At 56.0% G+C, this 55,377-nt stretch carries 60 protein-coding genes and 4 pseudogenes (1 of these 64 running past the window's edge); 28 read left to right on the top strand and 36 right to left on the bottom strand.

What is annotated here, in order from left to right; all coding sequences use genetic code 11:
- The 5 genes from T18_RS23880 to T18_RS23860 form a co-directional block, all read right to left on the bottom strand.
- A protein-coding gene (locus tag T18_RS23880; protein WP_038496256.1) for a radical SAM/SPASM domain-containing protein crosses the window boundary here: on the bottom strand, positions 1-235 show its beginning. The gene continues 800 nt to the left of window position 1, outside the view; the window shows 235 of its 1,035 coding nt (coding positions 1-235); its start codon is at positions 233-235; its stop codon lies beyond the left edge, outside the window.
- Between the two features lie 4 nt (positions 236-239).
- Complete coding sequence (locus T18_RS23875) at positions 240-635, bottom strand: hypothetical protein (RefSeq protein ID WP_051489734.1); 396 nt, start codon at positions 633-635, stop codon at positions 240-242.
- Positions 625-990 carry a hypothetical protein gene (locus T18_RS23870; RefSeq protein ID WP_038496259.1) on the bottom strand — a complete coding sequence of 122 codons (366 nt, stop codon included), beginning with the start codon at positions 988-990 and terminating at the stop codon, positions 625-627. Before T18_RS23870 ends, T18_RS23875 begins: the two co-directional genes overlap by 11 nt.
- A complete protein-coding gene (locus T18_RS23865; RefSeq protein ID WP_038496262.1) occupies positions 987-3,653 on the bottom strand; it encodes an SMEK domain-containing protein in 2,667 nt (888 codons plus the stop codon). Before T18_RS23865 ends, T18_RS23870 begins: the two co-directional genes overlap by 4 nt.
- 404 nt (positions 3,654-4,057) lie before the next feature.
- Entirely contained in the window at positions 4,058-5,161 is a 1,104-nt protein-coding gene (locus T18_RS23860; RefSeq protein ID WP_038496265.1) for a hypothetical protein, read from the bottom strand.
- Between the two features lie 807 nt (positions 5,162-5,968).
- Here T18_RS23860 and T18_RS23855 point away from each other — a divergent pair.
- From T18_RS23855 to T18_RS23845, 3 genes are all read left to right on the top strand, one after another.
- A complete protein-coding gene (locus T18_RS23855; RefSeq protein WP_038496268.1) occupies positions 5,969-7,066 on the top strand; it encodes a GTP pyrophosphokinase family protein in 1,098 nt (365 codons plus the stop codon).
- A gap of 82 nt (positions 7,067-7,148) precedes the next feature.
- Positions 7,149-8,342, top strand: coding sequence for a hypothetical protein (locus T18_RS23850; RefSeq protein WP_038496271.1), 1,194 nt, complete (start codon positions 7,149-7,151; stop codon positions 8,340-8,342).
- Complete coding sequence (locus T18_RS23845; protein WP_038496274.1) at positions 8,335-10,188, top strand: ATP-binding protein; 1,854 nt, start codon at positions 8,335-8,337, stop codon at positions 10,186-10,188. Before T18_RS23850 ends, T18_RS23845 begins: the two co-directional genes overlap by 8 nt.
- Before the next feature lie 264 nt (positions 10,189-10,452).
- Here T18_RS23845 and T18_RS23840 read toward each other — a convergent pair whose 3' ends face one another.
- Positions 10,453-12,243 carry a DUF4365 domain-containing protein gene (locus T18_RS23840; RefSeq protein WP_038496277.1) on the bottom strand — a complete coding sequence of 597 codons (1,791 nt, stop codon included), beginning with the start codon at positions 12,241-12,243 and terminating at the stop codon, positions 10,453-10,455.
- 360 nt (positions 12,244-12,603) lie between these two features.
- Here T18_RS23840 and T18_RS23835 point away from each other — a divergent pair, with 360 nt between their 5' ends.
- From T18_RS23835 to T18_RS27960, 4 genes and pseudogenes are all read left to right on the top strand, one after another.
- Positions 12,604-13,272: a SatD family protein gene (locus T18_RS23835; protein ID WP_205756809.1), complete on the top strand. Its 669-nt coding sequence runs from the start codon at positions 12,604-12,606 to the stop codon at positions 13,270-13,272.
- A 134-nt stretch (positions 13,273-13,406) separates the two neighbouring features.
- On the top strand, positions 13,407-13,679 hold the full coding sequence (locus T18_RS27295) for a hypothetical protein (protein WP_205756810.1): 273 nt from the start codon (positions 13,407-13,409) through the stop codon (positions 13,677-13,679).
- A gap of 491 nt (positions 13,680-14,170) precedes the next feature.
- Entirely contained in the window at positions 14,171-14,422 is a 252-nt protein-coding gene (locus tag T18_RS23825) for an antitoxin (RefSeq protein ID WP_038496287.1), read from the top strand.
- Positions 14,419-14,729: pseudogene (locus T18_RS27960) on the top strand (type II toxin-antitoxin system RelE/ParE family toxin). The gene T18_RS23825 and the pseudogene T18_RS27960 overlap by 4 nt, the downstream one beginning before the upstream one ends.
- 154 nt (positions 14,730-14,883) lie before the next feature.
- On the opposite strand, the gene T18_RS23815 reads toward T18_RS27960, so the two are convergent.
- Together T18_RS23815 and T18_RS23810 are read right to left on the bottom strand one after the other, a co-directional pair.
- Positions 14,884-15,792: a nucleotidyltransferase and HEPN domain-containing protein gene (locus tag T18_RS23815; protein ID WP_038496290.1), complete on the bottom strand. Its 909-nt coding sequence runs from the start codon at positions 15,790-15,792 to the stop codon at positions 14,884-14,886.
- Positions 15,793-15,808: 16 nt separating this feature from the next.
- Positions 15,809-16,033 (bottom strand): NAD(P)-binding domain-containing protein, encoded by a 225-nt coding sequence (locus T18_RS23810; RefSeq protein ID WP_038497392.1) that lies wholly within the window; start codon positions 16,031-16,033, stop codon positions 15,809-15,811.
- A 256-nt stretch (positions 16,034-16,289) separates the two neighbouring features.
- On the opposite strand from T18_RS23810, the gene T18_RS23805 reads away from it, so the two are divergent.
- On the top strand, positions 16,290-16,601 hold the full coding sequence (locus tag T18_RS23805) for a helix-turn-helix domain-containing protein (RefSeq protein ID WP_038496292.1): 312 nt from the start codon (positions 16,290-16,292) through the stop codon (positions 16,599-16,601).
- Positions 16,594-17,847: a type II toxin-antitoxin system HipA family toxin gene (locus T18_RS23800; RefSeq protein WP_038497395.1), complete on the top strand. Its 1,254-nt coding sequence runs from the start codon at positions 16,594-16,596 to the stop codon at positions 17,845-17,847. Before T18_RS23805 ends, T18_RS23800 begins: the two co-directional genes overlap by 8 nt.
- A gap of 128 nt (positions 17,848-17,975) precedes the next feature.
- On the opposite strand, the gene T18_RS23795 is transcribed toward T18_RS23800, so the two are convergent.
- On the bottom strand, positions 17,976-18,368 hold the full coding sequence (locus tag T18_RS23795) for a winged helix-turn-helix transcriptional regulator (RefSeq protein ID WP_038496294.1): 393 nt from the start codon (positions 18,366-18,368) through the stop codon (positions 17,976-17,978).
- Between the two features lie 81 nt (positions 18,369-18,449).
- Between T18_RS23795 and T18_RS23790 the strand changes: the two genes are divergently transcribed.
- Positions 18,450-19,181: an SDR family NAD(P)-dependent oxidoreductase gene (locus T18_RS23790; protein WP_038496297.1), complete on the top strand. Its 732-nt coding sequence runs from the start codon at positions 18,450-18,452 to the stop codon at positions 19,179-19,181.
- Positions 19,182-19,290: 109 nt separating this feature from the next.
- Here the strand turns inward: T18_RS23790 and T18_RS27955 are convergent, their stop codons facing one another.
- Entirely contained in the window at positions 19,291-19,665 is a 375-nt protein-coding gene (locus tag T18_RS27955) for an alpha/beta fold hydrolase (RefSeq protein ID WP_414896162.1), read from the bottom strand.
- Here T18_RS27955 and T18_RS26425 point away from each other — a divergent pair.
- The gene (locus tag T18_RS26425) at positions 19,585-19,878 is read left to right on the top strand and encodes a helix-turn-helix domain-containing protein (protein ID WP_323131583.1); all 294 of its coding nucleotides are present in this window, start codon (positions 19,585-19,587) and stop codon (positions 19,876-19,878) included. The genes T18_RS27955 and T18_RS26425 overlap by 81 nt on opposite strands.
- A gap of 51 nt (positions 19,879-19,929) precedes the next feature.
- Here the strand turns inward: T18_RS26425 and T18_RS23775 are convergent, their stop codons facing one another.
- The 10 genes from T18_RS23775 to T18_RS23730 all read right to left on the bottom strand — a co-directional run bounded on the left by T18_RS23775 (position 19,930) and on the right by T18_RS23730 (position 28,240).
- Positions 19,930-20,943 carry a nucleotidyl transferase AbiEii/AbiGii toxin family protein gene (locus tag T18_RS23775; protein ID WP_038496301.1) on the bottom strand — a complete coding sequence of 338 codons (1,014 nt, stop codon included), beginning with the start codon at positions 20,941-20,943 and terminating at the stop codon, positions 19,930-19,932.
- On the bottom strand, positions 20,936-21,529 hold the full coding sequence (locus tag T18_RS23770) for a DUF6088 family protein (protein WP_038496305.1): 594 nt from the start codon (positions 21,527-21,529) through the stop codon (positions 20,936-20,938). The genes T18_RS23775 and T18_RS23770 overlap by 8 nt, the downstream gene beginning before the upstream one ends.
- 192 nt (positions 21,530-21,721) lie before the next feature.
- Positions 21,722-22,483 (bottom strand): Pnap_2097 family protein, encoded by a 762-nt coding sequence (locus T18_RS23765; protein ID WP_038496308.1) that lies wholly within the window; start codon positions 22,481-22,483, stop codon positions 21,722-21,724.
- Positions 22,484-22,542: 59 nt separating this feature from the next.
- Positions 22,543-23,799, bottom strand: a complete 1,257-nt coding sequence (locus tag T18_RS23760; RefSeq protein ID WP_038496311.1) for an MSMEG_0569 family flavin-dependent oxidoreductase — start codon at positions 23,797-23,799, stop codon at positions 22,543-22,545.
- Positions 23,800-23,810: 11 nt separating this feature from the next.
- Positions 23,811-24,089 (bottom strand): MSMEG_0570 family nitrogen starvation response protein, encoded by a 279-nt coding sequence (locus tag T18_RS23755; RefSeq protein ID WP_038496314.1) that lies wholly within the window; start codon positions 24,087-24,089, stop codon positions 23,811-23,813.
- A complete protein-coding gene (locus T18_RS23750) occupies positions 24,082-25,053 on the bottom strand; it encodes a sll0787 family AIR synthase-like protein (protein WP_075807856.1) in 972 nt (323 codons plus the stop codon). The genes T18_RS23755 and T18_RS23750 overlap by 8 nt, the downstream gene beginning before the upstream one ends.
- A complete protein-coding gene (locus T18_RS23745; RefSeq protein ID WP_003519078.1) occupies positions 25,053-25,592 on the bottom strand; it encodes an MSMEG_0567/Sll0786 family nitrogen starvation N-acetyltransferase in 540 nt (179 codons plus the stop codon). The genes T18_RS23750 and T18_RS23745 overlap by 1 nt, the downstream gene beginning before the upstream one ends.
- Complete coding sequence (locus tag T18_RS23740) at positions 25,589-26,707, bottom strand: MSMEG_0568 family radical SAM protein (RefSeq protein ID WP_038496321.1); 1,119 nt, start codon at positions 26,705-26,707, stop codon at positions 25,589-25,591. The genes T18_RS23745 and T18_RS23740 overlap by 4 nt, the downstream gene beginning before the upstream one ends.
- The gene (locus tag T18_RS23735; protein WP_038496324.1) at positions 26,700-27,689 is read right to left on the bottom strand and encodes a Nit6803 family nitrilase; all 990 of its coding nucleotides are present in this window, start codon (positions 27,687-27,689) and stop codon (positions 26,700-26,702) included. The genes T18_RS23740 and T18_RS23735 overlap by 8 nt, the downstream gene beginning before the upstream one ends.
- 68 nt (positions 27,690-27,757) lie before the next feature.
- On the bottom strand, positions 27,758-28,240 hold the full coding sequence (locus tag T18_RS23730) for an MSMEG_0572/Sll0783 family nitrogen starvation response protein (RefSeq protein WP_038496326.1): 483 nt from the start codon (positions 28,238-28,240) through the stop codon (positions 27,758-27,760).
- A 260-nt stretch (positions 28,241-28,500) separates the two neighbouring features.
- Here T18_RS23730 and T18_RS23725 point away from each other — a divergent pair, with 260 nt between their 5' ends.
- Positions 28,501-29,871 carry a PLP-dependent aminotransferase family protein gene (locus tag T18_RS23725; protein WP_038496328.1) on the top strand — a complete coding sequence of 457 codons (1,371 nt, stop codon included), beginning with the start codon at positions 28,501-28,503 and terminating at the stop codon, positions 29,869-29,871.
- A gap of 289 nt (positions 29,872-30,160) precedes the next feature.
- Here the strand turns inward: T18_RS23725 and T18_RS23720 are convergent, their stop codons facing one another.
- Positions 30,161-30,583 (bottom strand): VOC family protein, encoded by a 423-nt coding sequence (locus T18_RS23720; RefSeq protein ID WP_075807855.1) that lies wholly within the window; start codon positions 30,581-30,583, stop codon positions 30,161-30,163.
- A 633-nt stretch (positions 30,584-31,216) separates the two neighbouring features.
- Here T18_RS23720 and T18_RS23715 point away from each other — a divergent pair.
- From T18_RS23715 to T18_RS23705, 3 genes are all read left to right on the top strand, one after another.
- Positions 31,217-31,681: a DUF1348 family protein gene (locus tag T18_RS23715; RefSeq protein WP_038496334.1), complete on the top strand. Its 465-nt coding sequence runs from the start codon at positions 31,217-31,219 to the stop codon at positions 31,679-31,681.
- Positions 31,682-31,683: 2 nt separating this feature from the next.
- Positions 31,684-32,286: a TetR/AcrR family transcriptional regulator gene (locus T18_RS23710; RefSeq protein ID WP_038496337.1), complete on the top strand. Its 603-nt coding sequence runs from the start codon at positions 31,684-31,686 to the stop codon at positions 32,284-32,286.
- 176 nt (positions 32,287-32,462) lie between these two features.
- Entirely contained in the window at positions 32,463-33,152 is a 690-nt protein-coding gene (locus tag T18_RS23705) for an aspartate/glutamate racemase family protein (protein ID WP_038496339.1), read from the top strand.
- Between the two features lie 51 nt (positions 33,153-33,203).
- On the opposite strand, the pseudogene T18_RS23700 reads toward T18_RS23705, so the two are convergent.
- The 7 genes and pseudogenes from T18_RS23700 to T18_RS23670 all read right to left on the bottom strand — a co-directional run.
- Positions 33,204-33,455, bottom strand: a pseudogene (locus T18_RS23700) (helix-turn-helix domain-containing protein); the annotation flags it as partial.
- 14 nt (positions 33,456-33,469) lie between these two features.
- Complete coding sequence (locus tag T18_RS23695) at positions 33,470-34,822, bottom strand: cytosine deaminase (RefSeq protein WP_038496345.1); 1,353 nt, start codon at positions 34,820-34,822, stop codon at positions 33,470-33,472.
- Positions 34,823-34,853: 31 nt separating this feature from the next.
- Positions 34,854-35,825, bottom strand: coding sequence for a LysR family transcriptional regulator (locus T18_RS23690; RefSeq protein ID WP_080863786.1), 972 nt, complete (start codon positions 35,823-35,825; stop codon positions 34,854-34,856).
- A 2-nt stretch (positions 35,826-35,827) separates the two neighbouring features.
- Positions 35,828-36,823, bottom strand: coding sequence for an isopenicillin N synthase family dioxygenase (locus T18_RS23685; RefSeq protein WP_038496351.1), 996 nt, complete (start codon positions 36,821-36,823; stop codon positions 35,828-35,830).
- 86 nt (positions 36,824-36,909) lie between these two features.
- The gene (locus tag T18_RS23680; protein WP_035252501.1) at positions 36,910-37,707 is read right to left on the bottom strand and encodes an ABC transporter permease; all 798 of its coding nucleotides are present in this window, start codon (positions 37,705-37,707) and stop codon (positions 36,910-36,912) included.
- A gap of 4 nt (positions 37,708-37,711) precedes the next feature.
- A complete protein-coding gene (locus T18_RS23675) occupies positions 37,712-38,485 on the bottom strand; it encodes an ABC transporter ATP-binding protein (RefSeq protein WP_003517478.1) in 774 nt (257 codons plus the stop codon).
- 5 nt (positions 38,486-38,490) lie between these two features.
- The gene (locus T18_RS23670) at positions 38,491-39,480 is read right to left on the bottom strand and encodes an ABC transporter substrate-binding protein (RefSeq protein WP_038496355.1); all 990 of its coding nucleotides are present in this window, start codon (positions 39,478-39,480) and stop codon (positions 38,491-38,493) included.
- 600 nt (positions 39,481-40,080) lie between these two features.
- On the opposite strand from T18_RS23670, the pseudogene T18_RS23660 reads away from it, so the two are divergent.
- Positions 40,081-40,491: pseudogene (locus T18_RS23660) on the top strand (MBL fold metallo-hydrolase); the annotation flags it as partial.
- Between the two features lie 197 nt (positions 40,492-40,688).
- On the opposite strand, the gene T18_RS23655 reads toward T18_RS23660, so the two are convergent.
- Positions 40,689-41,588 (bottom strand): LysR family transcriptional regulator, encoded by a 900-nt coding sequence (locus T18_RS23655; protein WP_038496360.1) that lies wholly within the window; start codon positions 41,586-41,588, stop codon positions 40,689-40,691.
- A 140-nt stretch (positions 41,589-41,728) separates the two neighbouring features.
- On the opposite strand from T18_RS23655, the gene T18_RS23650 reads away from it, so the two are divergent.
- The 11 genes and pseudogenes from T18_RS23650 (at position 41,729) to T18_RS28305 (ending at position 49,489) form a co-directional block, all read left to right on the top strand.
- A complete protein-coding gene (locus tag T18_RS23650) occupies positions 41,729-42,292 on the top strand; it encodes a hypothetical protein (RefSeq protein WP_038496363.1) in 564 nt (187 codons plus the stop codon).
- Positions 42,289-42,540 carry an Atu4866 domain-containing protein gene (locus T18_RS23645; RefSeq protein ID WP_038496366.1) on the top strand — a complete coding sequence of 84 codons (252 nt, stop codon included), beginning with the start codon at positions 42,289-42,291 and terminating at the stop codon, positions 42,538-42,540. Before T18_RS23650 ends, T18_RS23645 begins: the two co-directional genes overlap by 4 nt.
- A 322-nt stretch (positions 42,541-42,862) precedes the next feature.
- Positions 42,863-43,867 (top strand): helix-turn-helix domain-containing protein, encoded by a 1,005-nt coding sequence (locus tag T18_RS23640; RefSeq protein ID WP_410118161.1) that lies wholly within the window; start codon positions 42,863-42,865, stop codon positions 43,865-43,867.
- A gap of 184 nt (positions 43,868-44,051) precedes the next feature.
- The gene (locus tag T18_RS23635) at positions 44,052-45,272 is read left to right on the top strand and encodes an adenylate/guanylate cyclase domain-containing protein (protein WP_038497404.1); all 1,221 of its coding nucleotides are present in this window, start codon (positions 44,052-44,054) and stop codon (positions 45,270-45,272) included.
- A gap of 430 nt (positions 45,273-45,702) precedes the next feature.
- Positions 45,703-46,452, top strand: coding sequence for an SDR family oxidoreductase (locus T18_RS23630; RefSeq protein ID WP_038496372.1), 750 nt, complete (start codon positions 45,703-45,705; stop codon positions 46,450-46,452).
- 58 nt (positions 46,453-46,510) lie between these two features.
- Positions 46,511-47,059, top strand: a complete 549-nt coding sequence (locus T18_RS23625; RefSeq protein WP_038496375.1) for a flavin reductase family protein — start codon at positions 46,511-46,513, stop codon at positions 47,057-47,059.
- Between the two features lie 41 nt (positions 47,060-47,100).
- Positions 47,101-47,385, top strand: a complete 285-nt coding sequence (locus tag T18_RS23620) for a DUF1330 domain-containing protein (RefSeq protein ID WP_038496378.1) — start codon at positions 47,101-47,103, stop codon at positions 47,383-47,385.
- 100 nt (positions 47,386-47,485) lie between these two features.
- Positions 47,486-47,788 carry a putative quinol monooxygenase gene (locus T18_RS23615; protein WP_038496381.1) on the top strand — a complete coding sequence of 101 codons (303 nt, stop codon included), beginning with the start codon at positions 47,486-47,488 and terminating at the stop codon, positions 47,786-47,788.
- Positions 47,789-47,808: 20 nt separating this feature from the next.
- Positions 47,809-48,646 (top strand): annotated as a pseudogene (locus T18_RS23610) (oxidoreductase).
- A gap of 73 nt (positions 48,647-48,719) precedes the next feature.
- Entirely contained in the window at positions 48,720-49,349 is a 630-nt protein-coding gene (locus T18_RS23605) for an SDR family NAD(P)-dependent oxidoreductase (protein ID WP_272870616.1), read from the top strand.
- Entirely contained in the window at positions 49,346-49,489 is a 144-nt protein-coding gene (locus tag T18_RS28305; RefSeq protein WP_272870617.1) for an SDR family oxidoreductase, read from the top strand. Before T18_RS23605 ends, T18_RS28305 begins: the two co-directional genes overlap by 4 nt.
- 55 nt (positions 49,490-49,544) lie before the next feature.
- On the opposite strand, the gene T18_RS23600 is transcribed toward T18_RS28305, so the two are convergent.
- Both T18_RS23600 and T18_RS23595 read right to left on the bottom strand, forming a co-directional pair.
- On the bottom strand, positions 49,545-49,979 hold the full coding sequence (locus T18_RS23600; protein ID WP_038496384.1) for a DoxX family protein: 435 nt from the start codon (positions 49,977-49,979) through the stop codon (positions 49,545-49,547).
- 305 nt (positions 49,980-50,284) lie between these two features.
- Positions 50,285-50,743 (bottom strand): DUF995 domain-containing protein, encoded by a 459-nt coding sequence (locus tag T18_RS23595; RefSeq protein ID WP_038496388.1) that lies wholly within the window; start codon positions 50,741-50,743, stop codon positions 50,285-50,287.
- 129 nt (positions 50,744-50,872) lie between these two features.
- On the opposite strand from T18_RS23595, the gene T18_RS23590 reads away from it, so the two are divergent.
- The gene (locus tag T18_RS23590; RefSeq protein ID WP_038496390.1) at positions 50,873-51,988 is read left to right on the top strand and encodes a helix-turn-helix transcriptional regulator; all 1,116 of its coding nucleotides are present in this window, start codon (positions 50,873-50,875) and stop codon (positions 51,986-51,988) included.
- A gap of 160 nt (positions 51,989-52,148) precedes the next feature.
- On the opposite strand, the gene T18_RS23585 is transcribed toward T18_RS23590, so the two are convergent.
- From T18_RS23585 to T18_RS27950, 5 genes are all read right to left on the bottom strand, one after another.
- Positions 52,149-52,925: an SDR family oxidoreductase gene (locus T18_RS23585; protein WP_038496393.1), complete on the bottom strand. Its 777-nt coding sequence runs from the start codon at positions 52,923-52,925 to the stop codon at positions 52,149-52,151.
- Between the two features lie 11 nt (positions 52,926-52,936).
- Entirely contained in the window at positions 52,937-53,395 is a 459-nt protein-coding gene (locus T18_RS23580; RefSeq protein WP_038496395.1) for an ester cyclase, read from the bottom strand.
- A gap of 25 nt (positions 53,396-53,420) precedes the next feature.
- Positions 53,421-54,194, bottom strand: a complete 774-nt coding sequence (locus T18_RS23575; RefSeq protein WP_038496398.1) for an SDR family NAD(P)-dependent oxidoreductase — start codon at positions 54,192-54,194, stop codon at positions 53,421-53,423.
- Between the two features lie 73 nt (positions 54,195-54,267).
- A complete protein-coding gene (gene wrbA / locus T18_RS23570) occupies positions 54,268-54,876 on the bottom strand; it encodes an NAD(P)H:quinone oxidoreductase (protein ID WP_038496401.1) in 609 nt (202 codons plus the stop codon).
- A gap of 149 nt (positions 54,877-55,025) precedes the next feature.
- Positions 55,026-55,377: NADPH-dependent F420 reductase (locus T18_RS27950; RefSeq protein ID WP_414896161.1), on the bottom strand; the 352-nt coding region annotated here is incomplete at its 5' end.

Below are 55,377 nucleotides of genomic sequence, written 5' to 3'. Positions count from 1 at the left end.
TAACATGCTTATAGTTCGCCAGCTTCATGTGATGGCCAGCTTTGGTCGATTTCTTATAACAAAACACGCAACCTTTGTCGCACCAGTTGGTGATAGATATGTCCATCAACTCTGGACCATGAGGCGACCAGAACGGTTCCGGCATTCCTTTATCCTCGACGCGCGCGAAGAAGCCGGTCTTCGTGTTGAAGAAGGTCGAGTAACCCTCGTCGCTGTAGCGATTTACTTTCAGCATTGAACTACCAGTAGCTGGGGTACGCGTTGATGAAAATGCCGTCAGTATCGATCTCGAAGATGGTCGTGCAGAGTAGAGACTCCGCCAGAGCGCCATCGCTGCTCAATCCCCCACGAATAACCGGGGTACCGTCCGCAATCGCGTTCTTTATACGGTCGAGGACTTCGGGTGTCAGGTCGAAATCGCGAGTTGAGTTTGCGCCTTCGACGCTGGTGATCCGGTCGCCCCGAGAAATGGCATCATTGAGCTCGTCAAACATTGAAGAAAAGAGTTCGCCTATTGGGCCTTCGTCACTGGCCCCAATCGCTTCGAAAAAGCTGTCCCTCGTGAATTGTCGATCCGAGATGTAGATAAAGGACGTAGAGGAACTGTTCGAAACAAAGTCCATCTTAAGCTTCATGACTTGTCCTCCAATTTCGCAGTGCAGCCATAACCGGTTTCAGGTACGTGCCGCCTTGTTCCGAATCCAGCATTTGCGGTAATCTGCCTACGTGCAAAATGTACGTCTGATTTTCATCAGCTTCGGGCATCCGTACACCGTGGCAGAGTTTTAAATAGTCGGAAAACTGGTCGTATTCCACGCTGTAGTAACGCCGGTACTCAGCTTTCAAGTCAACCGAATAGATGAAGAGAACCTTATAGACATCCTGAACCAACTGGGCAGCAAGACCTCCCGGTTTAATTGACATCATCTCGAAGAATTCGGACCGCGAGGGAATTGTAGGGAGAGGCAAGATCAGTTTCCTTTCCTTCATTCGCTCACCTCGGTTTTCTCAATTTTCATTCCTTCAATAGCGCGCGCGAAGGCCGCCATTCGCCCACATTTGGCTTGCTCCACAAAAGCGAAACAGTGCTCGAATTCGCCGCTAGCTCGTATGGCATCCAATGTCTCACGCAGGTCATATTTCAAACCAGCATCCGCAAGAAACGATAGCTGAATAACAAAGACGAGCATGTCATCAAAATCTTCCTTTACACCGATATTTTTGTTCCAAGAGGAGAGAAAATCCTTTATCGCGTCCCGCTCAAAGCTCGGAACATGTGCCCTTGTATTGAAGAGATGATAGAAAAAGGTTGGAGCTTGATCATCCTCAAGTTTATTGATGATCTCCAGAAGCAGGCGCGTGTTCAAAATCTGATCTGGGGCGTCGCGATGGAACAGAAATGATCCAATACGTTGGACAATTTCTCGCTTCCGAAGGGTCGAGAGATACTCAATTACCCGCTCACGGTCACTGTCGTCTTGGTACTCATGCGGTAGCGTCGAGATAGCGATCGAATAGTGAATATCGAAGTCCTCGGCCGCTTCGAGGAATTCCAACACCTGCTTTTCCCCTTTTTGACGAGCCAACAGGTATGCGTATTTAAATACGCCCTCATAAACCTGGAGCTTCCGAAGCCGGTCTACAACTCCCGAGAATTCGGAAAAATCAGCCTTTCCGACCCGGTTGACCAAGTAAAACGCGATAACGAAATCTCTCAGTTCGTCGTAAGTGAAAGAGACTGTTTCGTCGAACATGGTCTCTAACGTTTTTTCCGCAGGCTCCCGGCGCAGAATAATGTCTTCTGCAATCAAGAGGTCGATCACCTCCAACTGATCCTTCGAATACCCAGCAACGCTTACGCTATGGAAGCGATCCTCACGGAGCATTTGGCCGACGATAGCATAGAGGCTCGGAAGAAATTCAGCTCTGAGCGGCTTTGGCAGCTGTTCCGCTTTCCGGTAAAGATAACTCTCATAAAGCTTAATCTTGTAAATATCCGCCACGTGTCCGAGGGCCTTGCCTTCATGCAGATCGCAGAAAATTCGCATCAACAGCAGGTCGCTCTTCAGGAAAGCGGCGGCGCTGCCTGAAAGGTCAGCGTCTACTTTGAAGTGTGCGAGATACGAGGCCAGCATGCGCTCCAAGCTCTCGTCTGACATCTCAGCCTTAAGGTCTTTGATTCGGATAATTGACCCCGAAAACGGCTCGTTCATCAGTTTAGAGAACTTGTTATCAAAAAACTCAGTTCGGCACGTGATGATGATTTTCACGAAGTCATACTGAGCGACAGCGCTCAGGAGGTCGGAGAGCTCGTCCCGGAACCCATCGAGATCTTTAACCTCATTGATCCCATCGATAGCGATCACAAAAGGCATCTGGACGCCGCTTGCTACCTGGTCAAATATCTCCAGCACTCCTTGCACGGTGTCCCTGACGGGCAGATATCGATTTTGGCTAAGGAAGGAGAGAATTCGGTTTGGATGAGCGTACTTGTTCAACTCTCTTGCCGGGATGAAAACCGACGGTATGCCAAACTTTCCAAACTGGTTCTCGACCAAATCGCAGATGAAGTTCGTTTTTCCCTGACCAGCTGCACTCGTGATCAATAAGCACTTGGCTTCGGCGGTTCCTATTAACTGCAGCGCTTCATCATATTTCCATTCAATCGAGCTGGCACAGCCCTCGATAGGGAACTTCAGCATAAAATATATCGCGGTTTTTTCTGGTGCGACCTCATACCGACCACGAGTTTCTTTCGGCTCGAAGCCCAGAGGCTTAACGCGGTTCGCCTCATGCGCAATTCGGCGTCGGCGATCCTGTAGGTGCGAGCAAACGTCCTTCAGCGTGCTGGGAAAGTCGGCGTCGGAAACGGGACAAATTTCCGATTGAAAAGTTTCGATGCCGACTTTTTCGAGATGATTGTTGAGCTTATCAAAATTAATTTCCCGAAGTTTGTCTTCAATCTTTCGACCGAAGAAAACCGGATGGGCAAATATGCGCGTGGTTTCTTTTGTCTTGGTTGGCTCTATGAAGATTGAAGGAATGTATTTTTTCGTGTTCTTCTCCACCTCGATCTTCAAGGTGCTGAACTGCAAGAACGCGTCCAGGTCACCCTTGAATTTCTCGTAATTTGAATATCTGCTGAATTCCGCTCTAAGAGCCTCGCTAAGCTCCAATAGCTTCTCAACGGGCAGAGCGGAGGCGCGCGCAATCAGGTCGGTGTAATCGATGATGTGGGCATCGGGATCGAACGCGATCGAATGCTTTGAAACTTCCTTCTTCAAAGCCTCGGACGTATACGAACGCTGCTTCTCGGTAATTACGAGGATGTAGACCTCGTCGAACTCCTTTTCGAGGGAATGCTCGCGAAACTTCTCCAGCGTGTACACGACCTTTGCGCTCGACGGGTCAGACGTGACCTGGAACGACAAACGTTTCGATTTTGATCCCAGATCAACGGAGGGAAAGTTGGGGCGGATGACGTTCTGGTTCTCGATGTCGGGACAGTTGAAGATGATTGAAAGGATGGGTATGAAGAAATTCTCAGCAACTTTGTTGATGTCGAAATGGTCGCATGCATTGTTGCATTTGATCTCGACGATCACTTGCGTGAAGTAGCGTTTGATTTGGGCCAGGTATTCCAAACTGTTCATTTTTACGCGCTCGTGGTCCAGACTAGTGATGGTGACGAGAAAGATGCCGCGTCTACGTTACTGTTTTCGGCGGTGTAAATTACCGCAATGAGCCGAAGCAGAATGTCGCGTCAATGTCCAAGCTACCTGTCAGCTTCGTTGCTATTCTCACAAATGCCGTACTCGCGGGTTTGGCTCGCTGACGGCCAAAGACAGATCGAGAGCTGCTTCCGGCTCGGCTATTGCGCGATATGCAAGTCGATTCGGCCAAAAGCTTGCCATGCTCTCCGGGACGATGGACACGCCTGCGCGAACCGCGACGAGCGACAGAACGGCATGCATACCATGCGCTTCCGGCGAGAGGAAAACAGCGCCGACGCAGGGCCAGATTTAAGACCCTTGCAGCACGCTTCTCGCCGTATCGATCAACTGCGTTGTTTTACCAGCTGACGTTCAAGTGCCCTCCGCTGTTGTCGCGACATTCCCGAGAATTTGGGATCTGCGGGGAATTCCATCTGGTGGACCATGCGGGTTTTGAGCATGGTAGCATTTAGGGATATGTCGAACTGATGCTTGGCGGTCTGCAATATCTCCAAGAACTCTGGTGTCCAGTCTTGCTGTTGCAGAGCAATCAGCTCTTCCGATGCACCGCGATCAGACTGTGCATTGACGGCAATGCCAACACAGAGCTTTAATTCTTTATCGTCGTTCAACGCAGATAGGCAGTAGGCTTGGAGGATCGAAGCCCTCATACGTCTGAATTCAGCGACACTCATGGTGTCGGTTTCGCGCATAACCAAGAAAACATAGGCCATTTTATCGTTTGTCGACGGATCGAACGATATCAGCACTCTTGCATATCGTGCTGCCTTTTGTTCCTCGCAGGTCTCGATCGCTCCGCTAAGTGCCTGTGCGAAATGACGGCGCTGTAGTCTCGTAGCCCTGGCCATGATGCGGAGCGCGCGCTCCGAGGAACCCACCGTTGGAACCTCATCGAATAGCTGGTGCTGGGTACCGTTCAGCGTTCCCGCCGTGAATAGCTTAATCAACCGGTCCCACAGGTAAGACGGCCGATTTGCTGCAAGACGCCGCTGATACTCCGGAGACCTCACCAGGTATGCATACTCTCCTTGCACAAAGGAGAGCTTTTCATTCCCTGATGCACCTTTAATGTCCGTGCTGTTGGGGAAATCATGAGACCCGTCCTTTCGAATCGTCTGAAGATAATTCGCGACGAGCTCCGCCTCGCTCGGCGATGCCAGCAGCGTCGAGGATCGGATCAGTGAGGCACGCGCTGCAAGGTAGCGAGTAAAATCGGTGATCGTATCGAGCTCTCGCATGACGACACCTAGGGCGATCGTATTGAATACGTGAATGAACGGTCCTGCAGGATCGACGTCGCCAATCGAGAATGGTCGATGTAGTTCCGACTGAAAGTTGACGTGGTCTGAACCTCTGAGGTGAGGCAGGATCAGGAATGTGCCATCCGGATCGTTGAAATATTTGGAGGCTGCCGCTTCAGCTCCCATGGCGACACAGATGCCGTGTACTCTTCGCCGATCAATTGGCGGGAGGCGGATCGGAAGTGGATTTTGGCATTTTGCGTCTAGGAAAAGTGCATCGGGCTTGCTGCGCAGCCAGGCCGCCGCTTTTCGGATTTGACCGGCGGAGTCCGCGATAGCTCTTTTGTACCAGCGTGGCCATGCCGTCTCGACAGAGGCATCGCTCCAATTGATGCATTTGTCGCTAAAAATAATGACATCATCACCGCAGACGACCAGTAAGTCGCAGAGCTCCTGTCCTGGCTTCTTGAAGACGTTTGGCCAAGACCACAGATCGAGAAAGGTCTCATCCGCCAGCTTCGACAGATGTTGCTCCGTCGGCGTAAATCCGCTTTGCTTCTCGATCTTTGCGATTGGACTGTCCTCCTTGGCAATCTATATTTGCACATTGCTGGCTTGAAACTCGAAAGTCACGCCATCCGCCAGCTGCCTCACAACATTTTTTGCCGCGGAGTTGCCAAACCGAGAGGACGCTATCGCGCTCTTTTGCTGACGACTTCCTGGCCCAGATTCGGATCTCCCACGATCATCTCGCAAGGCGGCTGCCCGCTACACAAGGCGATATTCTAAGCGATGGCTACTGGAGCGCCGTCGCACCGAGGAATTGCGCGTTCTCCAGCAATTTTGTCTCGCTGAATATTGCTGTTTAAACACTTATGACGTGGCTCAATCACAGGGAGAGATTTCCGCGTCAGAAATAAATGATAATCTTCGACTAATATTCACTTCGGGCAAATATCAACGTAGGGTTACGGCGGGAAGCTGGGGGATATTATGCCGTCGCAGGATTATGAAACTGAGAAAGTCGTATTTCGCGACTTCTACGACAGCTCGCGGGATACGATGGAAGCGGCCCGGAACGCCTTCATCACCATGATACGTTCGCTTCTTGCGACCGATGCAGCGATTGCAGGCGCGAAGGTCGAAGGGCGGATCAAGGAACGCGAGGAATGCCTAAGCAAGTTTCGGCTGAAGTATCAAACCGCGCTTGAAAGCTCGAAAACGGCTTACGCCATTCGAGACCATATTTCTGATCTGATCGGGCTGCGCATCGTCTGCTTCTATGGGGACGATGTCGAGCGGGTGAAGGGGCTCATATCGGCCGAGTTCGATGTGCTGGGTGTCACCGACAAGACGGCGCAGATGGAGCAGACGGCGGATGCCTTCGGATACAAGGGCCTGCATCTAGATCTGCGCTTGAGCGAAAGTCGAAGGGAACTGAAGGAGTATGCCGCCTATGCGAACTTTCCATTTGAACTTCAGATTCGGACAGTTGTGCAGGATTCGTGGAGTATTCTCGATCACAAAATCAAATACAAGAAGTCGATCCCGAACGGTCTAAAACGGCGCATCAATACCCTCGCCGCCCTGTTCGAACTGGCGGACCGGGAGTTTCGGGCCATTCGGGACGGGACCGCTGAAGAGATCGAGCGAACCGATGCCTACGCCGAGATCGAGGAAGAATCGGCAGTCGTTCCTGCCGAAACCGAAGCTGTTGTCGACGCAGCGCCTCGTCGATATGCCCCACTCAACGCATTCAGCCTGTTGCGGATCGCCAAGCATTTTTTCCCGGGGCGTGAGTTCGAGCCCCACAAGGTAGATGGTTTCACCCAGCAGGTGATCGACCTTAAACCCGACATCAGCCGGGGCAAATTCAACTACTATCTGCGAGAGACGATAGGCGAAGTGCGGCGGTACAAAGCCGACTTCGAGGCCCGCGCAGATACTACTCAACTGAATCCGTTCACTGTCATGAGGCACTGCCTTTATGCAGCTGATCCGGACTTATTTTCATCACTCCTGACAGACAGGTCGCGCGATAGCTTCGATGCTTGGCGGGCGGATCAAAAAGCTGACGCGACGGTCAGCTAGTTTGGATGTGCAGCTTTTACGCGTAGAAGCAAAGGGCGGCCACGATCTGCGGGACTGGCCGACACGGAGACGAAGGGCATAAATGGCTAGGACTGCAGAGTACTCTATAAAAGGCTATCTCTACCAATTCCTAAAGTATCTGTCGGAAATCCTGGCAGCAGGCGACGGCGCTAGAATCACCATCGAGGGCGCGATCGAAGACGTAGACGTCATCGCCGCGGGTCTCACCACGGCCGTCCAGTGTAAATATCACGAACAGGCCGAGAAATACACACTGGGTAAGATTTACAAGCCCATTCTGCTTATGCTCGAGCACTTTTCCAAAAATTCGGGCACGGATTTGCATGTGAGCTATCGCCTCTTTTGCCATTTTCCTGGCGAGTCAGGAACCAAGGCTCTTACCAAGGATGACCTTGAGACGGTTCTGTCCACCAAAGGTGAAGTCTTGAGGGCGATCGTGGCGCGCATCGATACCAGCGTAGACTATGAAGCGTTTTTGGATCGCTTTGCCATCGAGTTCGGGCCATCCGCAGAGGATTTACAGGTCGCTGTGCTCGCCTCCCTCAAGGACAAGGGGTTTGATCCCGACGACATCGATGCCGTGATCTTCCCGAATGCGATCCAACGTATCGTGGATCTTGCCACGCGGTCTGACGTCAACGACCGAACGGTTGAGCCTAAAACTTTTCTGGCTGGCCTACGAGAGGTTCGCCGAGTGACGTTCACCCGCTGGACGCGAGAGCTCGCGACCAAGGGAAGAATGTTCTCCAGCCTGCGCAAGAGCCTCAGATCCTGTCTGGCCCACAACTCTCGATGGCGCGTTTTTGTCATCAACCCGCTCACGATCGAGAATTTCGACGACGACATTGTCCGATTTATCAAGGCGTTCGTCCAGCGTTACAGCAGTAAATACCTTCATTCGAACCCGCCGCTATTCATGCTGACTGGCGACTACGACTTAAGCGTCCTGCAAAAACGTCTTTACGACGCCGGCCTTCGCTGCGAAACCGGAAAGGTCGGCGGGACCGATGTTATTATCAAAGAGTTGTTCCGACGGCCCATTCTCATCCGCAACCCATTCAGGATGGAATTCAGCCTGCGTCTAGCCAAGCGCGATGAAGTCATCGGGGGGCCACAACGGCGACCCGACGAGCTTTTCCTGATCAACGTCGCCGACGACGAATGGAAGCACGAAGATGTAAATGTCCATGGCTTCAAGATCGAACGCCTTTCTGATCTCGAATACATTTTACAGTTAAGGAGCGACTATGCCTGACCTTGGGACCCCAATCGGCAGTGTGACCGACAGCTCGCCTTCGCTCATTCGTATAGAGATCTCCTCGGCCGAAGATTTCGAGAAGTACAAGTCGATGCTGGGAGTAGGCCAATACCTACTCGTCGCTTCTGGGAACAATTTGTATCTTTTAGCCTCCATAACGGGGGTGCGGGCGACCCACGTCGAAAGGCGCTCCCTGGGTCCTTCTTCTGAGGTGCATTCTGAGGAAGGCTCTGACGGGATCTCCGGAAATTTTCGTTTTCAGATTGACACTCAGCCGATCGGTACGCTTTCAGAAGATGGTGAGTTTTCTCGCGGTTCCCATTCGCTACCGGTCCCCACAGAATATGCTTATGTAACCCCTCCAGCAGTGCTTGAGGGGATTTTCTCGCACCAGATCAAGTCTCCATTCGCCCTCGGGACTTTGGGCATCTCGCCGGACATAAAGCTCAAGATCGACGGTGACCGTTTCTTTAGTAAGCACGTGGCGGTAGTCGGTTCGACCGGTTCAGGCAAATCCTGTGCCGTCGCCAAGATCCTGCAAACCGCCGTAGGTATCGAATCTAAAGCCAATGCCCACAAGGCGGCGCAGAAGAACTCGCATATCGTCATCTTCGACATCCATGCCGAATATGCGGCTGCGTTTAATCTGGAGGCAGGCGAAGCCTTCACACTTAACCTGCTAGGCGTTGATAATCTGCGGTTGCCGTATTGGCTTATGAATGCGCAAGAACTCGAACAAATTTTCATCGAGAGCAACGAGCACAACTCGCACAACCAGATTTCGCAGTTCCGGCACGCGGTTGTCCGTAACAAGTGCAAGCACAATCCAACCCTTACCAATCTTTCATTCGATACGCCGGTCTACTTCTCGATCGACGAGGTCGTGACCTATCTGGAGAACATGAACAATGAGGTTATTGGCAAGCTGGCGGGGGAAGGTAAGCCGAAGCTCGCTAACGAAACCCTGGTGTCGGATCGGGATGAACTCTATTTCGACGCGGTGCAGTCATTTATCGTAGCCTCGCAGGCAGCAGCTACAAAAGCATCCAATGGCCCGTTCAACGGCGAATTCGATCGCATGATATTGCGCCTCCACACGCGTTTAGCGGACCCTAGACTGCAGTTCCTCTTTTATCCAAAGAAAGAGGACGGTGAGGACTTGGCAACCGGCGACTTCGCCGACGTCGTCCGGCAATTTGTAGGTTACATGACGAAGTCGAACGTCTCGATAATCGACTTGAGCGGGATACCTTTCGAAGTCCTGAGCATCGTTGTCAGCTTGATCTCGAGGATGATTTTTGACTTCGGTTTTCATTATTCCAAGAACCGGCATGTAGGGGGGGCCGTCAGCGATGTGCCCATTCTTGTTGTCTGCGAGGAAGCCCACAACTACCTGCCGCGCTCCGGTGGTGCCGCGTACGATGCATCTAGGAAATCGATTGAGCGCATCGCTAAGGAAGGGCGTAAGTATGGGGTGACTTTAATGGTGGTCAGCCAGCGCCCTTCAGAGGTTTCGGAGACCATATTTTCGCAGTGTTCGAACTTCATTTCCCTTCGTCTGACAAATGCAGTCGATCAGACCTACGTAAAATCTCTTCTTCCTGACCTATCAGCCGGGCTGGGTGACTTGCTGCCTAATCTCGCGCAGGGCGAGTTCTTGATAGTAGGCGACGCGCCCCTCATGCCCACGGTCGGCCATTTCGCACTTCCAGTTCCGGAACCGCATTCGCGAAGCGTGAATTACCTTCAGGAATGGAATTCCGGTTGGCGACACGTTGACTTCGACAGCGTCATTGATCGATGGCGCGGAAAAGTGCTGACCAAATCGGAGAAAGGAGTCTAGCTTGACCAAATTCGACAAAGACGGCCTCCGTCGCCATATACACTATCGATCATCTGCATTTTTGCGTTCCATCTTGGCCTTCAATGAGCGGTGGTATGGTCGGGACGTACTTACGCGCATTGTCTCGACCCTTTATCCCCGGGGCGAGACAGTCAGGAATGACCCTAGTCACTAATTCGAGCAAGTCATTGAATCGCGCGAGGGACTTTTTGTGCTCTGACCCTTATGGTAACACTGTCGTTGGTTCTTGCTTCTTCAAGATATTCACATTTTGCGCTCGAAAACTATAGTCTGATCGCCATCGAGTAATCTGGCGGTGTAGGGTCGGCTTGGCCTCGATGCGACCATGTCACGTGCATTTATGCTTATTTCATCCAAAGGCTTGAGATCTTCCTGAGTGGCAGCAAAAGGAAGCATTCGCTCTCGTGTCATCACGTAGGCCTCTGATCCGCATGCTTCCTGTGCGCATACTATTACGTCTGAGATGATCGGAATATTTGACACATAGACAGACAATTGTATTGCCCATGACCAGAGATACCTATTCCATCTCTCTGCAAAGGCTGCGGCCAGCACAGCTAGAAATTTTGTCTCGACATCATCGGTTGCATCGACATACATGCGAAGGGCGTTTGAATCTCCAAGGCTGATATCTATCGCATTCTCCAGAAACCAGTCGGCTAGCAAACTCTTGAGTCGTGCTTGTGCCGCCAAAATTGCATCATCTGAGTTTGACAATAACGCGAGTTTAGCTGACGCCTCGCTTAGATTTCCGCTGTAAAGCAGGGCATCACCTAAGCAGAAAGTAGTCTTTGGACCAGGCGATAGGTCGACCGCTTGGCGGTAGGCAATCACCGAGCAACGGAATCGGCGGCCTTCGAAAAGTGCACCGCCCAATTCTTTCAAAAAATAGTCAGAAGATAGATATTTAGGTCTTAGTTTCCGAGCTTTGTTAAATGCTTCGACGGCTTTCGCATATTCGTGATTATTTGCCCTAACGTTAGCCATCGAATACATGATTGCGCCGCGACTTTCGTCAGTCGCAGCCGAACCGATCGCAGGCAGAAAAAAATCTTGAATTGCCGTCGCAATTTCCGCCTTCTCCGCAGATTGTGATGTAATAAGCTCGGATGTGAAGTTGAGAAATATTTCGTCTTGTTGAATGTGGAGCCCAGCATGAACCGCAAGCCGCGAGGCCTTTAGCGGTTCACCCTTCAAGGCAACGCAAGCATATAGAGCTAGTCCCCTAGGTATTTCCATCTCGTCTTCGACGAGTGACAAGCAATAATTTGCTGTTGTCGCCGCGCGATCCGTGAAGCCTGCTCGTAAAAAAACGGCGGCAAGTGCGTAGGCAAGCGTTTGTGTTGTGGTCTTGGTCGATTTGAAGTCGACATTCACGGTGAGGCTTCCAAGGCCCATTGTGATAACCACTTTATCCTCGAGTAAGGAAATTTGGAGTGGAACGCGCGATCCGTCATCAAATGTTTGAATGAAGCTTAGATTCCTGAGAAGGTCGTTCACTGATTGGGACGCCATCAATTCAGCAGAATAAGGTACCTGGTACTGAGCGGCTAATACAAACTTCTCATTGGGTCGCCGTTCTTTCAGTCGTCGCCGAATTGCCAAGGCGCGAGAAACTTCTTGAGGTGTCCGATCAGACCACGCATCGGTAAAAGTAATTGTTGCTGTAGTGGTAGCATGACCAAGTTGGTTTACCGCGTCAAAGTCCCATACCCAAAAAAGCCCCCCGGAAACAGAGCAGTATCTCACGATTACTGCCGGCAGCTCTAAATCGGCCAGATATTGGATGCGATCAACCTCCATCGTAGTTTTGCGCTCGCGCCTCAGGTCGTCCGTTGCCTTGAGCTGCACATAGAAAATGAGCCCGGTGGCTCTACGATCTTCAGCGAAAATTTCCACCTCTAGATCGACACCATAATCGCGGCTTTTTTCGCGACATACCCAACGTCCTGGAATAGCCGCGCGAAACTTAATGATCGATTCATCTTCGAGTTCATGGGAACGAGATCTTGTGGGCAAAGCATTCTCCAGCATCGGTACAGGATTATCGCAGTAATGGACCTAGTTTGCCAAGGAGCGCACAGCGTTATCAAACAAGCGTAGCCGTAGATCGATTCAGGCATTCCGTCGGCAACGGAGCTTGAATTAGTTGTGAGGATTTGCCATCGCTTATTTGCTTTACGGGTGGTTGAATCGATGGTCAGTCTAGAACTGTCAGGTCTGCCCATTATTTTTTTATAGCAGCGTTTTCCTCTGATACATCTTTCTCGCTCCACCATTTTTGGGGTAATATGGATTTTAACCCAATTATGGGGTAATTCAAAAATTGACCCAGATTTGGTGTTGTGCTAAAAAGGAATGATGTTGCCTTCCACTTCCCGTTTCGCAGTACTCATGGGTGATATCGTTGATAGCGAAAGTCACACTGACACCCTAGATCTACATGTCGACTTCAATGCCGCGATTGATCGCCAGAATGAAGCTCTCACTACAGATATTGTTTCACCGCTCACAATTACGCTTGGTGATGAATTTCAGGGCTTGGTCAGTTCACTGGTAGCAGCGGCCAGTGCCGCGCGAGAAATCCGCTTCGAGTTGATGCAAAGAAATATAGACTGCCGGTTTGTGATCGGTACCGTCGATCTCAATACGCGGGTCAATCACGAACGCGCTTGGAATATGATGGGGCCTGGTTTTGCGCGAGCACGCGAGCGGCTGAATGAAAAGCGCTCTCCTAACCGCTACAGATTTTCTGTGCCGCATGATGCCCTTCTCGAGACAATGCTTGAAGCCAATGGTGCCACTCTGAGTGCCGTCGAGCGTAAGTGGTCGGACGCACAGCGTGACGATATTATCAGATTGCTGCGGGGTGCATCGGTTGCTGAAATAGCGCATGACCGCAACGTGAGCGTACACAATGTTTACAAAGTTCGGAGCGCTGGTGACTTTGATCTGTACGTGATCCAGTGGAATGCGATTCACGAAGCTTTGAAAACGCTTGACCATAATTACCAACTCCCGGGGGCCGACAAGTGGTGCACGCACTCATTTACACAGCTATAGCTTTGGTAATGCTGACCTGGTTTGGCAATATAGTCTGCCGCGGCGTTTTCAAAGTTACTGGCTTAACGGCCTCAATTATAAATTTTCCGAGACCTACCACCAGCGCTGGACGCTGGATAGGAGCTCTAGAACGGATGATAATCGCTACTGGCATTATCACACATAGCTGGGAAATACTTGCCGCAGTGATTGCATTGAAGACCGTTGCGCGCTTCAAAGAAATGGACGAACAAGGCTTCGCCGAGTATTTTCTAGTGGGCTCGCTTTTTAGCATTTTTTGGACAATGGTGGTGACGGCTGCTTGGCTCTCGTACGACCACACCTTTGGAATCGACCTACGAAACCACAGCGAACAGTGGCTCGGTATCAATGTAACTGAAGCCACACCAATCATCCCGTCAAAGTGAAGTTCGAACATGAAGTCTTGGACAATCACGGCGCCAAACATCTGGCATCTGTTGTTCCACCCTATACCCGACGATTCCCTCGATTTTGACGACGCAGATGCGGAGATGTCGTACCACGACGTCGCACAGAAGCTGCGAGTTCAACTAAATTTGCTCCCGCACGACTCTCTGTTTCGATAACCTACTGCCGCGATCCACGAGCAGTGGGTTCTGAATATAGTCAATATGTTGCTATATTATCCGGTTCTTAAATCGTGTCGCATCAACGGCTTAGGGGAGTGGTGAATTTGGCACCGCCGGTTCGAGTCCTTTCAAGAGCTTAAACGTACACGTCCATTGATCGGTAGGGATTGTGCTTGAGCGGAGGAAGGTAGGGGGATCAGAGTCTCCGAACTAGAAAAGCCCTCCAAGCGACATCGGACAAGCATAAGTGGGGGCTACAAAACTACATATGTGTTAATGTGGGTTTTCTCAGTTTAGGCGTGCGTTAGATGAGCCGATTGACGATCGACATAACGGATCAACAACATCAAAGCCTGAAGGCGCTGGCAGCATTGCAAGGCAAGACAATCAAGCAGTATGCGCTTGAGCGCCTCTTCCCCGGTGACGCAGACGCAGAGCGAGCCTGGGAGGAGTTGAAGACGTTGATGAACATGCGCGTCAATGAGGGGCTTGCCGGGAGACTGTCGACCAAAACTGTAGGGGAGATCCTTGACGAGGAGGTTTCCGAGGGTCGCGTTTGACTGCCTATATTCTTACCGCGGAAGCGGAATCAGATCTACGTTCGGTTATCCGCTACACACATACGCAATGGAGTGCTGCGCAGGTACGCCGCTAGTCTCGGGTTTGGAGCGAGGTATCGCAACCCTTGCCGAGAGCAGAGGTTCGTTCAAGGATATGAGTGCGCTTTATTCGGAGTTAAGGATGGCGCGATGCCAGCACCACTACGTCTTTTGTCTGCCTCGTGAGGATGCTCCCGCCCTCATCGTAGCGATTTTTCACGAACGAATGGATCTTATGAAGCGTTTGGTGGATCGTCTGAAAGAATGACATTCGGGCGGAGGCGAGATTATGTGAGCGCAAGACCGACGAATCGTCGTTATTGCGTGGCCGAAAAACGGGTCGTCAGTACTGATCCCTTCAAGAGCGAAACCAGCCAAAACCAGGCGGTTGCGCTATCCCGGCAGCCGTTGCATCACCGCGGTCAGGACGTCGCTACCTGCTGCAGTTTGTTTATGTGCTCGCGGCAGAGCACCTCAATCAGGGCGTGAAGTTCTGCCGTTCGGTCCTGAAGCCAGGCGAGTGCCTCTTCGGAAATTTCGAAACGCTTCGAATAGCGCGCTTTGACGTAGGCCTCGTTGAGAACGTTGTACCATGCGGTAAAACGCTGATGGTCGCGTGGCCAGATGTCGACCAGCCGCTGATCACGATCCTCTGAAAGGCCTCGGAGGAATTTGAGATTGTGTGACGCGGGCGAATAGTTTGTTACTGTCAGCAGGTAGCAGTTGTAGGCCGTCTCGACCGCCTGATGAAGTTGGAAGGCGGCGATGTTGGCATTGTTATCCTTGAGGGCATAACCTGCCAACTTGATGAAGGTTTGAGCATCAGGAAAATGCCTGCGGAAATGCTCCTCTGCCACTCTCAGCGCATCGGCAGGGCTGAGCGGTTTCGCTTCAGCCAACTGCCGGTCGTCGAATTCGTAGAGGACGATACCCTCGCGAGCGATATCGACGAAGAAGGCTTGGCCATCATGCAAAAAATTGCTGATCTCGCGGGCGCCATGCATGATGAGGCCGACGGGTGTCTCGATCTCCTTGTCCCACATCAGCCGGTCAGTGGCTTTGTCCCAGTATTTGGGATCGGCCAGTTCCTTGTTGCTGACGATGACGAGGATGTCGAAATCTGATCGGTAGCCTTTCGACGTGTGCGGCTCGTCCACCCAGGTGCCACGGGCATATGAACCGAACAGGATGATTTTATAAATCCGCCCGTCTTTCTTGGCTTCGGATTTCGAGCGCTCCACAATGCCGGCGAACTCTTCGTGGATGATCCGGACGACCCTTTCCAGTTCGCGCTGCTTCGTCTGCGGAAGATGTCCGATATCCGATTTCATGGCCTCACCATTGCCATCAAGGAACTGCGGTGCAAGCTGCGAACGGCACTGTGAGAACCATCACATCGCTGGACGAGGGCACGTCGGATACAACAGCGGCCTGACAACCAATTTCGGCCGCTGCCTCGCGCAGGGGTTCTGGTCCGCGCGAATTGTTGAGCGTCGCGGTATGTCCGTTCGCGACTGCAAGCCCGGCCAGTGCCTTACTGATGTGCTCGGCCCCGATGAAGCCAATCCTCATGCCTTGTCTTCCTGCTAGGCAGGCATGTTGCCAGGCGGATAGGAGCGGACTTTTAAAGAAGGGTGTATTGCGGGGGTGCTACCAGTTTCGGTGCCCAGATTGCCTAACGTCCTATCGGTAGAGGAAACAAAATTGATCTGTAAGAAGATCTTTTAGTCTGATATGATCCTTATTAGCGGCATTTAGTTTGACTGAGCAGATGCTGTGAGATACGTAAACATATCATATTGAGAAAGATGAATTGTTAAGGTATCATATGAAGTCGGATTCGGAGGCTCTTCAGGACATAGGGCGGCTGCTCAAGACGTCGCGCAAGACTTTGGGCCTCACCCAGGAGCAGCTTGCGGATATGGCGGGTATATCGCGACCGCGGTACCGCGAGATTGAGGCTGGAGCCAGCGCTGCCCGTACGACCACTCTGATCAACATTGGTCGTGCGCTTGGTCTGGAACTGATGCTCATCCCTCAAGCGATGGTCCCGGCGGTTGAAGCTTTACTGCAGCCAGGTGGCGCCGAAGATGACCTTCCTGCTTTCGTCGCCAGTCCTGATGGTGATGGCAATGTCTGATGCGCCTCTTGATCCAAGATCTATAACCTCACTGGACGTGCTGCTGAATGACCTGAAGGTCGGTATGATCGTGAGGACGCCGGGAGACTTCAACGCGTTCAGCTTTGAGGAGAGCTATCGACAGACGGGTGGTTTCCCAGTGCTCAGTTTGTCATTTCGCGCGGCACATGGGGGTTTGCGGAAGGACCCGAAGCCTGTCGCAAGGGCTTTGCCATCGTTCTTTGCGAACCTTCTTCCAGAGGATAAACTGCGCGAGGCGATGGAGAGGCACCATTCAGGCAGCGTGCGAGCAGGAAATGATTTCGATTTGCTTGCGGCACTCGGATCGGATCTGCCGGGGGCTGTCCGAATTGTGCCGAGCGAAGGCAGCGTTGTTCGTAATGAGGGTTTGACAACCCCCAGACCGAAGGCCCGGTTTTCGCTCGCCGGCGTGCAAATGAAACTCTCCGTCATTAAAAACACAGGCAAGGGCGGCGGTCTGACGATCCCCTTAGGCGACGAGCAGGGTTCATATATCGCCAAGTTTCCATCAACATCATTTCCCAGTGTCTCGGAAAACGAATTTGCAAATCTCGCATTGGCCGAAGCGGTTGGTATGGACGTGCCGGAACGCGAGCTCGTGGAACAATCGCAGTTCGAGGGTATCCCGGAGGAGTTTGAGACACTGTCCGACGGCAAAGTCCTTCTCGTCAAACGTTTCGATCGCGTTGCCGGTGGTGAACGCATCCATATCGAAGATTTTGCACAGGTATTCGGCGTCTATCCGTCTCGAAAATATGAGGGGGCCTCATATCATGATATCGCTGTGGCTATTGGGATCGCCGTTTCTTCAGCGGCAGCCCTCGAGTTCGTCCGACGACTGGCTTTGGCAGTCCTGACAGGCAATGGCGACATGCACCTCAAGAATTGGTCGCTGATTTATCATGGGAAGGGTGACAAGCCGGCACTCGCCCCAGTCTATGATGTGCTATCGACCGTCCCATACATTCCGTCGGATGCCATGGCACTGTCGCTGGCCGGTGAAAGGCCGTTCAAGGCAATGAACACCCAGCGATGGAAAGTCTTCGCTCATCGTGCGCGAATGCCGGAAGCCGCTGTGCTGAAGGCTGTTATGGAGACGGTGGAGCGCGTCAACCAGTCTTGGTGGTCTCTGCCTGAACGAGCTGTTCTACCCGATAGAGTGTTGGAACGGATTGATGCCCACATCAAGCTGATGTCGCCGATCCTCGGCACGTGCGCGAATTAGCAATTGGCGTTTCTGCGTAAAGCGTTAGCAGTTTCGTGGCTCACCAATGCCGATAGGGTCGCTGGTTCGAATCCCGTCAAGGCAGAGGCTACGGCAGCTTCGCGCAGGAAGCGGACTAAGGAATGCCGTCAGCGACGATCTCCAGTGGTGTCATAGCTCCGCGTGGCGGCCTCGACCTTGTCGCCGTTGGCCTCTGCCCATAAGCATAAAGCTTCGAACGGCTCCCGTAGTGAATGGCCTAATGGAGTAATTGCATATTCCACGCCAATCGGCTGCGTCGGGAGTACCGTTCTCGTGACAAGACCGTTCCGCTCAAGTCTCTTCAGGGCATCGGCCAGAGCCTTGTGCGTGATCCCATCGAGACGCCGCTTGAGTTCGTTGAAACGCGCAGGTCTCGGACAGATTACTGTCAGGATCAAGATGGTCCATTTATCAGCGATCTTGTCGAGCACCGGGCGAACCTGCGCCATGTCGCAAAGCGCACGATGAGAGAGGGCGTCCAGGTCAGTATACTCGTCCATATCTAGGCTATTCCAGGTGCGTAATTGATATCAGGTTTACGACGTATATCATGACGAGACCATTTAGTGAAAGGATTTACGATGGCTCGAATGAATAACAAAGCGGCCTTGGTTGTCGGGGGCGCAAAGGGTATCGGCCTGGCGATTGCTGAACGTCTCTCTGCCGAAGGCGCAAACGTCTTCATCACCAGTCGTAGAGGTGAAGATGCTGAACAGGCCGCCAAAGGCATCGGCAATGGCGTGGTTGGTATTACTGCTGACGCCAGCTCTCCGGAAGACATGGTGGTTGCTGTCGGAAAAGTCCGAGAAGGATACGGTCGTATCGACGCGCTTGTTTTGAATGCAGGTCTTTCCGAGCCTTCGCAGATCGCCGAGATTACGCCGGAGCACTTCGACCGCCACTTCGACGTCAACGTCCGGGGGATGGTGTTCGGCCTCCAGGCAGCGCTCCCCGCGATGACAAAAGGCGGCTCAGTCGTCCTCATCGGGTCCATAGCCGGGAACGCAGGCTATGCGGCTTATGGAACCTACTGCGCAACCAAAGCAGCTGTCCGATCCTATGCCAGAACCTGGACGGCAGAACTCGCACCCAAAGGTATTCGGATCAACGTCGTTGCACCCGGCCCAACGGATACGGATATGATGGCCGCTGTCGCGGAAGACACACGCGCGGCAATTGTCGCTCCGATTCCAATGGGTCGTATGGCACGGCCTTCGGAAGTGGCTGCAGCAGCCCTGTTCTTGTTGAGCGATGATGCGAGCTACATCGCCGGCGCGGAACTGTGCGTTGACGGCGGCTTGCGGCAAGTCTAGGGAGCCACCGAAACGCTGTACCCGATCTTAAGTAGGTCGGGTACAGCAACACGCGCTCGGTAACAGGGACTTTAAATCAAAGCCGTTCTACACCGTGGTTTGCCTGTCGTCACTGTACCGAACTGACAGCCTCAAGAATGACATCCGCGGTTTCCTGCGGGTGGGACATGTAGACCATATGACTTGACTTCACTTCCGTCACCCTCGTGTCCGTGCGCTGATACATCCACCGCAGAAAGTCGGGTGAGAGGACCTTGTCTTCGGTGGTCACGATGCCGAACGAAGGCTTGTCATGCCAGGCAGCATTCTGGAACCGCATCTGGAATGTATCCACCCGCATCGGTTTGGCCGACGCAGCCATGAAATCGGTGACGTCGCGCGGAAGGTACGCGCCGATCATCTCATGATAGCTCGCTGGATTGGGAACGAACCTCTTATCATCAAGTATCTTCGAATCGATGCCCATGGGAAAGCGGCTGCTGATCTCCGCCAGACTTTCGCCCTTATCGGGTTGAAGGGCAGCGACGTATACTATCTGACGGATTGGCGTCTTGCGCTGGGCAGGTCGCAACTGCGTTCAGGCCGGAGCGTGAAAACAGTTGCCGCTGCTGTCGGGTTTGGTAGCGCCGAGGCCTTTTCCAGATCGTTTACGCATAAATACGGCTATCCACCGAGCCAAGAGAGGATAGCGCCTTAGCGCGCCAGCGCCAAAACACTGCGCGCTTTGCCAGCACCAGCGACGCCTCAATCAGCCGCCAGCATTGGCCTTATCTTGAATTTTCTCGCATCGAGCGAGGAGTTCATCGAAAGTCTCGGCCTCATCGAGAAGAAGGCCGTCTTCAAGCATCCGGGCGTAGTCCTGTTCGAGAGCTGCCTTTCCTTCGCCGGAAGGAGAAAGCCGCAGCTCACCGTCCACGGCCGCTTCATAGTCGATCGGCGTTCTATCGGCCGCTTTCTCGGCGAAAAACATGGATTTGTGTTGCGCCACCGATTTGGTTAGGTCGCGAGCAGCGATTGCGCTGTTGGTGATGCCGATATCGTCAAGACGAACGATATCGTGCCAGTGGCGTGAAAAGCGCTCCCCGCGCAGCCGTTCCTGCAGGCAGAAGACGTGGATCGCCGTCGCCTTTTCCCAGAAGGTGCGTTCGGCATGCATCACCCGAGGTTTCGCGGTGGGAAATTCGATGCCATCCACAAGGCCTGCAGCATCGCATGCAATGTCGCGAACGCTTGCCGGTTCTCCCGTAGATCGAGCCCCGAACTCCAGCATGATGCTTGGAGCGACGTAGCCGGATCCGCCGGCAACTGCTTCATAGTCGATGAAGAGCTTGTCGGCCTCGACACGGACGATGGCCGGAAGCGACTGTGCGTTGATCGCATCGACAATGAGTGGGCTGACAGTCTCATATACCCAGACGGGCAAACGTTTGCGGACTTCGGTCGTCCAGCGCTTTTCCTCGCTTCTGGTTTTCGGTAACGCCTCATCATTCTCGCCCACGAGATCATGAGCGAGCTCACGAATATCGTAGGTCAGGTCGACATCCTCCGAAAACCTGCGGATGGCCTTGTATGCTTTAGAGAGGGACGTGCCACCTTTGAAAACGAGGTGCTCGCCGAGCGTCGTCCCATAGAGGGTCTGCAGAGCCCAGACGACCCATGCGTCCTTTTCCAGGAGGTGTATCGGACGCCCGACTTTCTCCGCGGCGATCGCAAGAACGTCTCTCCGATCGTCTCGGGAGAGTTGCAAAAACTGTTCAGCCATAAGCGGCCTTTCCTACACTGCGGGCAAGCCAGCTGGGAAACTGAGGGGCGGCGGCAACGAGTTCGCCGAACGCCTCGGCGGAAAGCGTCCGCTTGATGCTCGGAAGTGCTTCTTCGGCCTTTTCCGGACCAAGCCAGGCCAGCGCGCGCACAGCTAGGCCGGCAGGCTTGTTCCCCAGGGCGAGTTGCCAGCGTGGTACATGCTTCAACTCGACCGTCTGGCCGCCGACAGTCATGGTTCTGCTGCGGCCGGATGTAAAAAAGACGGACCGGATCGGCACCTGAGTGGACAGTCCCAGCGAGTTTGCAGCGGCAGCACCATTCGAAACGATCACCTCACCACGCTGGTGCGCAACAGCTTCTACGGCCTGCTCGACCGTCGGCGGTCGGATTCCGAAGCGGCTTTTGATCGCCTTCAGATAGACCCCACGACCTGCACGAACGAGCTCGCCGCGTTCATGCAGACGTGACAATGCTTGGTCTACAGCCGCACGGTTTCCCAGATGCAGGAAGACCTTCGCCGAAAGCGCCGTTCCTTCGGGCAGCTGTTCCGCATGGGCCATGATCTGTGTTGTCAGTCGTAGCATGGTCATTCTCCTGTCAGAAATATATGCAGTTTTCTGACAGTTTGCAATGAAAGACCCTCCAGCCGCAGTCGTTAGAAGAAAATATCAATATATCAGTCGGTTGGGACTTTACGGCTGCGGGTCGTAGGTTCAGATCCTTTTCAAGGCGAGATGTTGCCCGCTTGCTACCCGGCCTTCGAGGGGAAGGTCGATCTATCTGTTGTGACGAAAACGGACCCGCATCAGAGCGAGTGGTCTTTCGTCCGAGCCGAACAGAGCGACATCATGACCCAACGGTAGCCTTCGAAAACTAATATCTGTCCACTCTCCCGGCTCCACATTGCCAAGATAGATTACATGTCGTGACGCAAGCATACCGATCTGCGTCTCGCCCGCTTGAAACAACGCTCGATCTGCCAAAGCGCTGAAGCTTGGGAAATAGAGAAGGCCGGCAGCATTGAAATCCGTCGCCGGGCACGGGAGAACACGCTGCCTTTCAGGCAGGCTGGCACGCATGAAGGCTTGGTTACGGATGTCGCGCGCTACGACTGACGAATGCTCCGCAACGCGGCGAATTGCGAGGGGGGCCTCTGGCGGCATCGCCAACGCTCGTGGGCTCCGGCGGACGACCGAGCGATTAACGCCCGGTTCTATGCGCCCTACGAACATCGAGACTAAAACCATCCGCCCCACCTCGACGCCATCTGCGCTGATTGTGAGAAGGGACGATAAGCGCCCATGACCGACGCGGTAGAAGTCTGCAGATAGGGTCAACTGCCCGCCGAGACGAGGTAGCTCGGGCCTTGCGAGTTTGACGCTGGTTGCGCAGAAAGCTGCATAAAGCGGCTCGCCATCTGAGCAGGTAAAGACAGCCTCCCGCTGCCCCATAGCTCGTGCGATAAGCTGCCAGTGCAAATCGCCGGCCCGTCGCTTGAGCCATTGCTCCGACAGGCCGCGATAGCCCATTTCCGCCATTCCGAGGACATGACTTTCTTCAAGACCGGACGTCTGAGAGCGTGAGACAGTAAGGGTGCTCATGCCGCCAGCTTGTTCTTCTGATGGCCAACGATCTGCTCGGACAGATAGCGACTGTCCTCATCAATGCCCAGAAAGCGTCCAGATCCCCAGGTGTTCAGCCACCCAAGACCGATGAAGTACAGGCCGGGCACTTTAGTGACCCCGCGATTGAAAAGCGGTTTGCCGCGTTCGTCGAGACAATCGACCTTCAGCCAGGAATAATCAGGCCGGAATCCGATCGCCCAGATGATCGACGTTACGCCTGCCTCCGCCAGATCAACTTCGGTGATTTCTTGAGCGGGGCGCCAGACCTTTTCAAACGGGGGCTCCTCTGGAACCTCGATTGCCTGCGCGGCGATCCAGGCGTCGATCTGTTTGCGAATGCTCAGATAGCTCCGGTCAGAGTCATCGAGGTTCTTTTCAAGGTCCGGCAGGAAAGTCATCATTGTGCCCGAAGCACCCGCGACAGATCCGTACAGGCGCACGCCCTGCAGCGCATACTTGCGCAGGTCGATTTCCTTGCCGCCGTCACGTCCCGACATGTAATGGTTAGTCTGGGTAAGAGCCTTGACCGGATCTGGATGTCGATCGATCGTGACCGCGTAGGTGCCGGCATCGTAAAGCCAGTCGGTTGCGTCGCGTCCGCGGTATTTGCGCGGGCTGCGCGGTGCCGGACCGACAGCGAGGTGAACGGGCCGACCTTCCAGATGGAAATCGTCCATAATCTGAACGCCGGATTGCCCTGTTCCCACAATCAGTGTCCCGCCGTCAGGTAGTTGAGAGGGACGCCGGTAATCGCGCGAATGCATCTGCACAATAGAGGAATCGAGATCGCCAGCGTATGAAGGCACAATAGGGTTGTCGTAACCTCCTGTTGCAATGACCACCTGGTCCGCAGTCATGGTGCCCTCGCTGGTCTCGATCAAATACCCACCGCCGTCGCGAGGCGAGACATGTCTTACATCCACACCCTCGCGAAGCGGTGGTTGGAAGCTCTCGGCAAAACTATCCAGATAGTCGACGATTTCATCCTTGAGCATGAAGCCGTCAGGATCCGTCCCTTTGTAAGGCCAGCCGGGCAACCGGCACTGCCAATTCGGCGTGACCAGGCAGAAGCTGTCCCAACGATTATTGCGCCAGCTTTCGAACCGGTGGTGGCGCTCGAGAACGATGTGCTCGATTCCTTCCTTCATCAGATACCAACTGACCGAAAGGCCAGCCTGGCCGCCCCCGATGATGAGAACTGGTACGTGCGGTACGATGGTGTCGGTCATAACGAACCCTTTCATGACATCGAGAGACAGGTGACTTGAGAATCGGCAGGCTGATTGTTGGCCGTGGCTTCGATCTGTGCGAGCTGATCGAGTGCTGAGGAGCAGGCGAAGCCGAATTTCGCTGCGACGCGGTCCGATGCCTCGTTCAGACCGGTGCGGGCACGTTCGACAAATTCGGTCAGGGGATAGGTGCATCCGGCTTCGAGATGGCGCGTAATGGCGGTCGAAGGCGAGTAGCAGCTCTCCTCCGTCCCATCAGGCCATCGAATGGTGAAGCGTACTTCAGGCATGGGCGATCTCCTTTGCGAGTGCGATATAGGGGGCTGCCGCGTAGTCCCAGAACGTTGCCCGGGTGCCACCGCTCGTCAGATCGACCCGAGAACTGTCCTTTGCATGACCGATGGCAGCTGCGCTGATGCCCCGAGCAGCAAATATTGAGCAGACCTCGTCTGCCCGTTCCGGCCGGACCGAAAGGAGAAAGCCGAAGCTCGGAAAGCTGCGCAGCCAGCGGTCGACTGCAACACCTTCCGGAAGCGGGATGTCAGCCAACTCGATCTCGAAACCGCAACGGGAAGATTCCGCCAGCATAAGTGCCGTGCCTACGATCCCGCCTTGGCTGATGTCCTTTCCGGCATCGACAAGACCTGCATCAGCCAACTCCGGCAGAAGCTCATAGTCGCCGCGCAATCTCTCGTGAGGTGCATCGAGGGCCGCGCACCAGTTATCGAAGCGTGGCCGGTATTGTCCCCGATGATCGATCGCGGCAATGAGTGCATCCCCTGGCATAGCTGCAAAGCTCGAGATAAGCCGGTTCGCGCGACCCGTGACGGAGACTGCAAGATTGAGTTCGGGGCTGCGTAGATTGGTGTGCCCGCCGACGATCGGCACGCCGTAGGCCATGGCTGCATCCCTTAGGCCGCTAAGCAGGGGCTCGGCAGACGCCGCGTCCGGTGCCCAAACGGCATCGAGCAGCGCGGTCGCACGCCCTCCCATGGCTGCGATGTCCGAGAGGTTCACCATCACGCCGCACCACCCGGCGAACCACGGATCGTCTTGCACGAACTGCGGCATAAAACCTTCCCCTGCCAGCAAATCCCAAGTGCCGTCCAGGGCTGGAATTGCCGCGGCGTCGTCGCCAGGCATTCCAGGTGTTCCGGAGGATAGCGAAAGCGCACGTGTCGTCGCCGCGATGTCGAGTTTGCTGCGAATAGACGGGTGGGCTGCCAGTGCTGCCGCCAAGGCATAAAGGTCCATCATGACCTCCGCGCTCTGGCGGACCAACCGACGGTCGGGTCGCATGTCGGGGGATAGTGCGAGAGGGAGGCCAGCATGTGCATGTGACGCACGCCATGCAGGTCGATTTCTCCTTGCGGCTCCCAATGCAGGCGCCGAAATAGGGGTACATTCTGAAGCTGGACATGGGCGTGAAACTCACTGCACCCGAGGCCATTCGCGGTACTCACCGCAAGCCGGATCAGCTCCGCACCCAACCTTCCGACCTTGCGATATGCGGGATCGACCGCAAGGCGCGATCCCCACCAGATGCGGGGTGCTGGTTCATGGATCCTGACAGTGCCCACGACCTCCGCAGGCTCGGCCGCCAATGTGGAGATTGCCACAAGCGGGATCGCTGTCTTGTCGATTTCGTCGCGGTCATCGCCGACAAAAATGCGCTGCTCGTCGACAAACACTCGGTAACGGAGACGAGATACACCCTGAAATTCCCAAGGCTCGGATGCTGCCCGGATCAGGAACTCCGGGCTTATGAAGGCGGAGTGATCCATCAGGCTCATGCGGGGATCCTCAGTTTCTCATAGGTCGAGAGGGCGGAACAGGCGCCGCACTTGCCGCAGCCCGCCTTGATGTCGGACGCCTTCAGCCCACCGTCGATGACGATCTGGGACAAGGGCGAGAGAATGGAGGCCATGAAATCGGCCTTTGGTGCGGGATGGCTCTCGAGGGGTGTGCCGGAGATGGGCACGAAGGGGACGACGAACGGATAGACGCCCATGGCCACAAGCCGCGTCGACATGTTGAGGATTGCTTCACGCGTATCACCCAGTCCCGCGAGGATATAGGTGGAGACCTGTCCTCGCCCGAACACCTTGACTGCAGCCTCGAAGCTGGAGAAGTATTTTTCAAGCGGAACGCTGGCTTTGCCCGGCATGATCCGCTCCCGAACCTCCGGCGTCACCGCTTCGAGGTGCATTCCCAACGCATCCGCGCCAGCAGCCTTCATCCGCTCGTGCCATGCGTCGTCTTCCGGAGGCTCGCACTGAACCTGTATGGGAAGATCCACGACCGCCTTCACGGCGCGGGCACTCTCCGCCAGCACGGCGGCGCCACGATCTTTGCCCGGCGGGGTGCCGGTGGTCATCACCATGTGCTTGACGCCATCCAGTTCGACGGCCGCCTTCGCCACTTCCGCAAGCTGTGCTGGCGTCTTGTGCGCGACGGTCCGACCGGCTGCCAAGCTTTGGCCGATCGAACAGAACTGACAGGTCTTCTTGCGGCTTTCGTAACGGATGCAGGTTTGCAGGATTGTGGTTGCAAGCACGTCACGAGAATGAAGAACCGCGATCTTGTTGTAGGGGATGCCATCACTCGTCGTCAGGTCGTAAAATCGCGGACGATTGGGGAACCGAATTCGTGCGATTTCGGAGCCTTCCTTGGTGATGCGCGCGCGGCCGTCGGCATCAGGTGCCTCCACCAGATAGGGACTGTCGAATGCAGGTGCGGTATGGACCGGCACCATGACGGTTGTATCGCCGAAATTGACTGCCTTATGATCTGAGGGGCCTGCGCCGCCGCGCCTGCTCTCGTGGCCGGCACGCGGATCGACGAGACGCATTCCACGTGTCTGGAGGTCATTGATGAGTTCCGGATCTATGGATTGTAAGTCACGCATCCTGAGCCTCCTCAAATGGCTTGCTTTGCTCTGCCTCGGAAAAATCGTCTGAGAGGCCGATCTGCTCGCGTGCGCGTGCGGGCCTCGTGTCATGTACAAGGTGCAGCAGTTCGGGCCGTGCGTAGTGTCCGACCGAATCCATCATCCGCTTGCGCTTGGTAATGAGCCGCATGTCCAGATCGCCGATCAGGATGCCTTCGCCCGAGGTTAGCGGCGGCACGACATGGCGGCCTTCCGGGGTGATGATGCAGGTCATGCAGCCATCGCGTAGACCCTTCTGCAAGGCGGGATCCGGATGAATGGAGGCGATCTGCTCCTCGCTCAGCCAGCCGGTGGCGTTGACGACGAAACAGGCCGATTCCAGTGCGTGATGGCGCATCGTGACTTCGATCTGCTCGCCGAATATCGGGCCGACCAGCGAGCCTGGAAAATGAGAGGCATGAATTTCCTCATGCTGGGTCATCAACGTATAGCGGGCGAGAGGATTGTAATGCTCCCAGCAAGCCAGGGCGCCCACACGACCGACGGCAGTATCAACGACCTTCAGGCCGGCGCCGTCCCCTTGGCCCCAGATCATCCGCTCGTGATAGGTCGGCGTGATCTTGCGGCGCTTGAGTTTCAGGCTGCCATCCGCGTCGAAGATCAGTTGGGTGTTGTAGAGGGAGCCGTGGTCGCGTTCGTTCACGCCAAGGACGACGACCGCATTGCGCTTGCGCGCGGCATCAGCAACAGCCCGCGTTTCCGCCGATGGTACCGTGACCGCTTCCCCATAAAGCCGCAGGTGCTCAGGGCCTTGCTGAACCGGTGGCAAAACGAAGCTGAAATAGGGATACCAGGGCACGAACGTCTCGGGAAATACGATCAGCTCCGCGCCTTTGTCTGCGGCTTCGGCGATCGCATTCAGGACCCGCTCGACAGTGCCGGCGCGCGAGGTTAGGTCGGGCGCGATCTGGACGGCGGCGGCACGTACTGTTTTGGGCATGACTGGCTCCTTCGCATTACCTGGAACGAAGCACCCCGTTCGCTGCGGAACGGGGTGCCGAGGTCAAATCAGACGGTCCATGTGTCGATGATCAGGGCGTTGGCTTTCTTGTGCAGAAGCACGCAGTCCAGCACGTCCTGGGGCAGGATTGGGATGATGCCGGGGATCAGAGCCGGTTCGCCGTGCCCATAGAGTGCCTGAAGTGCGAAGCGACATGCGTAGACCTTGCCGCCTTCCTTCATGAAGCGCTCGAGGTTCTTGTTGAAGTTCAGGTGACCGGGAAAGGCTTCGTCTCCGAGCTTGGGAAAGCCTCGCTGGATCCCCAGTGTCACGCCCGGACCGTAAAGAAGGATTGAAGTCTCGTAGCCTTTCCGCTGCAGGCGAATGGCATTGAGAATGTTCACAAGCCCGATGGAGCCTTCGAACGCCACCGTGTGGAAGGTTACGAGCGCCTTCTCACCGGGTTCGGCCTTAACATCCTCGAAAACCTTGGACTCGTAATCGACAAAGAAGTCACCATCCTTATGTGGCGGCTGCGTTACTTCAGGCATATCTGCATCTCCTTACGCGGGGTTGATGCAGAAACGATACGAACGAAATTGTATGAATCAATAAGCAGTTCATTATGCATACAATATTTCTTTGATGAAACTTAATTCTGCACAACGAACATACGTTTTGCCCAAATAATAGCTCGAAAATCAGCGTTTATGCTCAACTAATGATCGAGGATGCGTCGTCAAATCAACACTTGAATACGCCTCGAGTTATCCATACAATGTGAAACAATAAATATTTGAGGTCATCTAAAATGTTAAAGTGGCTCCCTGAACTTCGTGCTGACGGAAAGCCTCGCTATCTTCAGATTGCGGATGCGATCGAACTGGCGATCAAGCGAGGCGATATCGCCGCTGGTGATCGATTGCCGCCACAACGCAGGCTCGCCGAGCGTCTCAAGATCGACTTTACGACAGTCAGCCGCGCCTACACCGAGGCGCATGCCAGACGTCTCGTGGAGAGCCACGTCGGAAGAGGTACCTTTGCACTCGGCCGCCCGAAAGAGGAGCATCGTCTCGATCCTCGCCGCGCCGGGGACGAGGATCTGTCGATGAACATGCCTCCCGAGCCGCAGGACCCGGATCTCGTGGCGAGAATGCAAGAAGGGCTGCAGACTGTTTCAGCAAACCTTATTTCCCTTCTCCGCTACCAATCGACGACCGGCGGAGAGCAGGATAAGGCCGCGGCATCTTCATGGCTGTCGAAGAGGGGGATGGTGCCAAGTCTCGAGCGGATCGCGATCACCCCGGGAGCGCACGCGACGATGACAGCGCTTCTTTCGACGATGACCAGGCCGGGCGATGTCATCCTGTGCGAGGCGGTGACGTATCCCGGTTTGCGGGCGATCGCAGCCCGCATGGGATTGCAACTCGTCGGAATTGCGATGGACGCTTCCGGCGTTCTGCCCGATGCGCTTGACGCGGCTATTCATTTACATCAACCGAAAGCGTTGTATCTCAATCCTACGGTCCATAATCCAACGACGCTGACCATTCCACGCGAGCGGCGAATGGAGATCGCCGAGGTTATCCTGCGGCATAGACTGCCTTTGATAGAGGATGATGCATACGGCTTCATTCCCGCAACGGCGCCCGTACCTTTTGCTACGCTTGCTCCCGACCTCACCTGGCATATCGGCGGCCTCGCGAAATGCCTCGGCGCAGGTCTGCGCCTCGCCTACACGGTTTCCCCTAACGCCAGAGCCTCTTATTCTCTCGCCCAGGCATTACGGGCCAGCGCTGTCATGCCGTCGCCAATTTGCATGGCGCTGGCGACACGGTGGATCGAGGACGGGACGGCAGATGCCATTCGCCGGTTTGTCCGTGCGGAAAGCGCTGTTCGTCACGAGATCGCAATCGATACTCTTTTGGGGCTGGACATCGAAGGTGAGCCGGAGGCCTTCAACATTTGGCTGAAGCTGCCAAAGGGGGCGAGCAGAGCAGAACTGATGGGGCGTATGGCAGGGCGCCATATTGGCTTGATGCCGTCGGATGCATTTACCGTTCTCGGCACACCTGACGAGCATGTCCGGGTATGCCTCGGCGGCGTTATCAATCGCGAACAACTGCGCGCCGGGCTTCTTTTTATGGCGAATTCGCTTTCCGGCTCCGGCTGGATGGGCTGACGGTGCACGTCAGCCTCCTTCAATTTGAGCCCATTGGTGGAAAATGTTCGTTTCGGCCTGAATAATCGTAGGTTCACGTCCAAAAACTGGCGCGACCGCAATTGGGCCAGCGAACGTGGGATGCCGGGCCTCCAGCAGGTATTCCGCTTTCAACCCACTCGACCACGCATTGCACCGGCTTGCCCGCGTGGCTGTTGCGAGATGCCAGATGCGTGGTCCGATTAACAACCGAGATCAGGCTCGCCAGGTTTTTCGGATCGACGAAGACCCGATCATGGAAAATCATGGGTCACCGCGGATCCCAAGAAAACTCCATCCGACAACCGCCCGGTTCATAGATCATGAAGTGGATTTTTGGCCCGGCACCAGACGGCTCTGGACCAAATTCAGTACTAACATTGGGCCACTCTCTTGTCTTGTCATAGGGCAGATGAAGGTCCTCGAGGGTCCGCACCTTCAGCGCAAGATGATGAAGCCCAACATTTTGGTGACGGTCGAAACCTTGGCAGTGAGATTGATCGCTAACCTGCCAAAGTGTCACTTTGAGGTTGCCGTCTGTAACGAACGCTGCTGGATAGTCAGGCTTTTCGCCGAATAACCTCCAACCGAGGCAGTTCGTGAAGAAAGCGAGGGAAGCGCTCAAGTTGATAACGGTTAGCCCGATGTGATCTACGCCGGTTGTTATGCTTACTGTTGGACTGACATCGCCCATCTAAATCTCCTTTTGCTGGCAGCGTTATCATGAGTACTTAGGAACTGGGCTTCGGATCAGGTGGGTTTAGCCTCCCGATGTGGTGGTCTGGACACTTCGGCAAATCCTCGGATCATCGTTTGGGCCCTCAGCCCATTGATCACTAATCCGGATAGCATCTGGATTTCTAGAAGCTTTCTCTCCTGATTTTCCGGCCCGAAGAGCACCATGACCATATCGGTGGTTAGCGACGCGCTTAGGCGCGATGGGCCTCGGCAGATCATGGAGCGATGCTATCCGGTTGGATACAATCCGCAGCGACGCGGAGTCAGTCGCCATCTACCTTCCCACATCTCGTGTTCGAGGGAGGCCCAATTTCGTAGAAATGTGGTGACCGCACGGACAGTGTCTTTCTGGGTTTTCACCCCTTTCGCCACGAAAACCATCACCCAGGGCGCGGCCGCACGCCTTGCCGGCACTGCTGTGGCCAGTTTGAACGCCGGCGCCGTCAGTTCGCGACCAGAAAAGTCCGCCGGGAAAAATTCGCAATGCCTTAAAAAAATCGTTGACACTCAAAATCGCCGTAGTTACTGTACCAATCAGTAAAGTGTTTAGCAAACAGTACACACCAACGGTTTACAAAGGAAAACCAACATGTCACGTCCTCCACTCCCCCCTTTCACACGCGAAACCGCAATCGAAAAAGTCCGTCTGGCCGAAGACGGCTGGAACAGCCGCGATGCCGCCAAGGTCGCTTTGGCCTACACATTGGACACCCGCTGGCGGAACCGCGTCGAATTCGCCACCAACCGCGAAGAAGCCCAGGCATTTCTGGAGCGCAAGTGGAACAAAGAGCATGAATACCGCCTCATCAAGGAGCTCTGGGCTTTCACCGGCAACCGCATCGCTGTACGTTACGCCTATGAATATCGCGACGACAGCGGCCAGTGGTTCCGCGCGTATGGTAACGAGAACTGGGAATTCGCAGAGGACGGCCTGATGGCGCACCGGCACGCATGCATCAACGAAATGCCGATTGCTGAAAGCGATCGCCTGTTCCATTGGCCGCTCGGCCGTCGTCCAGACGACCACGCAAGCCTCAGCGATCTGGGCCTCTGAACATGGCCCGCATGGTCGCTGAAAGATCCGACGCCGTCGCCTCCCTGGCCGAAGTTTTTCGCGAGCATGGATACGAAGGTGCGAGCCTTGCCCTGATCGGCAAGGCCACCGGCCTGGGCAAGGGCAGCCTGTACCACTTCTTCCCGAATGGGAAGGAGGAAATGGTGCAGGCTGTGCTCGTCGAGATCGAGCAATGGTTTGAAGATTCCGTCTATTCTCCATTGCGAGACGGAGACGATGCCGATGCCGCGATCACGGCTATGCTTGATGAAACCGCGAAATACTTCAGGTCGGGCAGGCGCGTCTGTCTCGTCGGCGCTTTGGCTGTTACCAACACCCGAGACCTATTCGCTCAAGCTATCCGGCGTTACTTCGTCGCTTGGGTGGACGCTCTGCAAGCAGCGCTCGTCCGGCAAGGCCGTGACGCTGAGCAGGCGCGCCTCCTCTCGGAGGACGCCGTTCTCTCTATCCAAGGCGCGATCGTCCTCTCCCGGGCGCTCGACGATCCCGCCATCTTCCAACGCGCAATCGATCAACTTCATTCTCGATTGGCAGCCGATAGAAAGACGCTCGACGGTAATGCTTCGGGTAGCGGGTCGCTTTGATCTCTCGCTGCTCCCTGGCCTGAGGTATTGTATCCGCAGCCTCACCGCTATGGTGGGCATGCGGGCTGCGGACGTATTGCATTTCGGGAATCCATCGTCGTCTTATGGGTGGCCTGGTTTCTGCTCAAGCGCCCGTTGAGCGGTAACAGACCTAACGTATGAACATGGAGAAACATTTGAAGACCATCGGCATACTTGGCGGAATGTCCGCGACGTCAACCCAGATTTATTACCGAGAACTCTGCAGGCTTACCCGCGAGAGCTTGGGGGGACTTCATTCTCCCGAGCTTCTCATACGGTCTGTCGACTTCGACGAAATCGAAAAGTTGCAGGCATCCTCCGATTGGGAAGCGGCGGGCCGCATCCTCAATCAACATGCTATCGCGCTGGAGCGCGGCGGTGCCGACCTCCTCATCCTGGCGACAAATACCATGCACAAGGTGGCGGACAAGATCGTGGGCGGGGTGTCGGTTCCCTTCGTGCACATCGCGGACGCAACTGCAACCGCTATCGTTGACCGCGGTTTCCGGAGGCCGGGTTTGATGGCAACGGCCTTCACCATGGAGCAGACCTTCTACACCGACCGCCTCATCGCTCAGGGGCTGTCGCCAACGATCCCTGAAGCTGATGATCGAACAGAAACCCATCGTATTATCTATGAAGAGCTGTGCCGCGACATCGTTCGCGAGGAGAGCCGCTTGACCTATGAACGGATTGCGCAGCACCTGGCCGACAAAGGCTGCGACTGTCTTATCCTCGGCTGTACCGAGGTGGGTATGCTGTTAAACCAGGATAACGTAGGCGTTCCCGTCTTCGACACGACCCTCATTCATTGCAAGGCCGCCCTTCAAGCTGCTTTACAATGACGTGTTGTGTTCTGACGGTCGATCGATTGTGAGAACGATGAGGGGCAATGGTCAAACCTGTTCGCCCAGGTGATGCCGGACCCACTTCGCTTCTTCCGATGCGGTACGCCCGAAATGCCGTCTGAAGTCGCGGCTGAATTGCGCCGGGCTGACATAGCCCACTGACGCCGCCACCTCTGCAATTGTTCCAGTCTGGCGGGCGATCATCAGTCTCGCTTCATGGAGCCGCATCGCCTTCACATATTGCATGGGACTTGAGCCTGTCAGCTCCTTGAAATGGACATGGTAGGAAGGAAAAAGCATGAGCAGCGCCCGACTTACACCGTTTGAAAATCGGACAGCATGCTATAGGAGGGCAATGTCTTGTTGGTGAGAATCCCCTTGCGGAGAATGATGCGATCGGCGTGTGGGCGGGCGATCACCTGATCGAGACTCCAGGCCTCCAGGATCATCAGGTCCGCCGGGCGCCCCACGCTGATCGTGCCGGCGTCAATGCCCATGATGCGGGCCGGTGCGGGGCCGGCAAGCGCGGCTGCATCCGCGTAAGGGTGGTCGAGATGAAGGATACGTAGCGCCTGCCGCCAGGTATCCAGCATGTCATGGTCGCCATAGGCAAAGAAGGGATCACGACAATTATCTCCGGCCGCAGCCACCGGAATGCCCGCCGCCCGCAGTTCCTGTACCGGCGTGACCCCGCGCCAGCGCGGGGTGCGACCGTCTATGCGGTCCTGAAGATACATGTTGACGGTTGGCAGCGTGATGATCGAAATGCCGGCATCCGCGATCAGCGCGATCGTGTCGCGTAGTTCCTGCTCGCCCAGAAGCGCAAGCGAGCAGCAGTGGCCGCAGGTCACGCGCCCCTCGTAGCCATGGCGGATGGAAGCACGCGCCACATGCGGTAAAGCGTCGGCTTGCGCGGCCTCATCGACATGCAGGTCGACATTCAGTTCCCGCTCCTTCGCCAGCAAGAACAGCCGATCAAGCAGCAGGTCGATATCATCGAGGCCTGCCCCATGCGTTCCGCCGGAGGCACGGGTGACGCCACCCAGTAGGCCGCCGTGGTCGGCAACGATATCGGCAAGACGCGCGCCATAATCGTCGCTGTAGGCATCAAGTGGCACGAGGCCGGCGGCTTGCAGGGTGATGCGGCCTTTCCAGCGCTCGCGCACCTCTGCAAAAGCGTTCCAGGTGATTTCCGCCTGTCCCTCGTGGCTGTCGAGATGGGTGCGGATGGCTGCAACGCCGTGGGCGTCAGCCGTCGCAAGGCCGAATTCCATCCGCCGCAGAAGGTCATCGGTGTCCCAGTGGGCGAGACGGTCCGCCGTGGTTGCCGCGCGCGCGCCAGGATGCGTTCCTCCGGAATCGGGCGCTCGGCCCAAGGTGTGGCCCTTGTCGAGATGGGCATGCGCGTCAATCAGCAGCGGCCAGACATGGCGGCCGTCGAGTGCGACTGTATCTTCATCACTGTCGACAAAGGTGGGCATTATGGCCGCAATCCTGCCGTTCTCGATCAGCATGTCGACGAGCGCCGAGCCGTCCCGGTCCACCTCGGCAAAATCAGGCACGTCATCGGCAAGCAGGGCGACCGGCACGCGCGCTTTTGCCAGACGAAGGCGCTCGGGTCTCGCCAAACGGGCGGCAAGGCTGGGAAACAGGGAAATATCGTTCATGGCGGGTCTCTATCGGGTGGGTGCCGGGCAGTCAGCTCTCGTCGAATGAGGCAAGCAGACGCTCCTGCGCAAATTGCATGAAATGGCTGCCGGCAGGCGAGAGCGAGCCGCGGGCGCGGTGGAGGATATTGAGCCGTTGCAACGAGCCGGTTCCGGTGAGCGGGATGAAAACCAGTTCGCCGGTCGCAGTCTCGCGATCCACATCGAGTCTGTTGAGGAACGTGATGTGAGGCGCTGTCCGGGCAAGGCGTTTCATCAGTTCCATCGAATTGGTCTCTACAACGGGAACGAGGGTGGCCCGCGCCGGGGCTGTCGCCTCGACGACCTCGCGCAGCGACAATGATCGATCCGCCAGAACCAGCGGATAGAGCAGGCAATCGGACATGCGCACGGTGCTGCGGATTGCGAGCGGATGGGTGGGAGCGACGACCGCGCCCAGCGCGTGACGGAATTCCGCGGCGCGTTGCAGCCGGGTATCGTCGGGCAGGTTGTAGGCGATGGCGAGATCGGCCTGGCCGAGCGCCACCATCTCTGCGACAGTCGTCCGGTCGCCCACCATGATCCGCAGGCTGACCTGCGGATGTTTTTCACGGTAGGCCGCAACGATCTCGGCGATCCGGCCGGCAGCAAGTGTCGCCATCGTCGCAATCACCACCTCGCCGCGATTCAATCCCTTGAGCGACTGGATTTGCGCACGCATTCGCTGATGAGCCTGCAGGGTTTCGCGAATATGCTGGATGAGGATTTCACCGGAGCTGGTCAGTTTCAATCCGCGTGGCAGACGCTCGAAAATCGGCGCTTGCAGCTCTTCTTCAAGTTCCAGGATATAGCGGTTCACCGCAGAGGCGGCGACATGTAATGTCTTCGCCGCCTTGCGGATGGAGCCCTGTCGGGCAACCTCGTCGATATAGCGCAGCGCGCGTCCATGAAGCATGATGGGTCCGTTGCCTGACGGGAATCGGATTGACTGTTCCACGATGTCACCGCACCGGACCATCTTCAACGTCACTTCTTGGCGAAATTGGCGTTGATGCGGCGGGTCAGGTACTCGCCGGCGGTGATCGGCTCGTATTTACCGAGCGGACCCTGCATGACCGCATCGCGGTTTGCCTGGCAGAAGAAAGGCAGCGACAGGCGCCGCCCCATGTATTCGCCCTCACGCGGCATGCGTACCCGATGCAACGTCGATTGCAGCTGATCGTCCGACCAGCGCATCAGCATGTCGCCGATGTTGCAGGTGATGTAACCCTTGCGCGGCGGAACGTCGGTCCATTGCTTCAGTTCCGCATCCTTGCCCGGGCATACCTGCAGCCCGCCTTCGCCTTCCTTCTGGTGAAGGATCGTCAGGCAATCGAAGTCCGAATGCGCACCGGCTCGCCAGGACTGGAAATCTTCCGGTTTGGCGTCTTCCATCGACATGTAGTGGATCAGCCGCAATGTCGACTGGTATTCTTCCGATGACGGATCATGTGCCTTGGTGAAGAAATCCTCGGCAAAGTCCATCTTCAGCGCAAAGCAGGAGAGGATGCGCATACCCAGCTCCCAGTTCTGTCTCTCGAAACGGAGCATCTTTTCTCGAAAGCCTGGAAGATCTTCTTCGCTCGGCCAGAGATTGAGGCGGATCATATCTGGACGGGTGAGCTGGAAGCTCTCCTTGTTGTCCGGTGTGCCGGTTGAGGGACGAACCTGCGCCTTGAATTCCCAGCCGGCATTGATGCCCTTCGGCATCGGGGTCTTTGCCTTCACCTCCGCCGGCAGCTCAAAGAAGGTCCATGCCGTGTCGAAGGCCGCGTCGATGTCTTCCTGAGTGATGCCGTGGTTGTATACCTGGAAGAAGCCGATATCGATCGAGGCCTGCCATAGTGCATCGGCGATCTCATGCTTGCGGTTATCGAAGTCGGAAAGGTCGATGACGGGGATTTCCCGATCAACGGTCGTGCCCATGCCGCCGATGGTTGCTTCCTTGGCGAGTTCTGCAAGTGTGTCGGTCTGGATATTCATACCATTCTCCTTAGGTGAATGCCGGCGAGCCGGCGGTTGAGGAGCAATGTCCGGGCAGGGCCCGACTGCTTCTACTCCGGATGGGTTCAGCTGCTCTTCGGCAGGCTCCAGGGAAAGAAAAGCTTTTGCGTCAGCACTACGGCCTGAAACAGCAGCAGCGACATGGTGGCCAGCACCAACAGACCGGCCCAGGCCTGCGGCAGCTTGAAGAGCGAGGTCGAAAGCTGGATGAAGTAACCGACGCCCACTTCCGAGGCGCAGAATTCCGCGACGACGGCACCTATGACGGCGAGCGTGATCGAGATTTTCAAGGCCGAGAAGATGTAAGGCACCGCAAAGGGCAAGCGAATCTGGGTGATTTCGCGAAAGCCCGAGGCGCGTAGGCTTCGCGATAGTTCTATCAGCTCCGGCGGCGTCGCCGCAAGGCCTGTTGCGGTTGAGACGACAAGCGGAAAGAAGGTGATGAGACAGGTGATGACGATGCGTGGTGCATCGCCGGCCCCGAGCACCACGATGATGATCGGCGCGATCGCCACCACTGGCGTCGATTGCACGACGACGAGCAGCGGATAGAGCGTTCGCGACAGGAACGGTGAGCGCATCATGACGACCGCGAGCGGAATGGCGATGACGATGGACATCGCGTAGCCGATCAGCGCCACCCGCAGCGTTGCGACGATGTGGCCCATCCAGCGTTCGAGGCCAATAGAAGAGAACGAGCCGAGGATCGCACTCGGTGGTGGAAGTAGATAGGTGGGGATCGACAGGAGCCGCGCCGCCGCTTCCCACAGAAGTACGGCGCCGATCAGAGTCGCGGCAGTCAAGATGCCCGGCCACGCGAGCATCTGCTTGAGTAAAGCAAATGGTGATGTGCGGGTCTGCATGACCTCAAGCCGCGTGGCGGGTGAGGAGGAGATCGCGGAGGTGGTTGGAGAGGTCATGGATCGCCTTGTCCTTTGTAGTTTCAGGGCCACGCGGCCGGCCCACGGGAACGGTAACTTCGGTCAGGATCGAACCCGGTCTGCCGGTCATCACCAATACCCGGTCGGACAGTAGCGCAGCCTCGCTGACCGAATGCGTGATGAAGACCACGGTCTTCGGGCGCTCGGAAAAGATACGCAGAAGGTCGAAGCCCATCACCTCGCGCGTCAGCGCATCCAGGGCTGAGAAGGGTTCGTCCATTAGCAGGATATCTGGATCCATCAGCAGTGCGCGGGCGATACCGACGCGCTGCTGCATGCCGCCAGACAACTCGTCCGGCAGGCGTTTCTCGAAGCCGGAGAGCCCGACCATCTTCAGGAGTTCACCCGCGCGCTCGCGCTCCTGTGCGGTGACCCGGCCGGTCTTGTGGCGAGCGGGAAACACGACATTGTCTTCGACGGTGGCCCAGGGAAGCAGCGTCGGTTTCTGAAAAACGATGCCGATATCGTCACGCGGAGCCTCTACCGGCAGCCCGAAAACCTCCACCGAACCAGATGTCGGCTTCAGCAGGCCGGCGATCATGCGCAGCAGGGTCGATTTCCCACACCCTGAAGGACCGAGGATCGAGACGAACTCATGCCGTGCCACATCGAAACTGACGTCGCGCAGAGCTTCCGTGCGTCCGGATCGGGTCTCGAAAACCTGTCCCAGCCTCTCGAAGCGAATAGCGGGCATCGCCATGAAGGTTACTCCGATATCATGAAGGTGCGGTTGATCATGGTTTCCGGATCGAGCTTGGCCGGGTCAATGTTCTGCGCTTGGGAAACACGGCGCCAGGTTTCGGCGAGGCGAGCGGTTTCGAAGACACCAAGGCCGTCCTTGTTCGTCACTTCGTTGAAGATCAGCGGCAGCATATCCTTGAGGGAACCCTGGACATCTTCCGAACCGAGTTCCGGCACGAGGGCGGTAACGGCCGCCGCAGCCTTCTCCGGGTTGCCTCTGGCAAACTCGACGGATTTCCTGTAGGCCGCGACGAAGCGCGCGGCGACCTGCGGGCGCTTGGCCAGGAAATCGTCGCTGGCGATCAGCGAGGCGGAATAGAGCTCAAGTCCGGCTGCGGACCAAGGCAGGGCGACGATCTCCTTGCCGGCTTCCTTGCCCTGATTGTTGTAGCGCGTCAGGTCCGTCATCCAGGCGATGATGCCGTCGGCATTGCCCGCCATCAGCATCGGGCCGAGTGCGCCTGGATCGGCCTTGATGAGCTTGATGTCCGCCATGTCGATACCGGCATCCTTGAGGACCAGCGGCAGATAGACGTTAGACGAAGTAAAGGGTGAAGTCGCGATCGTCTTGCCCTTGACGTCGGCGACGCCTGTGATCGAACCACCCTTGGCGACGTAGAAGGCATGCGGACCCTTGTTGAATAACGACATGACGGCGGTCACCTTCACGCCCTCATTGGCGCGGGCGGCCATCAGGGCGCCGATATCCGAAACGCCGATGTCGGAGGACGCTGCGGCAAGGCGCGAGATGGCGTCGGTCGAGCCGCGACCGGAAGCGATCTCGACTTCAAGGCCGGCATCCGAGCAGAAGCCTTCCTGGAGACAGACATAGATCGGCGCCTTGTCGCCGCCCGGCAACCAGTCGAGCTGAAAGATCACCTTGTCAGCGGCGGATGCCGCGCTGGCGGCAAGGGTGGCGGCAAGTGCATATGAGGCAAGCTTGGTGCGGCACATAGGTCGACCTTTCACAACTAGTGTTCGGTTTTTAAGGACGGATAGGGAGCGTTGATGCGGTCCGGATGGAATCCATCCGCAAGGAGCCTGGCAATGGCGCAATTGCGTTTTTCAGGACGCTCGCTGCTCAGGCATGCAAAACACCGATGCGCATGAAGATGATAAGCTCCATCGTCGATCTCTGCAGAATTTGGGATAAGGTTACTGACTTTACACGGCATTTAGACATCTCCCCGACAGATTTACCCGTCGAGCAATGTCCAGAACCGAGGCTCAGACCGCTTCTACTCGCAGGTCATTTGTCTCACGAGGAAGCCGACTTTAGCAAGAGCTTCGATGAAATCTTATGCTTGCAAAAAATTTAGGCAAAGCATGTTTTTGCCTGACGGAACATTGATCGACGATTTCGTAAGATTCTGAATTCAAGAAGAAATTCTTATCGGAAGGAGTTCCGCAGTTGCCCAAGAAATTCGCGTCCTAATAATTAGAACGAATAGAGCGGAAATCTCTTCTTGGCGGTTGGCGAAATTGGCCGCTCCTTGCGGTGGACATAATGCCGGGTTGGTCAGTTGCCCCCGTCGCTCTCCTAAAGCGGCGACGGACATCGTCAAACAGCATTTTGGCGAGGCAGACCACTGCGTGACGCCTTACGTACAAGCTGGAAAATTTGAAACCTTCGGAGATAACCGCGCGCCCGTTCCTGGTCTGGGCTCGATTCTCTATGCAGGACATACGCCGGGTCACAGCGCCATTACGCTGGAAAGCGAAGGCCAGAAGATCGTCTTCTGGGGCGACATCACCCATGGCGATATCCTGCAATTCGATGAGCCCGGCATCGCCATAGAATTCGATATCGATCAGAAGGCCGCCGTTGCTGCCCGCGACGTCGCCTTCAGGCAGGCTGTGGAAGGCAAATATCTTGTGGCAGGCGCGCATATTGCGCTCCCCGGGACCGGCCACGTGCGTACAGACAGCACCAATTATGACTGGCTCCCGGTCAACTACTCCTAGGATAAGCACTTACCGTCGGATCAAGCGATGGCTCGACGAGCCTCGAAATAGCCTCGTCTTCCGCAGCGACAAAGGTCGTTCTCTGCAAGTCCGGCGGCCGGCACGTACCGTACCCGGTTGTGGTGGAGCGGACCGAAAAGCAGAGGGATCTATGGGTGCGAGACACGGCGCACCCAGCCAAGTTTCGCCGCGGGCAGCTAGGGCTGTGTCGATCTATATGCGCGGACATGCTCTATGAGCGCACGCAGCTTGGGCGCCATATTGCGGCGATTGGGAAAATAAAGGAAGAACCCCGGAAACGCGGGCAGGTAGTCGTCCAGCGTGGTGATCAACTCGCCGCGATCGATGTACCGGCGAAACGTCTCCTCAAGCGCAAATGTGATTCCGCCGCCCGCGAGCGCAGTCCGGATCATCAAATACAGATCGTTCGTTGTGATTTGCGGCTCGACGGCGACGTCGAAAGGTATGCCATCTTCCTCGAACTCCCATCGATACGGCGCAGCACTTGGAGACGGACGCCAGCCGATACAGCGATGACCGACGAGGTCCCGGGGGTGGCGGGGCGTTCCATGGATATCGAAATATCCCGGAGTCGCAACGACCACTTCTCTCTCTTCTTTTGTGAGTGGCACCGCAACCATATCCTGCTCTATCACATCCCCCAACCGAACCCCCGCATCGTAGCCGGCTGCGACGATGTCGAAGACGTCGTCGGTCACCGTAACATCGATCGTGATGCCCGGATGCGCTTGCGCGAAGGACGCGATCAGCGGTCCTGACAGAAATTGCTCCGCAATCGAGGTGACAGCGATCCGCAGCAAGCCGCTTGGCCTTGCGTCGCCTGCGACATCCTCGAATGCCGATTTCACATCGGCCATTGGCTGAGACAGCTTTTCACGGAAGCGGTTGCCCGCCTCCGTCAGCCGCACACTGCGGGTCGTGCGGCTGACGAGCGCGATGCCGCAAGTATCCTCGAGCCGTCTTATCGCTTGGCTCACGGCTGAGCGTGTCACGCCAAGGCGATCTGCGGCCGCCCTGAAATTCCCCTCCTCGGCGACGGCCAGAAACATCGGCACCAAGTTTAGATCGATTGTCATTGTCGCATCCTGCTAACCAAAATCGTTAGCGACGAGGGAATACAAGCGACAATCGAATTTGTCTACCTTTTGCCCATAGCCGACCGGTCAAACCGGCAGCTGACAAACAAGCACAACCGATCATCGAAGGAGAGATTCCAATGACAAACAACAAGATCACACTCGCAGCAGCTCTGGCACTTGGGATCTGCGCCGGACCCGTTGCTGCACAGGACACTTGCCCTCGGGAAGGCGCCGACGCTCCGCTTGCGCTTCATGCCGATTGGATCATGAAGGGTTGGGAACGCCATGAAGGCGACGGCAAATTCGTATTCGCAGAGAAGCTGAACCGGTATTACGACCTGGAAGACACCAAAGGTGTTTTCTACGACAATTTCGCCCCAGGCAAAACACAGCTCTTTGACAACTCGGCTCGCTACGGCGCCAACTGGGAGGCGTTGCAGAACGCTGCCCGATCTGTTCGCCACGGCCTGACCGGCGGTCATGATGCGATCGTTGGCGACATGGTCGCTTCGACGACGCTTGGTTTCGTCGGCCGCATCGATCGTCTCGACGGCAAGGTGATCGCTTTTGATGGGCGCTCGCAGCTTGGGTGGGAATGCACCGCTGGCAAATGGAAAATCCGCCATGAACTGAACTACGCCTGGGTCGTTGAGCCCGAAACCATTCAGTCTTTCCTGGGCAAGACGGAGGCGGCACAATGACGACCGCAACGCCTTTGCACCCTTATGTCGGCATGTGGGAGACCGCAGACGGCCGCATCCGCCACCAGTTGCTCCCGAATGGCCGCTACGACGAGGCGCGTGGCCGACGCGAAAGTGCATATCAAGGACGATACGAGGTGTCCGGGGATCACATCGAGTACTGGGACGATACCGGTTTTACGGCCGACGGCGACTTTGTGGATGACGTCCTGTACCACGCCGGCATGGTTCTCTATCGCAGGCGGTAAACGAGACGCGATCACGACGGCACATGTCCATTGCCGGCGTGGTGCGTTTTTCGCTCCGTTAGATCATCGCCGCGATCGTAGTCCGCGATGTTTGCTCAAGCGAAACATGTTCGACAGTGAAGCAGTCACGTTCATCGTCGACGGGGATTTTCTTGCCTCAAAGTGTCGGATGAGACCATCTTTGTATTCCTGTCTGACGAAACCAAATGCTGCATTGTATCATTGGAGGGGATGGTTGTGTGCGACATGTGAGCCGACAAATGTTCCGTTGAAGTCTTTGGCAACCTTAAACAGCTAGGCCCGTTTTCAGGGAGGGACCGCATTGGAAACCATAGAACAATCCCGTCAAAACGATATGCGCTTTGCCCCGGGCGTGACTGGAAAACCCACTTATCGAGGGGCACTCATGTCCGAAATGGAAAAGGTTATTGCTAGGCCCGAGCGGACGTCCCCGCTCGGGCTTGAGCAGTATATAGCCGGTCGCACGCTCGTTAGTGGCGATAGTCCAGCGTGGAGCGACATGTTCGTGCAGGTCTATTCACGTCTCAACAAGCAGGAGCCCTTTCTTGTTCCCGCTGTTGCCGAACCCCTGATCGTCTGGGTGATTTCAGGAGAAGCGGTGGTTGAGGAACGTGATCTTGACGGGGACTGGGTCGCCAATACCGTTACGGTTGGTGATTTTTTCCTGACCCGCTCTCCCACACCCTATGAGATGCGCTGGCTCGCGATCGGTGATGCACCTTTCCAGGTAATGCATCTTTATCTTTCCGTACCGCTCTTCGAGCGGGTTGCCTGCGATGTGCTGGGTTGCGCGGCTCCACCGGTACTACGCGACATTTCCGGCGGCAAGGACAAGCAGCTGTCTCACCTCCTCGCGCTGGTTCATCAGGAACTGACAGCAGAAGGAATGGGAAGCCAGCTGTTCATCCAGGGCCTTACGCAAAGCCTCGCTGTTCATCTGATCCGGAACTATGCATCCGGTGAAGTTGCCGAGGACAGGCAGAACGCGCTTCCCGGGTTCAAGCTTCGGCGTGCGGTCGCGCATCTGGAAGAGCATCTGGCCGAACCGTTCCATCTGGCCCAACTCGCCGAGACAGTGGGCATGAGCGAATTTCATTTCAGCCGCCTGTTCAAGAAAGCCACCGGCCTTTCGCCGTCGCGCTACTTCATTCGCCAGCGCGTGGAAAAGGCCAGGCTGCTTCTGCAGGAGACAGATACCAGCATTATCGAAATCGGCATGTCCGTCGGCTATTCCAGCCCCAGCCATTTCGCTCAGGTCTTCCGTCGAGAAACCGGCCTGCCGCCGAGTCACTACCGGCGAGGATAAAGTTCAGCCAGCCCGAGCAAAATCGCGATAGCGCTCGCGGTTCGAATGATCGGATTTGGAAAAGCAAAGTACGGGATATACGACGGCTTTGGTCGATTGGGGCGGCCGAAAGGCAAAGCCCCTTGTTTTCGTTAACTTTAGTACGCACAGTGAGGCACAACGGCTCGCGAAAGTTTCCATAGGCATGACTGACGAAGACATAGAGAGGATTTCCGCCTGGGTAGCTCACCAAGGGCTTCGAGGAGCTAGCGAGTCCATGTTGCTCGGTGGCTTTTGTGCAGCATGCAGCGACGCCGGTTTACCACTTGACCGCAGTCTTGCTCTTATTGACACGCTTCACCCGGTCCACGAGGGGCGCGCCTTTCGATGGGATAGTCAGCAAGTGGTGGAAACAGAATTCGAGTACGGTCCCAGCAGTTCCGGAGACGCGTTGGAAAACTGGAAACGCTCAGCTTTCTATTATCTGTGGGCAGGGGAGGATTCCGAAATCCGACGTCGTATCGGACTAGGAGATCCGGCCGATTTCGCGACACTTGACGACATGCGTACGTCTGGCCATATGGACTTCGTGGCCTTTATCCATAGGTTTGAGAAGCAGGGAACCATCGGCGAGATGGACTGCTTTTTCTCTCACTTTGCCACACGTGATTCCGCAGGCTTTTCTGATGTCGATCTCCAGAATCTTCGCAAACTTTTGCCGGTTTTGGCGTTGGCGATCAAAAGCACAGCGCTTGCGCGGATCGCAAGGACAATCGCCGAGGTCTATCTTGGGAACGACGCAGCGCGAAAAGTGTTCGAAGGTAAAATCAACCGGGGTTCGGCGGAACGCATATCCGCAGCCCTGTGGTTCTCGGACCTTGCAAACTATACTAGAATTTCTGCCTCAGTATCGCCTGAGGAGATCATTCCTCTCCTTAATGATTACAGTGATGCGGTAATCTCAGCAGTCCATGAGGCTGGCGGGACGGTCCTGAAATTAATCGGGGATGGCGTCCTGGCAATTTTCCGAGCGGATCGACAGGTCGATGCTTGTGACGCCGCGTTGCAAGCCGAAAACCTCCTACGCCTGAGGCTGAAATCCCTTAATACCAGGAGGACATCGGAAGGCCGCTCCACAACGGAAGTCTGTCTCGGGCTACACATCGGTGATGTCTTCTACGGGAATATCGGAAGCGAGGATCGGCTCGATTTCACTGTGATAGGTCCCGCCGTAAACGAGGTCAGTCGCATCGTTTCAATGTGTCGGTCGCTGGATGTAAACCTGCTAACCTCTTCAAACTTCGCAGACTGTATGGAGGGGCGTAATCGCCAACGTCTTGCATGCGTAGGCCGGTTCGCACTCAAGGGCGTAGAAGGCGCGCAAATGCTTTACACGCTTGATACTCCCCATCACGCCGTCGGCTGAAAGAGAGTTTCCGCTCGATTGAGCGCCGTTGGCACGCTTGCATCAGCAGTATCAGCTCCAGACGTGTGGCCTCACCTGTAGTGTGTCTCGTCTCCGTAAACATGCCGAATTTCGGGAAGCGGATGATGGGGCTCCTACCAGATACTTTGATCGGCTCAGCAAACGCAATAGCGCGCGTGGCTGCGGGCGCATCCTGGTTTACGTCGAAATTGACCGTGACTTCCGGCTGGCCGAGATTTTCCATCGCGACACCGGCCTGCCGCCCAGCCACTATCGGCTAGGCTAATTTTCGACCTGTCGCGATTTCGAGCAAGATCGCAACAGGTCGAGCAAGGTCCCGAGAGAAGGGCGCCGACGATCGGCTTAAATTCCACCTTGTCAAAACGAAACGCCCACCGCGGTGGTGGGCCGCAGACAAGGAGTAAAGACAATGACCAACCTCAACGGAAAGATCGCACTGGTCACCGGCGCATCAAGCGGCATTGGCGCTGCTACCGCCGTCAAGCTTGCTGAAGCCGGCGCCAAGGTCGGTATCGCAGCCCGCCGGACCGAAAAACTGGAAGATGTAAAAAAACGGATTGAAGCCAAGGGTGGCGAAGCGCTCGTGATCGAAATGGACGTGGTGGACACCGCTTCTGTTGAAGCGGGCGTCAAGAAGCTGGTCGACACCCATGGTTCGATCGACATCCTGGTTAACAATGCCGGCCTGATGCCGCTCTCCGATATCGACCAGTTCAAGGTCGACGAATGGCACCGCATGGTCGATGTGAACGTGAAGGGTCTGCTCAACACGACAGCGGCCGTCCTGCCGCAGATGATCAAGCAGCACTCCGGCCACATCTTCAACATGTCCTCGATCGCGGGCCGCAAGGTGTTCAAGGGTCTCTCGGTCTACTGCGCGACCAAGCATGCAGTCACGGCCTTTTCTGACGGCCTGCGCATGGAAGTCGGGCAGAAGCACGGCATTCGCGTGACCTGCATCCAGCCAGGCGCCGTTGCCACGGAGCTCTACGATCACATCACCGATCCGGGCTACCGCAAGCAGATGGACGAGCTGGCAAGCCAGATGACCTTCCTCCAGGGCGAGGATATCGGCGACACCATCGTGTTCGCTGCCCAGGCTCCGTCGCATGTCGACGTCGCCGAGCTGTTCGTCCTGCCAGTGGAACAGGGCTGGTAACCAACTGGCCCGAACGGGTCCCTGTCAGTCACAGGGACCCCCTCAAGGGAGATTGGAAATGAAGGAGATATCCGCAACCCAAACCTATCGCGTCTTGGAGCCTGGCCCAGTTGTCATGGTGACGACCAGCGATAAGGGAAAGCCAAATGTCATGACCATGGGCTTTCACATGATGATCCAGCACGTGCCACCACTGATCGGCTGCGTGATCGGTCCTTGGGACCACAGTTACGAGTTACTGAAGGATACCGGCGAATGCGTGATCGCCGTGCCGGGTCTGGACCTCGCCGAAACTGTTGTCGATGTCGGCAACTGCTCTGGCGATCGGGTCAACAAGTTCCAGCGCTTCGGCTTGCAGACCCGCAAAGCCAAGGACGTATCCGCGCCTCTCATTGCCGACTGTCTGGCCAATATCGAATGTGAGGTTATCGATCGACGCAATGTCGACCGATACAACCTGTTCATTCTGGAAGCCAAACGACTGTGGGTCAACGAAGGCCGCACGGAACGACGAACCCTGCATCACAGGGGCGATGGTTCATTCACGGTCGACGGCGGCACACTCGACCTCAAAGACCGCATGGTCAAATGGCGCCACCTTCCGTGAGGCGGTGCGCCTTCATCCAACCTATTTCAAGGAGAAATAACATGTCTGCCTATCTCGTCGTTGACCTCGACATCCACGATATGCCGTCGATCGAAGACTACCGGTCCAAGGCTTTGCCGCTTGTCGCAAAAGCTGGCGGTCGTCTGATCGCGCTCGACGCGGAGCCGCTCGGGCTCGAAAATTGGGAATCCACCAACATGCTGATCATCGAATTTCCGAATAAGGAAGCCATCCGTCAGCTGTTCGCATCCCCGGAATATGCGCCCCTCGCTGCACAGCGACAGGCTGCGGCCGCATCGCGCATCATAGCGATCAACGGCGTCTGAAAAGAGCAAGATCACGACAGCTCCCGCAAAGGCGCGGCAGATCTTTTCCAGGTATGCCCTCACTATAAGGGTGTTGCCCTAACCGAGAAGGAGCCCTTAAATGGCTGACCTCACCAATGTGGCCTACTTCACTGCAAAGCCGGGCCGCTCAGGAGATCTGGGTGACGAACTGCTTCAGCTCGTCGCTCCGTCCCGCAAGGAGGAAGGCTGCCTACGCTACGAGATCCACCAGTCCAATGACGTTCCCGACGCGTGGATGGTGCTCGAAGACTGGCGGCACGCCTCCGACTTCGAACTGCATATGAGCACACCTTACGTCGAAGCCTTCATGGCGAAGGTTCCGGACCTGTGCGTCGAAGACGTAGAAATCTGCGGCTACCAGCAACGGTCTCCGCAGGCCTGAAACAGAAAGGAGTACATGAAATGAGCACGCAAAACCCCAAAGTCTGGCTCGTGACCGGATGCTCTACGGGTTTCGGTCGATACATCGCGGAACACTTGCTTGAGGCGGGTGAACAGGTTGTCGTCACCGCCCGCAAGACCGACAAGATCGCGGATCTTGAACAGAAGGGCGATGCCATAATCCTTCCACTCGATGTCATCGATCGAGATCAGTGCCCAGGTTGTTGATGCCGCAGAGTTGCACTACGGTCGGATCGACGTCCTGATCAACAACGCCGGGATCGGCTTCTTCGGTGCTATTGAGGAAACCGATGAGCAGAACGCCCGTCGCCTGTTTGACGTCAATTTCTTTGGCACCGCAAACACCATCCATGCGGTCCTTCCACACATGCGCGCCCGCCGCTGTGGTACGATTGTCAATCTGACATCAATCGGCGGCCTGGTTGGCTACACGGGCGTCGGCTACTACTGCGCCACCAAATTTGCCGTGGAAGGCCTGTCGGATACACTTCGAAAAGAAGTTGCCCCTCTCGGGATCGACGTCATGACAGTCGAGCCAAGCGCCTTCAGGACCGAGTGGGCAGGTTCGTCAAACGAGGTTTCCGCGTCCATCGACGACTACGATGGCACAGCGGGCGAGGCACGTCGGGCTTACCACGCATCGGTCGGAAAACAGGCTGGCGACCCGGCGCGTGCGGCGAAGGCCATCTGGGAAGCCGTGCTGGCTGAGCAGCCTCCGCACCACCTTCCGCTCGGCAATGATGCCACCGACGCTGCCCTGAAGAAGGCGCAGGACCTGAAGGCAAACGTTGTTGCCTGGGAGGCCTTGTCTCGTTCGGCCGACTTCCCGGCCACCTGAACCAATCCAGTCAAAAACCAACACGAAACCAAAACTACCGCGGCAGTCGCCACGGAGATTGAAGGAGTGTGTCATGTCAAAACGATTTGAAGGAAAAGTAGCAATTGTGACCGGCGGGGGGTCCGGTATCGGCGCCGCCATTGCCAACCGTCTCCTTGAGGAAGGAGCGTCCGTGATGATCTCCGGCAGAACCGAGAAGCGATTAACCGAAGCTGCCTCGAAGATGCCGACTGACCGCAGCGGCACCTTTGTCGCCAATGTTTCCTCACGGCCGGACTGCGACGCCCTTGTCACCGCGACTCTGGAACGCTTCGGCCGCATCGACACTGTCGTCAATGCCGCCGGCATGAATCTCGTCGGTACCGTCGAGGAGACAAGCGATCAGGATTGGGACGAGTGTATTGCATCGGACCTTTCCGGCGTCTTTTACATGAGCCGTGCTGCGGTTCCGCATCTCAAGGAGACCAAGGGTTCGATCGTCAACATCGGCTCCGTCTCATCCCTTGGTGGCGGCTGGAGCCATGCGGCGTACAATGCTGCAAAGGGTGGCGTCGCAAATCTGACCCGCTCAGCAGCCTGCGACCTCGGCAAGTTCGGTGTCAGAGCAAACACAGTGGCACCGGGACTTACTGTCACAGGAATGGTGGATGCCATCATGGACGATGATGCGCTTTTGGAGAAAGCCTGGGACCGGTCCCGTTGAGACGGGCAGGGCAACCTGAAGAGATTGCTTCGGCAGTCGCTTTTCTTGCCAGTGATGAAGCTGCCTGGATTACTGGGATCGTCCTGCCGGTCGATGGTGGGCAGACCTGCACCGATGGCGGTCCGGAATGGGATAAATGAAAACGCGAGAAGCCCGGACCATGGTCCGGGCTTTTCCTTTGAGCGGATGGTTCGATTAGCGGCGGGCGTCGAGGCTGTATTGGCCCGCGCCGAACGCCACGACCTGAAGCAGACCGCCGGCCATCGCGATGTTCTTGAAGAAGTGGATAAACTGGTTCAGGTCGCTGAGGTTGTTGTGGAACGTCAGTGCCGTAGCAACGCTGAACAGGGCAAGGATCAGGGCGACGATGCGGGTCTGGAAGCCGAGGATCAGGGCAATGCTGCCCAGGATTTCGGTCGCAACTGCTGCGCCATAGGACAGAGGCGGGAAGGGCAGGCCAACCATATTGATATAGCCGATCGTCCCAACTGGATCGGAGATCTTGCTGATACCCGACAGAAGGAAGATTGCCGCCAACAGGACACGGCCGGTGAGAGGCGTGACGCCGTTGATGAGGGCCGACTGGGAAAGAGTTTCAACGCGCTGTGCGATTGCATCGGAATAAGACATGGGCGTTCTCCGTAAGTTTGGGGCGTAGCCACCGTGGCTGCGTCGTGAGGAGAAATTGCCATCATCCGAGCGAACGAAAAAGTAGGATAATATCGCGGATTATCGTCGATAAAATCGAACGTTTGCCCGTTTCGCCATCTCATGCCAGAGGAGGTGCGTGGCGACCTTTCATAGCCAGTTATCGCGATTTCGGCACGATCCGTGAAGTATGTTACGAGGAACGACTCTCGTAGGTCACGGACGCCTTCTTTACTTCGACGCTCCGGCCTTCACGAGCGCCGATGCACCATAACGCTATTACAGCTTTACTGTGATGCCACAAGCTTTCGAAATTTGTCAGTTACCTTATCACCCTTTGACAACTTATTTTTCTCTCCAGTGTAGAAGCCGTTTCGCTTGTCTTTTTCCCCGCTCCAGAACGTCCAGTGTTTATCGCCCTGCTTATACCACGCCCAGCAATCCCGCGCCTTCTTGGAGCCTCCGTCCTTGACGCCTTTCACTGTGAAATCAGCGCAGACCTGGTTTTCGCTAACCGACCATTTCCCTTCCCCGACAAAGTTTCCGTTCTTGCCTACAAGAAAGTAAGCCCCGTCCGGTGAAAAGTAAGCATTGCTGCGTGACCAGTTAGATGAAAACCCCAAGTACAGATCCGTGACCTCTTGCGACGTCAGCTTAACCGCGTCCTTCGGCAGCTTGTCTGCAAAGGACATACCAAACGAGCTGCATAGAATAGTAATTGTCACAGCGATTTTTCGAATTATCATTTAATTTCCCTCCTGTCAGAAATGAGGGAATTGTAGCGATAGCGAAGCAATTCCGAACAGACCCAATTGGGAGGTGCTTGAATGGCAAAGACAATCGTTCCTTTTCCTTTTTGATAAACTGGAGAAAAGATGTTGCCGAAAGACAGGGCTCGGAATGCTTCAGAGCAAGTCTCATCAGCTATATTTGGTGCAGCAACAGGCCGCGGTCCGTGGCGGGATGTCTGCTCATCCCTTACACAGGCCTTCCCAGGATCCTATGCGGCTTTGCTCAACCAGGATTTTGCCACGCCCGAAGTTAGTTTTGCCGTGGCGGACGGTCTCGACCAAAGGCATCTAGAATCCTTCCTCACGCACTACTCTTACGTCAATCCGTGGCGACGGTTCTGGCAATATGCCAAGAACGGAGCGATCCTCGTCGCAGAAAGAGATGACCCAGCTCGCCGTTATCATGATAGTGAGTTCTATAACGACTGGATGAGGGCCGTCGGGGATTTCGATGCCGCCGTTGGCCTGCGCCTTCAGGCAAGCGACGAACAAGTTATCTACCTGCCAGTTCATTTTTCTGAGAGCCTGTCGGGCGAATATTCGTCAACGCTTGAGTTGGTGATGGAAAATGCGCGCAGCTCGCTAATCAACGCGATGCAAATAGCTGAATACTTGAAAGAAATGACCAGCAAGACCGCGGCGAGGTCGGCGTTGGTGAGCCAGGAGAAGTCAATTGCTTTCATTATCGATGACCGTATGAGGCTAGTTGAAGCCAATCACCTAGCTGTTGCAGCGTTCTCCCAGGCCTTTCCAGTTGGTTGCCGGCACTATATCGTTTACTTCGCTAGTTCGTCGTTCACGACCGCTTTCGTAGACTCCCTCAGAAGCCGACAGGCACAGTTCACTGCCAAGAAGCTGTTGCAAGCTGAAGAGTCTCAATGGATCGTGATGGTAAATCAAATTCCTGCGACGTTTGAAACAGGGCTGATGCCAAGCCGTGATCAATTCCTGGTCCAAATCCACCAATTGACGCCGCATAACGAACACCCAGATGAGGAAATCCTGATCAAGGCCTATGGCCTGACGCTCTCCGAACTGCGTCTATGCAGATCGTTGTCCGCAGGCCTTATGCTGGCAGAGGCGGCCGCGGCCAATCGCATCTCGTATGAAACCAGCCGCCAAAAATTAAAGTCCATCTTTCAAAAAACTGGGCTCTCAAGCCAGGCAGATCTGAAGTCTCTTTTGCGCATGCTCGTTTAAGCGAGATGACGAACCGCTTCCGTCCTGGACCCGATTTCGGCAGCGCCTCTCGTTCAGAGATTGATGCGTTTTCCGCAGACGGTTGAGACGACAGAGATATTTTTTTACTATAGAAGTCCCGCGCTTTTGAGGGCGCGGGTCCGACTGGAGGCTCTAGAAATCAGATAACGGAGAGCAACCCTCCATCCACAAGGAGCGCGGTACCAGACACATAGCTCGACAGATCCGAGCCAAGGAACGCGACAGCATCTCCGACTTCCGCCGGTTTGCCAAGCCGGCGAAGCGGCGTTCTCTGGCGAAAGCCCTCGGAGGCCTGGGCAATACCGGGGCTCGTGCGAAGAAGCTCGGTGTCAATGGTGCCGGGTGCTACCGCGTTGACGCGGATGCCATCCGGGCCGAGAGCATCGGCCAGCGACTTCGCCATAAGCACTACGCCGCCCTTGCTCGTCGAGTAAGCGACTGTAATGCCAGCGCCGGAGATGCCGCCCATGCTCGCCATCAAGACAATGCTACCCTGTTTGCCGGACGCCTTCATTTGTCGTGCAGCTGCCTGGGCACCGAACAGCGGGCCATCGAGATTGACAGACATCAGGCGGCGATAATCTTCTTCGGGAACATCTGCGCCGTCTGTCTTCAGGGTGATCCCGGCGTTGGCGACCATGACATCGACGCCACCAAATTCCTCGGCCGCAGCGACCAGAGCGTCGTTGTCAGCCTTGCGACTTACATCAGCCTTCACAAAAATCGACTGGGCACCGAGCTTGCGAATTTCAGTAGCTGTGGGCTCGCCGCCTTCACGCGGTGCTTCGACTACGTCTGATACGATGACGGCCTTGGCGCCATGTTCGGCAGCCCGGATGGCGATCGCCCGGCCAATGCCACTCGATGCGCCGGTTACGATGACGACCTTTCCGTCGAGAATGCTAGTCTTAGTCATGACATCTGTCCTTAAACTTCAGGGATTTTCGGCGCCGAAGGAGGCAGGGCGTCTAGCTGCTGCAGAAGGTAATAGAGGTTGGCGACACCCCAGTGCTCTGCGATCTTGCCGTCGCGGATGCGCATGGCATCAACAGTCTCGAACCTGACTTTGCGGCCTGTCGGCTCGATCCCAAGGACGACGCCGTGATGCGTGCCGTGATAGGTCTTGAAGGTCGTGACGATATCGCCGTCGACTGCCTGCCAGTGGATCTCGGCATGGAAGTCGGGAAAAGCTTCGCGCAGAGCATCATAAAGGCGACGTGCGCCCTCTTTGTCTGGCGTCCCACCCGGTTGCGGTGTGTGGTCAAGGAAGTCATCGGCAAATAGCTCGTCGAAAAGTTCGAAGTTGCCGCCGGACTGCACTTCGAGTGTGTTGCGGCGGACGACTGCTTTCAATGCGTCGTATGAAGCTTCAGGTTGGTCTGACATGGAATTTTCCTTTCGAGGTTCGGTGTCAGAGTTCAAAACCACCGATCGTCATGCCGCCGTCGACGGTCAGCATGTGTCCGGTGACATAGGAGGCGGCGTCCGAGGCAAGCCAGATTGCTGCAGCCGCGATTTCCTCCGGCTTGCCACCGCGTTTGGCGGGGATGGCATTTTGAGCAAGTGCAGCAAAAGCCGGGTTCTGCCGGCTGTTTGCCGCGACCATTGGCGTTTCCGTCCAGCCGGGCGCGATCGCGTTGACGCGGATGCCATGCGCTGCATTCTCCATCGCGACGACCCGGGTCAGGCCCTGCACCCCGTGCTTGGAAGCAGCGTAGGCACTCATGCCTCCCGGTCCAGTCAAAGCAGCGACGGAAGCCGTGTTCACGATAGATCCACCACCACTGCGCCTGATCAGCGGGATCTGGTACTTCATCCCGAGAAAGACACTCTGGAGATTGACGGCGATGACCCGCTGAAAGTCTTCCAATGGGTAATCTTCAATCCGCTTTGCAGGGCCGGTTATCCCGGCATTGTTGAAGGCGGCATCGAGCCGACCGGATGCAGCGTCGATCTGTTCGATCCATCCGACGACCTGAAGTTCGCTTGCGACATCGAGTTCGGTTGTGAACGCCCGGCCATCTTCGGCGCGGATGAGCTCTGCCGTTTGGGCGAGACCCTCGGCATCGCGATCAGCCAGATGCACTGTCGCGCCGTCGCGAGCGAGCCCAAGTGCTATCGCCCGACCGATCCCAGAGCCTGCACCGGTGACCGCGACGACCTTGTTTGAGAAAAGCGAGGACATGACTTCTCCTTGCCAGCCGATCGCAATCGGCTGGTCTGGTTGGAGCTGAATTTTAAGAGTGAGTTAGGCGGGTTTAGTTGCGGGCAGCGACAAGCGCTGCTGCAGTGCGGGCGACGATCTCGCCCTGATGGAAGGCACCGGCGAGATCGATCTGTGAGGGCTGGCGCGACCCGTCGCCACCGGCAACTGTCGTTGCCCCATAAGGAGCGCCACCAACAATTTCTTCAGTGCTCATCTGGCCCTGGTGGCTGTAGGGCAGGCCGACGATGATCATGCCAAAGTGCATGAGGTTTGTGATGATCGAAAACAGGGTGGTTTCCTGCCCGCCGTGCTGGGTGCCGGTCGATGCAAATGCTGCACCGACTTTGCCATTCAACGCTCCGCGGGCCCACAAGCCACCAGCCTGGTCGAGGAAAGCCGCCATCTGCGACGACATCCGCCCGAAGCGAGTACCCGTACCGACGATGATCGCGTCATAGTCGGCGAGTTCCGCGACTGTCGCAATCGGTGCCTCCTGGTTGATCTTGAAGTGGGCCTTCTCGGCGACGTCGAGCGGGACAGTTTCCGGGACACGCTTGATTGTGACGTCGGCGCCGGCGCTTCTTGCGCCTTCAGCGACTGAGCCTGCCATTGTCTCGATGTGGCCGTAGGACGAGTAGTAGAGGACGAGAACCTTGGTCATTTCGGTAACTCCGTAAGGATGATGGTGTCGATGAAAGCAACATCTGCTTCTTCATCATTCGATAAAACCTACATAATCTTGTCCATAACGTTCGATTTTATAGACCGATTGCGTTGTCAAAAATCCATGTTGCCTTCGCTGTGGAGCGTTCAGTCCTTCAGCAGGTTGAGCGCGACCAGCGCCTGCCCGAAATGCTGAAGTGAACCGGAGGCTTTGAAACTGCCCAGGTCGGACGGCGCGAAGCCCAAGCGCGCGATCAGTTCTGCGACCTTGTTGCTGGCATCCGGGAAATTGCCCGATAGGAAGAGTACACGCCTGCCGCTTGCCTTCACCGGATCAGCAGCCAGAACGGCGGCCGGGAGGGTGTTGAATGCTTTCACGAGCTGAGCGCCTGGGAAGAGATCAGAGACGATTTCCGAAGACAACCGGCCACCAAGGTCACGCGGCTTGAAAGCAGGAAAGTCGATAGCGTTCGTCGCGTCGACTACGGTGCGGCCATCC

The organism is Rhizobium sp. TBD182, from assembly GCF_001950375.1.
Classification (GTDB): Bacteria; Pseudomonadota; Alphaproteobacteria; order Rhizobiales; family Rhizobiaceae; genus Agrobacterium; species Agrobacterium tumefaciens.
Note: the sequence above shows the minus strand (reverse complement) of the source record. Positions and strands in the feature narration are given on the sequence as shown.

Bases quoted from the DNA above. Each gene is read 5' to 3' on its own strand.
- T18_RS23875 (WP_051489734.1), bottom strand. From the start codon at position 635: ATGAAGCTTAAGATGGACTTTGTTTCGAACAGTTCCTCTACGTCCTTT.
- T18_RS23870 (WP_038496259.1), bottom strand. From the start codon at position 990: ATGAAGGAAAGGAAACTGATCTTGCCTCTCCCTACAATTCCCTCGCGG.
- T18_RS23865 (WP_038496262.1), bottom strand. From the start codon at position 3,653: ATGAACAGTTTGGAATACCTGGCCCAAATCAAACGCTACTTCACGCAA.
- T18_RS23860 (WP_038496265.1), bottom strand. From the start codon at position 5,161: ATGGGAGCTGAAGCGGCAGCCTCCAAATATTTCAACGATCCGGATGGC.
- T18_RS23855 (WP_038496268.1), top strand. From the start codon at position 5,969: ATGCCGTCGCAGGATTATGAAACTGAGAAAGTCGTATTTCGCGACTTC.
- T18_RS23850 (WP_038496271.1), top strand. From the start codon at position 7,149: ATGGCTAGGACTGCAGAGTACTCTATAAAAGGCTATCTCTACCAATTC.
- T18_RS23845 (WP_038496274.1), top strand. From the start codon at position 8,335: ATGCCTGACCTTGGGACCCCAATCGGCAGTGTGACCGACAGCTCGCCT.
- T18_RS23840 (WP_038496277.1), bottom strand. From the start codon at position 12,243: ATGCTGGAGAATGCTTTGCCCACAAGATCTCGTTCCCATGAACTCGAA.
- T18_RS23835 (WP_205756809.1), top strand. From the start codon at position 12,604: ATGGGTGATATCGTTGATAGCGAAAGTCACACTGACACCCTAGATCTA.
- T18_RS27295 (WP_205756810.1), top strand. From the start codon at position 13,407: ATGATAATCGCTACTGGCATTATCACACATAGCTGGGAAATACTTGCC.
- T18_RS23825 (WP_038496287.1), top strand. From the start codon at position 14,171: ATGAGCCGATTGACGATCGACATAACGGATCAACAACATCAAAGCCTG.
- T18_RS23815 (WP_038496290.1), bottom strand. From the start codon at position 15,792: ATGAAATCGGATATCGGACATCTTCCGCAGACGAAGCAGCGCGAACTG.
- T18_RS23810 (WP_038497392.1), bottom strand. From the start codon at position 16,033: ATGAGGATTGGCTTCATCGGGGCCGAGCACATCAGTAAGGCACTGGCC.
- T18_RS23805 (WP_038496292.1), top strand. From the start codon at position 16,290: ATGAAGTCGGATTCGGAGGCTCTTCAGGACATAGGGCGGCTGCTCAAG.
- T18_RS23800 (WP_038497395.1), top strand. From the start codon at position 16,594: ATGTCTGATGCGCCTCTTGATCCAAGATCTATAACCTCACTGGACGTG.
- T18_RS23795 (WP_038496294.1), bottom strand. From the start codon at position 18,368: ATGGACGAGTATACTGACCTGGACGCCCTCTCTCATCGTGCGCTTTGC.
- T18_RS23790 (WP_038496297.1), top strand. From the start codon at position 18,450: ATGGCTCGAATGAATAACAAAGCGGCCTTGGTTGTCGGGGGCGCAAAG.
- T18_RS26425 (WP_323131583.1), top strand. From the start codon at position 19,585: ATGATAGCTCGCTGGATTGGGAACGAACCTCTTATCATCAAGTATCTT.
- T18_RS23775 (WP_038496301.1), bottom strand. From the start codon at position 20,943: ATGGCTGAACAGTTTTTGCAACTCTCCCGAGACGATCGGAGAGACGTT.
- T18_RS23770 (WP_038496305.1), bottom strand. From the start codon at position 21,529: ATGCTACGACTGACAACACAGATCATGGCCCATGCGGAACAGCTGCCC.
- T18_RS23765 (WP_038496308.1), bottom strand. From the start codon at position 22,483: ATGGCGGAAATGGGCTATCGCGGCCTGTCGGAGCAATGGCTCAAGCGA.
- T18_RS23760 (WP_038496311.1), bottom strand. From the start codon at position 23,799: ATGACCGACACCATCGTACCGCACGTACCAGTTCTCATCATCGGGGGC.
- T18_RS23755 (WP_038496314.1), bottom strand. From the start codon at position 24,089: ATGCCTGAAGTACGCTTCACCATTCGATGGCCTGATGGGACGGAGGAG.
- T18_RS23750 (WP_075807856.1), bottom strand. From the start codon at position 25,053: ATGGACCTTTATGCCTTGGCGGCAGCACTGGCAGCCCACCCGTCTATT.
- T18_RS23745 (WP_003519078.1), bottom strand. From the start codon at position 25,592: ATGAGCCTGATGGATCACTCCGCCTTCATAAGCCCGGAGTTCCTGATC.
- T18_RS23740 (WP_038496321.1), bottom strand. From the start codon at position 26,707: ATGCGTGACTTACAATCCATAGATCCGGAACTCATCAATGACCTCCAG.
- T18_RS23735 (WP_038496324.1), bottom strand. From the start codon at position 27,689: ATGCCCAAAACAGTACGTGCCGCCGCCGTCCAGATCGCGCCCGACCTA.
- T18_RS23730 (WP_038496326.1), bottom strand. From the start codon at position 28,240: ATGCCTGAAGTAACGCAGCCGCCACATAAGGATGGTGACTTCTTTGTC.
- T18_RS23725 (WP_038496328.1), top strand. From the start codon at position 28,501: ATGTTAAAGTGGCTCCCTGAACTTCGTGCTGACGGAAAGCCTCGCTAT.
- T18_RS23720 (WP_075807855.1), bottom strand. From the start codon at position 30,583: ATGGGCGATGTCAGTCCAACAGTAAGCATAACAACCGGCGTAGATCAC.
- T18_RS23715 (WP_038496334.1), top strand. From the start codon at position 31,217: ATGTCACGTCCTCCACTCCCCCCTTTCACACGCGAAACCGCAATCGAA.
- T18_RS23710 (WP_038496337.1), top strand. From the start codon at position 31,684: ATGGCCCGCATGGTCGCTGAAAGATCCGACGCCGTCGCCTCCCTGGCC.
- T18_RS23695 (WP_038496345.1), bottom strand. From the start codon at position 34,822: ATGAACGATATTTCCCTGTTTCCCAGCCTTGCCGCCCGTTTGGCGAGA.
- T18_RS23685 (WP_038496351.1), bottom strand. From the start codon at position 36,823: ATGAATATCCAGACCGACACACTTGCAGAACTCGCCAAGGAAGCAACC.
- T18_RS23680 (WP_035252501.1), bottom strand. From the start codon at position 37,707: ATGCAGACCCGCACATCACCATTTGCTTTACTCAAGCAGATGCTCGCG.
- T18_RS23675 (WP_003517478.1), bottom strand. From the start codon at position 38,485: ATGGCGATGCCCGCTATTCGCTTCGAGAGGCTGGGACAGGTTTTCGAG.
- T18_RS23670 (WP_038496355.1), bottom strand. From the start codon at position 39,480: ATGTGCCGCACCAAGCTTGCCTCATATGCACTTGCCGCCACCCTTGCC.
- T18_RS23655 (WP_038496360.1), bottom strand. From the start codon at position 41,588: ATGACAATCGATCTAAACTTGGTGCCGATGTTTCTGGCCGTCGCCGAG.
- T18_RS23650 (WP_038496363.1), top strand. From the start codon at position 41,729: ATGACAAACAACAAGATCACACTCGCAGCAGCTCTGGCACTTGGGATC.
- T18_RS23645 (WP_038496366.1), top strand. From the start codon at position 42,289: ATGACGACCGCAACGCCTTTGCACCCTTATGTCGGCATGTGGGAGACC.
- T18_RS23635 (WP_038497404.1), top strand. From the start codon at position 44,052: ATGACTGACGAAGACATAGAGAGGATTTCCGCCTGGGTAGCTCACCAA.
- T18_RS23630 (WP_038496372.1), top strand. From the start codon at position 45,703: ATGACCAACCTCAACGGAAAGATCGCACTGGTCACCGGCGCATCAAGC.
- T18_RS23625 (WP_038496375.1), top strand. From the start codon at position 46,511: ATGAAGGAGATATCCGCAACCCAAACCTATCGCGTCTTGGAGCCTGGC.
- T18_RS23620 (WP_038496378.1), top strand. From the start codon at position 47,101: ATGTCTGCCTATCTCGTCGTTGACCTCGACATCCACGATATGCCGTCG.
- T18_RS23615 (WP_038496381.1), top strand. From the start codon at position 47,486: ATGGCTGACCTCACCAATGTGGCCTACTTCACTGCAAAGCCGGGCCGC.
- T18_RS23605 (WP_272870616.1), top strand. From the start codon at position 48,720: ATGTCAAAACGATTTGAAGGAAAAGTAGCAATTGTGACCGGCGGGGGG.
- T18_RS23600 (WP_038496384.1), bottom strand. From the start codon at position 49,979: ATGTCTTATTCCGATGCAATCGCACAGCGCGTTGAAACTCTTTCCCAG.
- T18_RS23595 (WP_038496388.1), bottom strand. From the start codon at position 50,743: ATGATAATTCGAAAAATCGCTGTGACAATTACTATTCTATGCAGCTCG.
- T18_RS23590 (WP_038496390.1), top strand. From the start codon at position 50,873: ATGTTGCCGAAAGACAGGGCTCGGAATGCTTCAGAGCAAGTCTCATCA.
- T18_RS23585 (WP_038496393.1), bottom strand. From the start codon at position 52,925: ATGACTAAGACTAGCATTCTCGACGGAAAGGTCGTCATCGTAACCGGC.
- T18_RS23580 (WP_038496395.1), bottom strand. From the start codon at position 53,395: ATGTCAGACCAACCTGAAGCTTCATACGACGCATTGAAAGCAGTCGTC.
- T18_RS23575 (WP_038496398.1), bottom strand. From the start codon at position 54,194: ATGTCCTCGCTTTTCTCAAACAAGGTCGTCGCGGTCACCGGTGCAGGC.
- wrbA (WP_038496401.1), bottom strand. From the start codon at position 54,876: ATGACCAAGGTTCTCGTCCTCTACTACTCGTCCTACGGCCACATCGAG.